The organism is Nostoc sp. (genome assembly GCF_036919815.1).
Taxonomy (GTDB): domain Bacteria; phylum Cyanobacteriota; class Cyanobacteriia; order Cyanobacteriales; family Nostocaceae; genus Nostoc.
Genome location: NZ_JBALCE010000127.1, coordinates 1 through 57,671 on the forward strand (window position 1 = coordinate 1; position 57,671 = coordinate 57,671).

45 protein-coding genes and 7 pseudogenes (1 of these 52 running past the window's edge) are annotated in these 57,671 nt (G+C 41.6%); 22 read left to right on the forward strand and 30 right to left on the reverse strand.

Features of this window, described 5'->3' with window-relative positions:
• Window positions 1-75 precede the first annotated feature (75 nt).
• From V7K15_RS28750 to V7K15_RS28795, 10 genes and pseudogenes are all read right to left on the reverse strand, one after another.
• Window positions 76-1,263, reverse strand: a pseudogene (locus tag V7K15_RS28750) (RNA-guided endonuclease InsQ/TnpB family protein).
• Window positions 1,264-1,479: 216 nt separating this feature from the next.
• Window positions 1,480-2,489 (reverse strand): annotated as a pseudogene (locus V7K15_RS28755) (zinc-binding dehydrogenase).
• Between the two features lie 105 nt (window positions 2,490-2,594).
• Window positions 2,595-2,702: pseudogene (locus V7K15_RS28760) on the reverse strand (alpha/beta fold hydrolase); the annotation flags it as partial.
• Window positions 2,703-2,757: 55 nt separating this feature from the next.
• Entirely contained in the window at window positions 2,758-3,057 is a 300-nt protein-coding gene (locus V7K15_RS28765) for a protealysin inhibitor emfourin (RefSeq protein ID WP_334911252.1), read from the reverse strand.
• Window positions 3,058-3,211: 154 nt separating this feature from the next.
• Window positions 3,212-4,291 carry a M4 family metallopeptidase gene (locus tag V7K15_RS28770; RefSeq protein WP_334911254.1) on the reverse strand — a complete coding sequence of 360 codons (1,080 nt, stop codon included), beginning with the start codon at window positions 4,289-4,291 and terminating at the stop codon, window positions 3,212-3,214.
• 494 nt (window positions 4,292-4,785) lie between these two features.
• A pseudogene (locus tag V7K15_RS28775) lies at window positions 4,786-5,000 on the reverse strand (class I SAM-dependent methyltransferase); the annotation flags it as partial.
• A 43-nt stretch (window positions 5,001-5,043) separates the two neighbouring features.
• On the reverse strand, window positions 5,044-5,235 hold the full coding sequence (locus tag V7K15_RS28780; protein WP_334911256.1) for a hypothetical protein: 192 nt from the start codon (window positions 5,233-5,235) through the stop codon (window positions 5,044-5,046).
• A complete protein-coding gene (locus tag V7K15_RS28785; RefSeq protein WP_334911339.1) occupies window positions 5,210-5,293 on the reverse strand; it encodes a hypothetical protein in 84 nt (27 codons plus the stop codon). The genes V7K15_RS28780 and V7K15_RS28785 overlap by 26 nt, the downstream gene beginning before the upstream one ends.
• A 1,327-nt stretch (window positions 5,294-6,620) precedes the next feature.
• A complete protein-coding gene (gene obgE, locus V7K15_RS28790; protein ID WP_334911258.1) occupies window positions 6,621-7,649 on the reverse strand; it encodes a GTPase ObgE in 1,029 nt (342 codons plus the stop codon).
• A gap of 74 nt (window positions 7,650-7,723) precedes the next feature.
• Window positions 7,724-8,401, reverse strand: a complete 678-nt coding sequence (locus V7K15_RS28795) for a Mo-dependent nitrogenase C-terminal domain-containing protein (RefSeq protein ID WP_334911260.1) — start codon at window positions 8,399-8,401, stop codon at window positions 7,724-7,726.
• A gap of 465 nt (window positions 8,402-8,866) precedes the next feature.
• Here V7K15_RS28795 and V7K15_RS28800 point away from each other — a divergent pair, with 465 nt between their 5' ends.
• The 5 genes from V7K15_RS28800 (at window position 8,867) to V7K15_RS28820 (ending at window position 13,101) form a co-directional block, all read left to right on the forward strand.
• Complete coding sequence (locus V7K15_RS28800; RefSeq protein WP_334911262.1) at window positions 8,867-9,967, forward strand: glutamate--cysteine ligase; 1,101 nt, start codon at window positions 8,867-8,869, stop codon at window positions 9,965-9,967.
• A 524-nt stretch (window positions 9,968-10,491) separates the two neighbouring features.
• Window positions 10,492-10,848 (forward strand): hypothetical protein, encoded by a 357-nt coding sequence (locus tag V7K15_RS28805; RefSeq protein WP_334911264.1) that lies wholly within the window; start codon window positions 10,492-10,494, stop codon window positions 10,846-10,848.
• A 391-nt stretch (window positions 10,849-11,239) separates the two neighbouring features.
• A complete protein-coding gene (locus V7K15_RS28810) occupies window positions 11,240-11,779 on the forward strand; it encodes a Dps family protein (protein ID WP_334911266.1) in 540 nt (179 codons plus the stop codon).
• A gap of 152 nt (window positions 11,780-11,931) precedes the next feature.
• Complete coding sequence (locus tag V7K15_RS28815; RefSeq protein ID WP_334911268.1) at window positions 11,932-12,699, forward strand: ChaB family protein; 768 nt, start codon at window positions 11,932-11,934, stop codon at window positions 12,697-12,699.
• A 219-nt stretch (window positions 12,700-12,918) separates the two neighbouring features.
• A complete protein-coding gene (locus V7K15_RS28820) occupies window positions 12,919-13,101 on the forward strand; it encodes a CsbD family protein (protein ID WP_334911270.1) in 183 nt (60 codons plus the stop codon).
• A 179-nt stretch (window positions 13,102-13,280) separates the two neighbouring features.
• Here V7K15_RS28820 and mutL read toward each other — a convergent pair whose 3' ends face one another.
• Together mutL and V7K15_RS28830 are read right to left on the reverse strand one after the other, a co-directional pair.
• Complete coding sequence (gene mutL, locus V7K15_RS28825; protein WP_334911272.1) at window positions 13,281-14,996, reverse strand: DNA mismatch repair endonuclease MutL; 1,716 nt, start codon at window positions 14,994-14,996, stop codon at window positions 13,281-13,283.
• Window positions 14,997-15,546: 550 nt separating this feature from the next.
• Entirely contained in the window at window positions 15,547-16,596 is a 1,050-nt protein-coding gene (locus V7K15_RS28830) for an adenosine deaminase (RefSeq protein ID WP_334911274.1), read from the reverse strand.
• 555 nt (window positions 16,597-17,151) lie between these two features.
• Between V7K15_RS28830 and V7K15_RS28835 the strand changes: the two genes are divergently transcribed.
• Window positions 17,152-17,361 (forward strand): hypothetical protein, encoded by a 210-nt coding sequence (locus tag V7K15_RS28835; protein ID WP_292799555.1) that lies wholly within the window; start codon window positions 17,152-17,154, stop codon window positions 17,359-17,361.
• Between the two features lie 671 nt (window positions 17,362-18,032).
• Here the strand turns inward: V7K15_RS28835 and V7K15_RS28840 are convergent.
• Entirely contained in the window at window positions 18,033-18,344 is a 312-nt protein-coding gene (locus V7K15_RS28840; RefSeq protein ID WP_334911276.1) for a threonine dehydratase, read from the reverse strand.
• 166 nt (window positions 18,345-18,510) lie between these two features.
• Window positions 18,511-19,389, reverse strand: a complete 879-nt coding sequence (locus V7K15_RS28845) for a phosphodiester glycosidase family protein (protein ID WP_334911278.1) — start codon at window positions 19,387-19,389, stop codon at window positions 18,511-18,513.
• Window positions 19,390-19,593: 204 nt separating this feature from the next.
• Here V7K15_RS28845 and V7K15_RS28850 point away from each other — a divergent pair, with 204 nt between their 5' ends.
• Window positions 19,594-19,914, forward strand: a complete 321-nt coding sequence (locus tag V7K15_RS28850) for a hypothetical protein (protein WP_334911280.1) — start codon at window positions 19,594-19,596, stop codon at window positions 19,912-19,914.
• Between the two features lie 282 nt (window positions 19,915-20,196).
• Here V7K15_RS28850 and V7K15_RS28855 read toward each other — a convergent pair whose 3' ends face one another.
• The 3 genes from V7K15_RS28855 to V7K15_RS28865 form a co-directional block, all read right to left on the reverse strand.
• The gene (locus tag V7K15_RS28855; protein ID WP_334911282.1) at window positions 20,197-21,963 is read right to left on the reverse strand and encodes an ATP-binding protein; all 1,767 of its coding nucleotides are present in this window, start codon (window positions 21,961-21,963) and stop codon (window positions 20,197-20,199) included.
• Window positions 21,964-22,374: 411 nt separating this feature from the next.
• Window positions 22,375-22,854 carry a hypothetical protein gene (locus V7K15_RS28860; RefSeq protein WP_334911284.1) on the reverse strand — a complete coding sequence of 160 codons (480 nt, stop codon included), beginning with the start codon at window positions 22,852-22,854 and terminating at the stop codon, window positions 22,375-22,377.
• A 96-nt stretch (window positions 22,855-22,950) separates the two neighbouring features.
• Window positions 22,951-23,487 (reverse strand): hypothetical protein, encoded by a 537-nt coding sequence (locus V7K15_RS28865; RefSeq protein ID WP_334911286.1) that lies wholly within the window; start codon window positions 23,485-23,487, stop codon window positions 22,951-22,953.
• A 666-nt stretch (window positions 23,488-24,153) separates the two neighbouring features.
• On the opposite strand from V7K15_RS28865, the gene V7K15_RS28870 reads away from it, so the two are divergent.
• The 6 genes from V7K15_RS28870 (at window position 24,154) to V7K15_RS28895 (ending at window position 29,631) form a co-directional block, all read left to right on the forward strand.
• Window positions 24,154-25,497, forward strand: a complete 1,344-nt coding sequence (locus tag V7K15_RS28870; RefSeq protein ID WP_334911288.1) for an adenylosuccinate synthase — start codon at window positions 24,154-24,156, stop codon at window positions 25,495-25,497.
• 83 nt (window positions 25,498-25,580) lie between these two features.
• A complete protein-coding gene (locus tag V7K15_RS28875) occupies window positions 25,581-26,180 on the forward strand; it encodes a 50S ribosomal protein L25/general stress protein Ctc (protein ID WP_334911290.1) in 600 nt (199 codons plus the stop codon).
• A gap of 82 nt (window positions 26,181-26,262) precedes the next feature.
• Entirely contained in the window at window positions 26,263-27,792 is a 1,530-nt protein-coding gene (locus V7K15_RS28880) for a bifunctional aminoglycoside phosphotransferase/ATP-binding protein (RefSeq protein ID WP_334911292.1), read from the forward strand.
• 64 nt (window positions 27,793-27,856) lie between these two features.
• Window positions 27,857-28,363 (forward strand): hypothetical protein, encoded by a 507-nt coding sequence (locus V7K15_RS28885; RefSeq protein WP_334911294.1) that lies wholly within the window; start codon window positions 27,857-27,859, stop codon window positions 28,361-28,363.
• A 116-nt stretch (window positions 28,364-28,479) separates the two neighbouring features.
• Window positions 28,480-29,271 carry a YdcF family protein gene (locus V7K15_RS28890; RefSeq protein ID WP_334911296.1) on the forward strand — a complete coding sequence of 264 codons (792 nt, stop codon included), beginning with the start codon at window positions 28,480-28,482 and terminating at the stop codon, window positions 29,269-29,271.
• A 138-nt stretch (window positions 29,272-29,409) separates the two neighbouring features.
• The gene (locus V7K15_RS28895; RefSeq protein WP_104900005.1) at window positions 29,410-29,631 is read left to right on the forward strand and encodes a hypothetical protein; all 222 of its coding nucleotides are present in this window, start codon (window positions 29,410-29,412) and stop codon (window positions 29,629-29,631) included.
• Window positions 29,632-29,636: 5 nt separating this feature from the next.
• Here V7K15_RS28895 and V7K15_RS28900 read toward each other — a convergent pair whose 3' ends face one another.
• The gene (locus V7K15_RS28900; RefSeq protein ID WP_442949725.1) at window positions 29,637-29,891 is read right to left on the reverse strand and encodes a ferredoxin-thioredoxin reductase variable chain; all 255 of its coding nucleotides are present in this window, start codon (window positions 29,889-29,891) and stop codon (window positions 29,637-29,639) included.
• Between the two features lie 538 nt (window positions 29,892-30,429).
• Between V7K15_RS28900 and V7K15_RS28905 the strand changes: the two genes are divergently transcribed.
• Window positions 30,430-30,675, forward strand: a complete 246-nt coding sequence (locus V7K15_RS28905) for a hypothetical protein (protein ID WP_334911298.1) — start codon at window positions 30,430-30,432, stop codon at window positions 30,673-30,675.
• A 286-nt stretch (window positions 30,676-30,961) separates the two neighbouring features.
• Here V7K15_RS28905 and V7K15_RS28910 read toward each other — a convergent pair whose 3' ends face one another.
• Entirely contained in the window at window positions 30,962-32,953 is a 1,992-nt protein-coding gene (locus tag V7K15_RS28910) for a protein phosphatase 2C domain-containing protein (RefSeq protein WP_334911300.1), read from the reverse strand.
• Window positions 32,954-33,187: 234 nt separating this feature from the next.
• On the opposite strand from V7K15_RS28910, the gene V7K15_RS28915 reads away from it, so the two are divergent.
• Window positions 33,188-33,622, forward strand: coding sequence for an NfeD family protein (locus V7K15_RS28915; protein ID WP_334911301.1), 435 nt, complete (start codon window positions 33,188-33,190; stop codon window positions 33,620-33,622).
• A 139-nt stretch (window positions 33,623-33,761) separates the two neighbouring features.
• Window positions 33,762-34,769 (forward strand): SPFH domain-containing protein, encoded by a 1,008-nt coding sequence (locus V7K15_RS28920; RefSeq protein WP_334911303.1) that lies wholly within the window; start codon window positions 33,762-33,764, stop codon window positions 34,767-34,769.
• A 207-nt stretch (window positions 34,770-34,976) separates the two neighbouring features.
• Here V7K15_RS28920 and V7K15_RS30105 read toward each other — a convergent pair whose 3' ends face one another.
• Together V7K15_RS30105 and V7K15_RS28925 are read right to left on the reverse strand one after the other, a co-directional pair.
• Entirely contained in the window at window positions 34,977-35,132 is a 156-nt protein-coding gene (locus tag V7K15_RS30105; RefSeq protein WP_442949726.1) for a pentapeptide repeat-containing protein, read from the reverse strand.
• The gene (locus V7K15_RS28925; RefSeq protein ID WP_334911305.1) at window positions 35,117-35,428 is read right to left on the reverse strand and encodes a pentapeptide repeat-containing protein; all 312 of its coding nucleotides are present in this window, start codon (window positions 35,426-35,428) and stop codon (window positions 35,117-35,119) included. The genes V7K15_RS30105 and V7K15_RS28925 overlap by 16 nt, the downstream gene beginning before the upstream one ends.
• A 275-nt stretch (window positions 35,429-35,703) precedes the next feature.
• Between V7K15_RS28925 and V7K15_RS28930 the strand changes: the two genes are divergently transcribed.
• The 3 genes and pseudogenes from V7K15_RS28930 (at window position 35,704) to V7K15_RS28940 (ending at window position 36,827) form a co-directional block, all read left to right on the forward strand.
• Window positions 35,704-35,949: a hypothetical protein gene (locus V7K15_RS28930; RefSeq protein WP_334911307.1), complete on the forward strand. Its 246-nt coding sequence runs from the start codon at window positions 35,704-35,706 to the stop codon at window positions 35,947-35,949.
• Complete coding sequence (locus V7K15_RS28935) at window positions 35,946-36,197, forward strand: hypothetical protein (protein ID WP_334911309.1); 252 nt, start codon at window positions 35,946-35,948, stop codon at window positions 36,195-36,197. Before V7K15_RS28930 ends, V7K15_RS28935 begins: the two co-directional genes overlap by 4 nt.
• A gap of 60 nt (window positions 36,198-36,257) precedes the next feature.
• Window positions 36,258-36,827, forward strand: a pseudogene (locus V7K15_RS28940) (Uma2 family endonuclease).
• A gap of 155 nt (window positions 36,828-36,982) precedes the next feature.
• On the opposite strand, the gene V7K15_RS28945 reads toward V7K15_RS28940, so the two are convergent.
• On the reverse strand, window positions 36,983-37,387 hold the full coding sequence (locus V7K15_RS28945; protein ID WP_334911311.1) for a Fur family transcriptional regulator: 405 nt from the start codon (window positions 37,385-37,387) through the stop codon (window positions 36,983-36,985).
• 144 nt (window positions 37,388-37,531) lie between these two features.
• Here V7K15_RS28945 and purS point away from each other — a divergent pair, with 144 nt between their 5' ends.
• The 3 genes from purS (at window position 37,532) to purQ (ending at window position 39,451) form a co-directional block, all read left to right on the forward strand.
• The gene (purS, locus tag V7K15_RS28950; protein WP_292799605.1) at window positions 37,532-37,810 is read left to right on the forward strand and encodes a phosphoribosylformylglycinamidine synthase subunit PurS; all 279 of its coding nucleotides are present in this window, start codon (window positions 37,532-37,534) and stop codon (window positions 37,808-37,810) included.
• Between the two features lie 272 nt (window positions 37,811-38,082).
• Window positions 38,083-38,529, forward strand: a complete 447-nt coding sequence (locus tag V7K15_RS28955; RefSeq protein WP_334911313.1) for a hypothetical protein — start codon at window positions 38,083-38,085, stop codon at window positions 38,527-38,529.
• 247 nt (window positions 38,530-38,776) lie between these two features.
• Entirely contained in the window at window positions 38,777-39,451 is a 675-nt protein-coding gene (gene purQ, locus V7K15_RS28960) for a phosphoribosylformylglycinamidine synthase subunit PurQ (RefSeq protein WP_292799611.1), read from the forward strand.
• A 132-nt stretch (window positions 39,452-39,583) separates the two neighbouring features.
• On the opposite strand, the gene V7K15_RS28965 is transcribed toward purQ, so the two are convergent.
• The 8 genes and pseudogenes from V7K15_RS28965 to V7K15_RS29000 all read right to left on the reverse strand — a co-directional run.
• A complete protein-coding gene (locus tag V7K15_RS28965; protein WP_334911315.1) occupies window positions 39,584-40,081 on the reverse strand; it encodes a DUF427 domain-containing protein in 498 nt (165 codons plus the stop codon).
• Between the two features lie 31 nt (window positions 40,082-40,112).
• The gene (locus tag V7K15_RS28970; protein ID WP_334911318.1) at window positions 40,113-41,681 is read right to left on the reverse strand and encodes an HlyD family efflux transporter periplasmic adaptor subunit; all 1,569 of its coding nucleotides are present in this window, start codon (window positions 41,679-41,681) and stop codon (window positions 40,113-40,115) included.
• Window positions 41,682-41,873: 192 nt separating this feature from the next.
• Window positions 41,874-44,876, reverse strand: a complete 3,003-nt coding sequence (locus V7K15_RS28975) for a peptidase domain-containing ABC transporter (protein WP_334911320.1) — start codon at window positions 44,874-44,876, stop codon at window positions 41,874-41,876.
• Window positions 44,877-45,647: 771 nt separating this feature from the next.
• A complete protein-coding gene (locus V7K15_RS28980; protein ID WP_334911321.1) occupies window positions 45,648-47,768 on the reverse strand; it encodes a beta-propeller fold lactonase family protein in 2,121 nt (706 codons plus the stop codon).
• Between the two features lie 587 nt (window positions 47,769-48,355).
• Window positions 48,356-51,451: pseudogene (locus tag V7K15_RS28985) on the reverse strand (esterase-like activity of phytase family protein); the annotation flags it as partial.
• Between the two features lie 927 nt (window positions 51,452-52,378).
• Window positions 52,379-55,520 (reverse strand): annotated as a pseudogene (locus V7K15_RS28990) (phytase).
• A gap of 758 nt (window positions 55,521-56,278) precedes the next feature.
• Window positions 56,279-57,061, reverse strand: a complete 783-nt coding sequence (locus V7K15_RS28995) for a COP23 domain-containing protein (RefSeq protein WP_334911323.1) — start codon at window positions 57,059-57,061, stop codon at window positions 56,279-56,281.
• A 231-nt stretch (window positions 57,062-57,292) separates the two neighbouring features.
• On the reverse strand, window positions 57,293-57,671 hold the 3' portion of the coding sequence (locus V7K15_RS29000) for a Uma2 family endonuclease (protein ID WP_334911325.1). Its footprint extends 368 nt past the window's final position; 379 of the gene's 747 nt are visible here — the last part of the coding sequence; its start codon lies beyond the right edge, outside the window; the stop codon is at window positions 57,293-57,295.

Sequence of the window (57,671 nt, forward strand, 5' to 3'; positions counted from 1 at the left end):
TCACCTACATGGTCATTCAGTTGTCAAGGTTCAATACCCTGCGGCTAATCCCCCTAATCCTTAAAGGATTGGTTTCTAGCCAACGATTCGCACCGTTTCTCCCAAAGCGTTGCTTGCGAAAGCCGCAAAGGTTCCTGTATGCCCTACAGTACCCAATCCGGAGTTAAGAACATTTATGCTGGCGTTATGATCTCTATCTAGCTTGCAGCCGCACTGACAAACGTCTGTACGAGTAGATAGTGACTTTTTCACAATGGAGCCACAGTTAGAACATTCCTGACTTGTATACGAGGGATTTACCGCAATAGTAATCCTCTTAAATACTTTCCCAAAATACTCTAACCAAACTCTAAATTGATACCATCCAGCATCATTGATTGATTTTGCCAAACAATGATTTTTCACCATATTCTTAATCCTCAAATCTGTGCGCTAAAAGCGCCCCGCTTCGCTAACGTAAACCACTACATCGTTTGATGTGATTACGCACCTTGCCAATTTCACAGCATGGTCTTTACGTTGCCTACTTATTTTGAGGTGAACTCTACCTAATATATTTCGTGCTTTGCGCCTATTGTTAGAACCCTTAACTTTGCGAGAAACAAATTTTTGTGACCGTTTCATTTTCCGTACAAGAGTTCGATAAAACCGAGGATTTTCAATCTTCAAACCAAATGAATCAGTATAAAAGCTGTCCAGCCCGACATCTAACCCAACTGTCTGATGAGTTGGCTGTATGAATTCTTGGCGATGTACATCAACGCAGAATTGGGCATACACACCATCCGCACGTTTTACCAATCTCACCCGTTTTATCTGGTTGATTTGATAAAAATGCAGGTTACGAGTACCTTTTAGCTTTAATCTACCAATACCGTTTTTGTCAGTAAACGTTATAGATTTACGATCATCGGCAAGCTTCCAACCTGACGATTTATATTCAACAGAACGACAATCTTTCTGGAATTGTGGGAAGCCTTTTTTACCCGATATCTTTTTCTTGCAGTTGTCATAAAATCGAGAGATAGCAGTCCATGCTCGTTCGGCTGCGGCTTGACGAGCCATTGAATTTAACTTATTCGCAAAAGGAAACTCTTTCGCTAATAATGCACAATGCCGTGATAGTTCAATCCAAGACGAAGCTTGCCCATCCATCCACAATCTGATCGCTTTATTCCGAATGAACTGAGTCGTTCCGATCGCTTGATCAATTGCTTGGAACTGCAATGCTTTGCCGTAGGTTTTGAACTCGAAAACTAGCATCAATATCTCTTATTTGACTTATCTTATAATAACATGGACATCATAAGATTATGAAAATATTTTGAGGAAATATAATATAAAGCCGTCCTCGAAGGACGGGGCTTTTACCCATTTTTTTGGTAAAATGATCAAATGCTTGTTGAGCAACTTTTAAAGTATTTTCTGAATCTTGTGTCATTCTCACCCCCGACTGGATATCAACTAATATCGTATTACTTAAAACCTCACCACCACTTTCCCACAATTCTGACCACTGAGGAGATATTCTACAGCATCAGGTATTGATTCTATGCCTTGAAACTGTGTTGAGTCAACAGCAACTTTAAGTTTGTCTGTGTAGAACAGGTTTAAAAGGCGATCGCGTGCCCGTGGTATATGTTCTTTATAATGAGGCATGAGAAAGCCTCTCACAGAAGCAAATTTCCAAAATAGCTGCTGATAGATACGTCGTTCTGTAATTTGGTCGACATTATTTGCGTATTCGGAGATAAAACTAACCACTACTAAGCGTCCCCGCACTGCCAAGTTTTCAACGCAGGTATCAAATACGGCTTTACCTACACACTCGAAAATGAGATTAATTCCATTAGGGTATTCTTGCTTGAGGATTTGATTGAGATTTTCTGTGCGATAGTTGATAATGCGATCGCACCCTAATTGTCTCAGTAACTTTGCCTTCGCCTCAGAACTACAAGTACCAATGACATGATTACCAGCTAACTTTGCCAATTGCACCGCAATATGACCAGTTCCCCCTGCTGCTGCTGTCACTAAAACCACTTCGTTACTTTTCCGATCTCTCCCACTTGTTCCAATGCCACCAAAGCTGATATAGCTGTAGGTATTAGTGTTAGCAACTCTGGCGTTGCTTCTGGCACCTTCAGCGCTAAGTTTGCATCGATAACCTGATATTCTCGATAACCGCCACCACGCGCTGTAGTTATGACAGCATCACCTATTTGAAAATCCTTGACATTTTCACCGATAGCGACAACTTTTCCTACAGCTTCCACACCTAAATCAAAAGGAGGAATTGAGTTAACATAGGGAACATCTCCACGACAAAGTAAAGTATCAAAGCCACCGTTAACGCTAGCAAATTTGTTTTGAATTAAAAGTTGACTGCCAGCAGGTTGTGAAATACGAATCTCCACAACTTCAACAGCAAATTTAAAATCTGGATTTAGTTGCTTTGCTATTAACTTTCTGTACGTTGTTGCGCTCATTTCCAAATCTTAGGTTTCCCTGACTACTCAAATAAATTATTTTTTTAAGTATAGCTTTGAGCGTTTTTGATATTACCAGGTGCGGAAGCAGGCTTATAAATTAATTCTAAAGTTTTGATGAAGTAAAACAAGAGGTTTTCCCTCGCCACCAATACGGTAAAGAATCTGCCCATCTTCAGTATCTAAAAATGCTCGTTTGATTGGTTTATTCATAGCACCATGATCAATTTATAATTTATGTCAGTCTTTATTTAACTTATTCAGCCAATTACCTTTTTTGTGCTATATTCTGTAGCCATTCAATCAGGGGTCTTAAGGTGACTGGCAATGCTGCCTCGCTGACAGTCACCGTATGCTGCCTACCGTTATCTTCTACTGTTAACTTATACTGAAAGCGATCGCTCTGTTGATTCGCCGAAGTAATTTGTTCAGGTAGCCTAAATAAATCAGCAGTTTCCACTAGTCGGAGAAGGGTGTTGGCTTCATTTGGCGGCAGAGAGGCTGTATCAACGGTTGTTTTCTTGCTAATCCCAGCAAAGCCGCCCGTGCGTTCAAATGATACCCGCATTTTTTTGCTCTCCGTTGTGTTATTTAGTTGGGATAAATACAAAGACTGGGAGATGATAATTCTCACCTCCCAGTTTAGCAATAACAAACAATACATCTAAAAAGTTATAAGTTAAGAAAAAACTCCTAACTCCTGTACACGATTAATCGCGTCTCTAAATAACTCCAACCTTTTGCCAAGCGTTCTGCACAGCTTTCTGTTCATTACTGTCATTACCGTAGAGTTCGCCAGCAATTTGAATGGTGACACTGGCAGCTTTTTTAAAATCTGCTTTCGCACGTAAGCGATCGCGTAAAGCTATATACCAGATTTTCCCAGCTTTCTCCCAAGCATAACCACCAATCTCAACAGCCGCTAGATAAAAGGCATAGTTAGGGATTCCTGAGTTGATATGCACCCCACCGTTATCATCAACACCAGTATATTTATCTTTTATATGCGCGGGTTGGGGATCTTTACCCAATACTGGATCATCGTATGCTGTTCCCGGTGCTTTCATCGAGCGGAGGGCAACACCTTTAACAGTGGGTACTAAAAGACCTTCACCAATCAGCCAGTCTGCCTCTTGTGCAGTCTGATTTTTGGACTTTTGTTTCACCAAAGAACCGAAGACATCAGAAAACGATTCATTTAGTGCCCCAGGTTCGCCATAATACTGTAAACCCGCTTCATGCTGGGTTACACCATGAGTTAGCTCATGCCCAATCACATCAATTGATTTTGTGAAACATTGAAATAGTTCTCCGTCACCATCACCATAAACCATTTGGTCGCCGTTCCAAAAGGCATTATCATATTTGACGCCATAATGCACGGTGGAATCTAAACGCAGTCCTTTGTCATCAATCGAATTGCGATCGAATATTTCATGAAACAAGTCATAAGTAGCACCAGCTGCATCGTAGGCTTCATTCACTGCAGCATCACTGCTGGCGGGATCTCCTTCAGCACGCATCAATGTGCCAGGGAGTTGCTGGCCATTTTTGGCATCGTAAATAGTGCGGCGCTTTTCACCCGGAGAAGGTGCAAAGGAAATATTACCTACAACATCTCTCCGTCCACGAAACTGTGCCGAAACATTTAATGTATGAAAAGCCCAAGTACGCTGCTGGGGGTTGCCATTTACAACGACATTTTCCAGCATGTGGGGCGGGACAATACAACAAATTGGGCATCTAGAGTAAAGTGGATGCTCATACTTAAACCCGGCTGATTTCTTTTTATTTCGAGCCATCCAAGATATTCTCCTTTTGAAACTAAGTGATGGCAAACAAAGGAACCGAAAAACTAATCCAAATCGCGTGTCCTGGTTTGTTTTCTGAAAAAAATTTTCTACTCTGTATTTTCGGATAGGTCTAATGCTTTTTGGATGCAGGACAAGTTTTTTAATCCTTTGAATATGGCTTAAATTTTAACACAAATTCACTTTCAATATGGAGCGCCTAACTTATGTCTAGAAGTTAGGAGTGTGCGGCTTGAATAAATCAGGACTTACGCACTAAAAACTTGAAACCTCGATCCCCCCTAACCCACGCCACTTGCTCCACTTGGGGAGACCCCTGTTCCCGCACTGGCTCCCCTTAAAAAGGGGGGAAACTCAAAGAGCCAACTTTTTAAGGGGGTTGGGGGATCTCTTGTGCATAAGTCCTATAAATCAACCTCTTAATGCTATAAATACCCATTAGAAACAGATAAATCCTAAATCCAGGCATCCAAAATCTAAAATTTTCATAGCCAGCCACCAAACACCGCTACACCGTAATATTTCCAAGGTACTGCAACTGTCTTAAATCCAGCTTTGCTCAACATTTGTAAATGAGCATCTAAGCTAGCTAGCTGGTCTTGACTGGAGTAACCTTGGGTGCTGCACCACGTTTAGCGCCAATCTCTGTTAAACTAATCCCCTGTTCAACTGCCCATTCCTCTCGTGCCGCCTTGTAAACTTACGCACATTGATTAGGCTGTTCCCGAAAAATAGCGAATCGATTACACTTGAATCTGTTGAATAATCTGCATCGTCTCTATACTAACTGTGCAGACTCTTTGTAGTAAATCTATTACCTGTTCTTTGTAATCTGCAAAACGATATGTATTGAATTTTTCAGCAATTGTCGGGTCTTTAGGTTTCTTTTCTTTGTATTTAACTCTGAACCTACTCAGTTCTCCGTTTATGCTCATACACATCTACAAAAAACTTCATCCGGTTCTCTAATTCCCTCTTAGAGAAGTCATACACCCACTCGTCACGTTGAGTTTTAATACCTGAAGAAAATAATTTAAATATTGCTTGCTCTCCTTGTCCAGCTTTTACATCTTTACTGATCAGAGGAATAAGGCAATCAAAGTCATTATCTGATAAATTAATCCAGTTACTTGCTTATATAGCGGTTCTCAGTTGACTGAGGTACAAGAACCCCACCCCCAACCCCCTCCCCGCAAGCGATGAGGGGGCTATGATGTACCTCAGTAGACTAGGAAACGCTATAGGTGTATTCAATATTCAAGTTAGCTATGTAATAATGCAAAATTGCCACTTCATTACAATGAATCTCGTGCTTATACTTATATTCCAGACTATTTTTAGGTAAATAATCAATTATAGCAACGGACAGGAAGCTTAGGACAGCAATAAAATCACAAAGTACGCTCTTGAAGGCGCGTTTCCCGCGAACTGTCCTAACGGCTTTGGCGACTGCTATAATTCAGTAATAAACGTCCCAGTTCCTGTAGCCGGATCTAAAATTTCGACATCTTTATCGATAATTCTTTCTACTTCTGTGTGATATTGACTAACCAGAAGTTTGGACATACTTTATCAAACTTTCATAAATTTAAAGTATGTCCAAACTAGCCTTAATTATTACTAACTAACACCCGTAATACTCACAGCTAAAACATGAAGATTGAATAAATTAAAACTAAATATTCCGTAAAAAGACGTGACTTTCCAAATAACATCACGTCTTAACAAAGATTATGACAGACCAAGCCTATTAAAGATGTAAAATATACTGCCGTAGATTTTAAATTATCAAATATAATCCAATTATTTAATTAATAACACCCTATATTGATTTCCTCCTCTCTTCCTCTGTGCCCTCTGCGGTTCGACTCCTAAATTGGTGCATTACACTGCGTTAACGCACCCTACCAATTGGGAGCGATGTGCAACTTATTCTTAAAACCCCTCTCCAAAGCTCTCCCCGTTGGCGTCAGCCTGCCGTTAGGCAAGCGGAGAGAGGCTTTAATTCTTGCTCCCCTTCCCTTATAGGCTATGCCTTAGCCACATTTTTCTTTACAATCTTGAAACCCTTGTTCTATAACCTTCTTAGACACTGAGGAGTTAGGCATACTTGACAAATTCGCTTTTAATCTTCTCGCTAAAACTGCGTTTTTATTGAGAATGAACAACGAACGAATAAGGGTTATAAAAATGTGAGTCCATACTTTCGCAAATGTTAAGAAAGATCCGGGTAATCGATAGCCGCTCTTCGGGAGGGGAGCGTTTGCTTTACTCAAATGCGGGGTGGGGTTCTTAATTTTTGATTTATGCAAGAAGTCTATTATCTCAATACCTCTACTTCTTGGGCAACCTTCATTTGGTCGAGAATTCCCCAAATTTCTTGTAACATCGGCTCTAAGCCGGTGCGGGTAACGGCTGAAATCACAAAAACCGGGGCGTAGGAGAGATGATTAAGTTGGGTAGCTAACGCCTCCAAATCCACATTTTCCCGATCAACTGCATCAATTTTGTTCAACGCCAAAATTTGCGGACGTTCTGCTAAACCCTGTCCATAAGCTTGTAATTCTTGCTTAATTATGTTGTAATCTCTAACTACATCATCACTAGTGGCATCAATCAAGTGAAGTAAGACTCGCGTGCGCTCGATATGGCGCAAGAAATCATGTCCCAGCCCTGCTCCGTGGGCTGCTCCCTCAATTAATCCGGGAATGTCGGCGAAAACAGTACCATCACCAGTAGGTTTTCGCACTACACCTAAATTTGGGATCAGGGTAGTGAAAGGGTAATCAGCGATTTTGGGACGTGCAGCTGATAAAGATGAAATTAGAGTGGATTTACCAGCATTTGGTAAGCCAATAATCCCTACTTCTGCCAAAAGTTTTAACTCCAGGCGCAGCTGCTTTATTTCTCCTGGTAATCCTGGGAGGGCGTATTCTGGGGCGCGGTTACGGTTACTCAAGAAATGCTGATTTCCCAGTCCCCCTTTACCACCTTGGGCAATCCGCAAAGTCTGCTTTGGCTCAATTAAATCCCCCAACAATTCGCTAGTTCCAGCATCATAAATGGTCGTACCGCAGGGAACTTCGATGATCAAATCCTTTCCTCCGGCTCCAGTGCAGTTACTTGGCCCGCCACGAGTGCCTTTTTCTGCCTGAAAGCGATGGTTGTATCTAAAGTCCAACAAGGTTTGCAGATTTTCATCGGCAACGAAAATTACCGAACCGCCTCGTCCCCCGTTACCACCAGAGGGTCCACCAGTCGGCACGTACTTCTCCCGCCGGAAGGCGACAATACCATCGCCGCCTTTACCAGCTTCAACTTCAATTTCTGCTTGGTCGATAAATTGCATACTTAATAATAGTGAGAAGTGAGGAGTTAGGAATTAGGAGTTAAAAATTATAACTTCTCAGTATATCACTTTAACTAAATATATGCTGAAACATCTTCACCGCAGTTATCTGCCAGATAGCAGAGGGCGCGGAAACGTAAACCTACCAGTTGCTCATATAACGGGTTAATTTTACACATCGGCGGGATGTGGACAATCTTGTGTCCAAATAGCGTGATATCCCGCTCAAAGGGACACTGGGAAGGAATCATTTTACACAAAAAGCGGGCTACTCTGGGGTCTTGGATATTTAGCCCATCCAGCCAGTCACGTAGGGGACATAGTGCAGCAATTTGACGCTTTGTAAGTCTAGGGCTGGGGATTGTTAAGTTAATTTGCTGTGGGTGTTCTAGGGTGTGGCGCAAGGCTTCCAGTAAATTCTCTGGCTGTTCCAAGGCTTGGCAGAACTGTTGCAGAATCTGATCTTCGCTGGCAGAATAAGTACCATCTGCGATCGCTACCATCACTGCTGTCCTCAAAAAATTTTCTGCTGCTGGCGTACCTTTAGCCAACACTGCGGCTAATTCTTCTGGCGTAATTACCTCTAGTGAGTCCCATTTAATCCCAAAAGCTAATTCATCTTTAGTGATGCTGGCAATTAATTTCTGTTCTTCGACATCAAAATTACCATCTGCCCAAGCAATAGTCAGCAGTCCACGCAACCAAGCGGCAATCTGTTCGCTGCTGTAGGGGGATTGAACGGTACTTGTCATAAAACTCACGTCTCAAGCTTTCCTCAGTCAATACTAAGCTACCGTACCTAGTGACTATGAAGATAGTGGGGGCAGCCCAGAAAAATCAAGAAAGTGCGTAGGATCGCCCCATAGAGACATAAACCAGAGAAGTTTTCAAATCGCAACAGTCGGTCTTGAGGTAAGATCCATTTAAGAATCATCTGGAAAATTTTTCTACTTAAATTTATGAATTATACTAAAGTTATCATCGTTGTCATCAAAAAATCGTCACTAATTCCTTTGTGAATAACAACCCTAAAAGTTTAGGAAGCAGACCTGTCTAACTAGATCACTAATTAGCAGACATTTAAAACAGCATTTGATGCTGATTACCCAAAATTAACTACTACTAAAAAATCTTACTTATATATGCTGCTGCTTGCGTATTTATTGGCATCGTTTAGATTAGCTTGACTGCAAATTATTAAAATTAAGGTATAGATAATGTTTTTCTTTGGCATTGAACATGAAGTCGCTTTCCTAAACAAAGAAGGAAAATTTGCTGATTTCTCCTGCACAAAATTTGCTGATTTCAATCAAATTATTGAAAGGCTACCTACATACCCCAGTGACTATCCTCAACTGCGCGTTGGGGACGCTGGTATTAAGATGAAGAGATGGTACATTGAGGGATTTGAAAGATTTGCTGATTCCGATAAAGTGATAGACTGTCATGTTAAATGTATTGAAATTAGAACAACTATACATTCTGATATTCAAGGCGCTATTACTGAATTATCAGAAAGTTTTCACTTGCTAAGTGAAGTTGCTGCTAACTTTGATTTATCACCAGTTTTGGTCAGTTTTAATCCCTACAATCCGGTTTTTGAGCCTCAACCCCCATTAAACGATTATGAAATCAGACAGTTACAGGCTGATCCTGACGAACAAACTGCTCATATTCATATGGTGACATACGGCCCAGATTTAAATATTTCACTGGCAGATATGTCTACTGAAGATATGATTGATATTGGCAGAAAATTAACTTATTACAGTCCCTATATCGTCCCTTTTAGTTATAGTTCCCCTTTTTATAACGGAGGTTTATGGGATGGGCTATCGGTACGAACGTTTATCAGAACCGGAAAAAGACCAGCAGTTTTAGTTTTTGTTCAGAAACAGGAACAACTGATTAATAGCATACCTTCTTTAACAAAAATTGCCCGCATTCCGGCTGAAGTTGGACGCATTGAATTTAAGGCTTGTGATAGTTGTGATGATTTTTCTACCTATGCAGCATTACTGGCGTTGTTGAAAGGTCTGGTGTTAGATGAAACCTTGCTGGGTAGAGCAACTGTACCCGATGCAGGATTACATCAACTTTCTGCAAAAGAAGGGTTTGACAACGAGGAGATTTTTGACAATGCTACAAAAGTCTTACAAGCAGCCGAAGTTACCTTGGGAGATGATCCAGATATTGATTATTTAACGCCGTTAAAAGTGCTGCTGGCAAAGCGAAAAACAAGATCCCATGAACTCATAGAAATGTTTCATCGCGTAAGTTCAATAGAAGAAGTAATAAGGCAGACTTATCAAGTTTAAAGGAAAGATGTATTTCCCCCCTTAAACAGGGCGGATCTTTATATAAGTTGATCCTTTACAAATATCCTTTAAGGTGCATAGTCCTGAAAGTCCTTTGATTGAATAAAATCGAGCTAACTGAACATAAAGAATCGAGCCGTTAACCTGCCAAAACTAGATTAAGTCGATATATCTAGAGACTGATTTTATTGTGACTAGAGATGCAGAAAATTTCATTCTAGAGATTGATGCAGGCGTTAGCATTTTCAAAGTAAAAGTAGAAACAGCGAACCTGTAAGCGAAAAATATCAAGAAGGAATGTAATGTTTTTGCTAAGGAATTAAGGTAGTATTTGCTTATTATCCCTTACCAATTCTATGCATAAATCCTCAGAGAATTTCTTCGTAAGGTTCGTTTTTAAAGAACTTTAAGATTGAAGCGGAGCTTGCTAGTTTTATTATTGCTCAAATTTGCTAAATAAGGTATAAGCTCTCGCTCTTTAAGTACAAGTTCTGTGTTGTTAAAGCTGTTATCGAGGATTACAAATGAAGATTATTGCTTCGGTTTTATCTATCTTCCGTCCAGTACGTTTTCTAGTTGTGGCTTTCACTTGTGCCTTAATATTGTTATCTAATACTTTTCCTGCTTTTGCAATCGATAGCTACCAAAGTGACACGACCGAAGGTACTACACAACTGCTTGACATTCAGCGCAAAACTGACGAAGCTGCTAAAGAACCACCAGCTGGATTGAGAAAGGTTCAAAAGGAGTCTAACGAAGGACTCAATGAGGTTCAAGGAGCTGCTGATATTGACAAGCAGAAGCGTCCTGAAAATTCACAGGGTTCAACCTCAGTGGAAGAAAATGTAAAGAATTTTTTGGGCAAAGTTACAGGTAACTAACAGAGTTAATACCTTAGGAACTTTTCGGTAGTAATGGGTGATTGTGTAAAAGCAGTGACCCATTAGTAATTAGTAACGTGAAGCTGAGAACTGCAATTAATCATAAAAGTATGTTCCCTCTGAGCATCTTTGGTTAAACTGGGTTTAGATAGTTTTAATTACAGATGTCCTAATTAAATATTATATTTAATTAACATTTTTATTCTAGTAGCTGAATATAATCAGTAAACTTCGCTAATAACTAAATTATTCGCTTAATACTACCTATTAAGACATAGGCATAATTATTAAGGTGGCAATAATTTCAACTTACAATATTCCCTTTGGTTGATGTGGATTATGCCGTAAATTTGAGAAACTAGTGAATAAGTTTGCTTAGGGATGGAAAACAATGCGTGCGATAAACATTGGTTTGACAGAAGAACAGCGTGAAGGTGTAATTAATCTGTTGAATCAAGATTTGGCAGATGCCTATTTACTATTAGTGAAAACCAAAAAGTACCACTGGGATGTCGTTGGTCCTCAGTTCCGCTCTTTGCACCAGCTTTGGGAAGAACACTACCAAAAGCTGACTCTAAATATTGATGCTTTGGCAGAGCGGGTTCGTGCTTTGGGCGGTTTCCCAATTGGCACAATGGAGGGATTCCTCAAGCTTGCTACCCTGAAAGAACATGCTGGTAATGTACCCACAGCAACAGGGATGGTAGCTAATTTAGTAAATGACCACGAACAGGTTATTCGTAATTTAAGAGACCATGTGGATCAGTCTGGTGAAAAGTTCCACGATCAGGGAACTGCTGACTTTTTAACTGGACTCCTGGAACAGCATGAAGAGATAGCTTGGATGCTGCGTTCATTTATTGAAGGAGAAGCACTAGACCCAGATGGTAGAAAGCCAGCAGCAGAAGCTAAGACTCCTGTAGGTGTGTAGCTAATAACGTCTGAGTTGAGGATGGCTAGACTGTGTAACCAGTTAAGGGAGGATTGATTCCTCCTTGAACTGGTGTGTAAGGATTAATTTGGCTGCATCTACCTATTCGCCATATTAATTGCAAAAACAAGATAATACCAAGACTATATTAAATGCCAGAAGTCTATAAAGCAGAACGTACTATATCTGCTGTATTTAAAGAACAAAAGCAAATTGATGATGTGATTCGAGGTTTACTAGACAGGGGTGTGCCTAAAGATCATATTTCGGTCATGGGCAGAAACTTCCAGTCGGAAACTAGAATTGCTGGCTTTATTAGTAAAAAGGATGTGATTCTGGGAGGTTTGAGAACAGGGGCAGTTTTTGGTTCCTTGTTTGGTTCCTTTCTCAGCTTGCTCACGGGTGTAGGCTTACTGGTTATTCCCTTTGTCGGCTCAATTGTGGCAGCAGGTCCGATTGGTGCAGTGCTGTTGGGGGCTGCTAGTGGAGCGATCGCAGGTAGTGCAGGTGTCGGTCTAGTATCGGTTCTAACTACTTTGGGGATGCCAGAAGATAAAGCGGCTATCTACCAAACCCGTTTACAAGCTGGCGAGTTCTTCTTGATGGCAGAAGTTCCGAGCGATCGCGCTGGCGAATTTGAATTACTGCTCGAAGGTGCTGGTGGCGAGGAAATTCACACAATTGAGAAAACTCTAGCTCGTTCTTGTTCAGGACAGTGCAACAGTCCAGAGGACTTGTCTCCTGAAGTTCGCGCTCATCTTTCTGATGAGGCTCAGAGTACCTTTATTGACAGTTATAACACTGTCTTCAATGAGAGAAGTGACGAATTTTCGGCTGAACAAGCTGCTTGGGAAACTATTCATCAGCAATATGATGAAGATGAAAACGGTTTCTGGTCAAAAGCCAAGGTTAAAGTTTAAACTAGATTGCTTATGTGATTTTCACTTATATCTCTAGTAAATATCAATGCGATCGCTATCATCAGTTGTAATTTTGCTAGTGGTTATTATCGCATCCGGCATCTATCTTAGGTTAATATAACTTACGAAATTATTCTATCGGTTGATAGAAGCAAAAAACAATATATTATTGTTAGTTTTTGTAATACATGAATCAAGTACAAGCTGGAAATAAAAACCATGAGTGCTGAAAAAAGAATAGAAGCTACTGCAAAAAATATTGAAGGAAAAATTCAAGAGGTTGTGGGTGAAATAACCGGTAATCCACAGGATAAAGCCGAAGGACAAGCAAAGCAAGCTGAAGCCCAAGTTAGTCACACTGTAGAAAACATTAAAGATGAAATTAAGAAAGCTGTAGACTAATTTCGTTTTTACAGTGCAAATAGCAATTTTAGTGATGATTCATTACTGATAGTTTAACATTAATTACTCCACTTACTCAAAGTTAGTGGAGTTTTTGTTGTATTGGCGTAAAATAATCAAATTATTTCACATATTCTTTAAAAGAATATCAATTATCTAAAGATGTCTCACCCAAAATATCAAATTCCATGACTTTTACCAATTACCCAATTACGCCGGAAAAACCGGGCTAAAGCTGATTCTTCTAAAGATAGATAAATTGGGCGTCCGTGTGGACAAGTACGCGGGTTGCGAGTGCGTTGCCAATTATCTAAAAGTGTCTGCATTTCTTGTTGATTCATGGGTGTACCGTTACGAATGGCACTGCGACAAGCAACGGCTACTTGGGCTGTTTGTAAGTCGCCCCCCAAACTAAGTTCTAAAATTGCTTCTGCACAATCATCTCGCTGTTGCAAAGGTGCGGGGATGTTACGAACTGCCCAAAGTTGTTCGCCAAAGGGTTCTATTTCTAAACCGATACGTTGTACTTGCGATACTTGCACTGGCGACAATTGATAAAGAATTATTGGCGGTTCGACAGGGACAAGTTGCCAATTATCACACAATTGCTCATATAAAACTCGCTCATGGGCAATGTGCTGTTCCACTAACCACATACCACCTGAATGTTCCGCCACAATATAGGTGTTGCTAACTTGAGCGACAGCCTTCAAGGAGTTAGGAGTACAGACGCGATTAATCGCGTCTGTACAAGGGTTGGGATTTTGAGGATTTAAATTGTAGCCGCCTTTGGCTTCTGCGGCTTTGAGTAATTTACTAATTCGTGTTGTGTGGACAGCTTCTTTAAGATTAGGAGAAGAAATGCTGAGTGCTTGGTTAATTGCTTGGGTAATTTGCTCTTGCCAATAAATGATTTCGTTCAGGTAAATTTCTGTTTTTGCAGGATTGCGATTCCAGTTAATTTGCTCCGGGGAAATGGCGAGATGTAAGAAACAAATTGGATAGCGATCGCGTGGTAATGTTCTATGAAATGCTGATAATATCGTTTGCTCTAGTTCCGGTGTCTTAACCATCCGTCCATTGATGGCTACACGTACCCAATCTGGACGATGACGATGAGTGCGATCGGGTAATCCTACCACTAAATTTAGTGAGGAGTTAGGAGAGACGCGATTAATCGCGTCTGTACAGGAGTTTGCAGGGTTAGGTATTTCGAGTTTTACTTCTTGCAAGTCACCTGGTCGCACTTGCGGTAAAATCTGCGGTAGTAGCTGGCCAGTTGTGGCAGCAGGAGAGATGGTAAACCATTGACGGTCATTTTGCCAAATCTGCCAGGTGATGTGCGGATGACATAGGGCAATTTGGTGAATTGTGGCTTGCACGGCTTTCATTTGCTGTGCTGTTGTGGGTAATCCTTGACGACGAGATGAATAATTACCGAAAAGATGAGAAACTGTAACTACTGTACCAGGTGCGATCGCAGTTACTTCAACTTCCACAACTTCCCCACCATCGCCATAACTAATCCGCCATCCTAATTTCCCACCCAGAGGACGACTCAAAATCTCCAAATCTGCCAGAGTCGTCAAACTGTGCAACGCCTCACCACGAAACCCTAAACTGTTAATTTTCCATAAATCATCACTAGAGCGAATTTTACTGGTGCTGTGGGCTGTGGCTGCTTGTTGCAAGTCATCTAAGTTCATTCCACAACCATTATCTGCCACACGAATTCGCCATTGCTGCGGCCATAGAGAAACCACAATTCGCGTTGCACCTGCGTCTAGGGAATTTTCTATTAATTCCCGCACCACAGAAGCTAAAGAGTCGATTACCTCACCAGCTGTAATGAGATATACGACTTCTGTTGGTAGAGCTTGAATAGTAGATGCCATAAATTATAGTTTATAGCTTCTGGGAACAAGTGATCTGGGGGAGATGAGGAGGCGAATTTATCAGAAATTTTGATTAATTGTCAAGAAAACTCCCTTAAAACACGATTTTTGATAAATTGCTTGTAATATTATCAGCGTGAAAAACTTATGAGTATTAACATTAAACTTCTTGCATAATAGGACTTAGGCAAACAATAGCCGAAACCCTTATTTTCACGTAGGGGCAATTCATGTAGCTTTAGCTGACCGCAGGGTATTGCCCCTACGTGTAGTTTTGCGTAAGTCTTAGAGAGTGTCAATCCCTAATTGCTGGTTTTTTTGTACTGTACATTAGACTTCTAGCAAAAATCCGAATCAACAAAAAATAGACATACGCGTGAAAAAGAATGTAGAGAGGTAGCAGTGTTACATCTCTACAAGGGTTCTGGATAACGCACATTTAATTTCTGGAGATGTTTTAAAGCTTTCTCTACGCCATCACCAAAAATCAGTGATCGCAACATTAATTAACATTAAATCAGCTTACTTTCTGCTTACCTCTAGCTGGTCGCTAATTACTATCGCTTATTGCCAAAAGTTTAGGTGGTTCAGGTTTCAGCAAACCGTTTAACAGGGATGCGGGACGTTGAGTGTAAGGCCAAGCAAAAGCATGACGGAAAGCTGCATCTTGACAAGCTTGTAGTTGTTCAAAGTTAATAATGTCGTAAGTCAAGAGATTTTCATACTCAAACGGTAGACGCACATTGTGCAACCCAGCATTATCAGTACAGATAGCGATATCTACCCCAGCATCAAAACAACGGTCAAAAACTAATTTGAGTTGACGTATATCCTGTAAAGTACCAGTTTTTAGGTAAGTTGTCGGACAAACCTCTAAACATTGTCCGCGTTTAGCCACATCATTAAGTAACTCTGGATATAGTAGGGGAATTTGAATGCCATGACCAATCCGCATCAAATAGGGCAACAATTCTGGGTAACAACCGGCGGTGGTTTCATATAGATGTCCGGTGGTCTTAACGCCCAGCGATCGCGCATAATCATATAAGCTAATCCATTCTTCTAAGCGATCAGCGTAATAGCTATCACCCCCTGCTACATCTACTGCACAGATATACTGTTTATTTTGGGCCGCCAAATCAACAATCGCCTTGTTCACCTGATATGGTAGGCGCGTGTGCATACAGAGAATTTGGCTAGTAACAATCGGATATTCTGGCTGGTGGCTAGCAAGTCCAACTACTTGCACAATTTCTGCCATCTTGTCAATTCTCTGTGATTGATTCAGATGCTCAGGTGTCCGTAAATAGGGAGTATAGCGCAGTTCCAGATAAGCCAAATTTTCAAAGATGTAAGCACCCCGCACCAAGCGATAGATAAAGTAAGGCAAAGTCTCCACAGTTTGTACACTTTCTACCAGAGTGTGTAATTCTAGATACTCATCTAGGGTGTTGCGTGGGCGGGTATAAAAATCTTCAAATTCTGAATAGTCAGCAAAGCGGCAAATCAACTCCGAAGAATGTCGCTCAAAATATCGCCATAAAACTCGCGGTACGACTGAGCCGCCCAGGTGTCTATGTAATTCAGCATATAAAGCCATAGTGGTATTTTTAGGTAAAAATATGAATAATTGTAACAAAAACATCGGAATAAAAAATCTCTACTCAAAAACATTCAGGGGAACTGAAGTTGGAGCAGAGGTTTCCCACCATCTGGATTTTACAACAGAGGCTCCAACCTAGATGTGGTGCGAAGGTCGGGATTTTAGCCTGATTTTCGGAAAATCCAGCATTTAAACCTCATTTAAGTTTATAAGCGTAGTTTTTGCCCTTACCCTAAATCCCTCTCCCAGATATGCCAGATATGGGAGAGGGACTTTGAAATTCTGGCTCCCCGAATCCCAAATCTGGGATTCGGGGTTGGGGGATGAGGGCAAATCCTTTTGATCACCGAAGAACTACAGGTTTCAAGATAGACGCGGTTTAGATACTGTTTTGAGCATAAATCAACTTGACATCATTAAGATTAAATTGATAATATTAAGAGCCTTAATTTTCGTGCTACACTGAATAAAACATTCATATTGTTGAGCAAGTAAAATATAGCAATATATTTTTCTTTTAACTAAGCAAACTCCTGGCAAGGTTGGTATTAATTGAAAATTCAAGCGTTGGATGTCAAGGCTGGCGATCGGATTATTGCTTACTGCAACAACAAAATGCAAACCTGCAAGGTAAAACGCATTTTAGAACCCGGTCAAGCTAATATCACACTATCAGTATTCACATCGGAGAATTATCGCGGTTGCTCAGTTTCGTCTGTAGTCCGCTTCCGAAGCAACGCCTTGGTTGATTTGGTAAGTTAAAAATCAACTAAATATTCATCTCAAAAATCTATCTAGCTTTTGTCCAGCCTCAAACTGGATGTAATTTTATAGAAGGTGTGATGCCTGCGGTGGTTACAGACTTGTGCCGAGCGCAGCCGTACTCCTGGCGGAGGACAAGCTACGCGGAGCGTCTCGTAGAGAGGTAGCTTGTCGTACCACTTGGTGGAAGCAAGCTACGCGCAGCGTCTCGTACAGAAGTGCGGGCTACGCCGGAGCAGATTTAAATCCGTTAATTGTGGCTGGATGATTTTTCATAAAAGCGCCCTGACACTATACCAGTGCAGGCGATATCACTTTTGGAACAAACTGATTATATGCTCATGCTCCACCAAAAAATGCAAGAGCTAGACTTAAAGCAAATAAAATTTTTATTAGTATAGCATTTCTATAGTTCATAGCGAATTCTCTTTGGAAAAACTCTGCGACGGTAGTCGCTCATAGGGTTTCCCCAAGACCTTTAGAGGTGAAGCTCTCTACGAGACGCTGCGCGTAGCTGGCTTACCTCACCCTCAATCCCTCTCCTTATAAAGGAGAGGGAAGCTAGAGGCAGGATGAAGGAAGTTTTGCTATTTTATTTAATCCACGTTCTTAAGGACAAGCAGTTTTGCGTCTATGCATTAGTAAGATAATCCTGCAATTGATGGGTTTTGTTACTTCTTTTTCACATCACGAGCCATATTCAGGTAGTAGTCGTCAAGTTTGGCATTAGGACGACGATTGTCAGTGGTGGGAATTTTAGCAATGTTATCCTGAACCTTTTCAATTGGCTGTTTAGCAGAAGCTTGCTTTATACCTTGCACCTCATCAGATTCCAAGAAATAACCAGAGCTAGTAAATCCGAACAGCTGGGCAAAAAAACCAAATATATTTCCGAAAAAATTAGAAACACTTTGGAATAAAACACCAAACAAGCCTTCAAAACGAAGGAACAAGTTCCGAATAATTTGAGGTAGACGAGGCATGACAGCACCTTCAATGATTGCCTATTATCATTGTGACTCAATTGCGATCGCATCAATCTGGCGATCGCAAAAATCTACCAGTGGGTAGGAGTAGCCCCGATAATATAGTTTGTGCAGTTTAGATAATGGCGGCAGAGGGCGATAGCTACGATGATACTGTTCAATACTAGTTTTCCTGAACCAGCAAAACCGACTTCACGGGACGCTTGATAGAATTTCCCTCCAAATCAACCTTCCCGTAAAAGGTTTTGCCATTATAATAAAGCGAAGACGAACTTCCCCCATCCAGGTTCATCGCTTTATCAGCGCCAAGAGTTTTCATCAAATCAGCTAATGCTGGCAAGGATACCCTAGAGTTAGCCGAAGCCGAGGGTTTTTGAGCCACCATAACTAAAATAACGCTGCCATCACGGGTAATACCTACGGCAGTTCTGGCATTGGGTTGGTTGCTGCCAAGTGCATCTCGTTTATTGGCAATATCCACAAAGCCCTCTTTTACTAACGTGAGTTCTGGTAACAGGCGTGGGCCTGCACCTATAGCATCGACTAACTGACAACCTGCTGGTGGTGACTCACTATGTAAAGCAATCGAATAGCTGATAGTTTGCCCACATAAGTAGCGGCGGAATTCTGTGCGATTGAATATTTGACTCAGATAAGGTTTTAAGTTGGGATTGTTTACCAGCCGTTCGTTTTCCTTGGGGTTAGCTACCAACTTCCCTTGTACAAGAATATATGATGTAGATTTTTGGTTAACTGGGTCAAAAAAGCCTGCGTTCAAAATAGCTACGGCTTTATGTTTCTGGGCAAATTCCTCTACAGTGGCTACCTTCTGCGATAGTGCAGGAGTTACCAAAAATCTGCTATTAGCTGGAATCAATAGGATATGAGCTATGCTTTGGGGCAAAGTGCGCTGGAAGTAGCGGATAGTTTTTGGTGGTGAAGATGCAACACTCAGTATTGACGGTCTTGAGGAATGCAAATTAAACCACAACACCATTGCCAAACTAATTAATATCAAAGCCAGTAGTTTGATTTTCCTCACTTTTAAACTTACGCGATCGCGGCAAACAGTTGCACATTGTACCGCAAAACTTGATCGAATTTTGGAACGTCTACACACGCCCAACCGAGCGAAATGGGATCATACCATGTATACGTGCTAAAATTTTGTAAAATACCTTATCCCTAATAGGGATTGAAACGCTTAAAACTTATTAAATCCCTATTGCGGATTGAAATTAAGACGATGTTAGAAACCACAAACCTGAAAAATATCTCCAAAAAATTCGCTATAGCCAGAAATTCTACTTCTTTCAAAGAAAATGAGGCAATGAGAGCTATTGCATATAGCATGGATTTACTACTCCCTGGTTTGTATATATGGCTACTTGGTTTTAGTTTTCGCATTGGTGGGAGCGTACCAGATGATATTCCCTATAAATATCCCGGTAAAATTCATAGTTACACTGGAATTGCTTTAATATTACCAGGATATAGAATTTTTACGACTTACCAGGGTAGCTATGACCCTAAACAGACATCAAATACAGGGGATAACAGCTTTTAATTGTACGGTTCTCGACTCAAATACTTTTGAAACCTTAATGACTCAGGCAGGGTATTCAATCTCAGGTAGCGCACCTGCACAGTCTAATAGAATAAAAGTATGGTGGATTCATAACGAATACCCAAGAGTCGAGTCTGTATATAGTCCAGACAAGACAATAGTGATAACGGCGTATCATCTTAACTGATATTTTTTATTCCTATTAACCAATTTCCAACATGGGTAGAAAGTTTTGGTTGATAGGATTTTTGGAGTTTGTGATACTTTCACCACCAAAATCAATTAGCCATCTCCTGTAACTGATTCCAGTTCTGGAGATAGCGAATGTGTGTCTCTGGATGTTGAGGCAGGCAAGTACACTGTAAATTGAGTACCTCTGCCTAACTGACTGTAAACATTGACAAAACCACTGTGATTTTTAATGATACCCAGCGTCGTGGAAAGTCCTAAACCTGTACCTTTGCCTACCTCTTTGGTGGTGAAAAATGGTTTAAAAATCTGTTCTTGGACTTCTGAGGACATCCCTATACCAGTATCCGTCACCACGATCGCAATATAAGAACCTACTTTCGCATCAATATTTATCTGGGCAGAATGTTCACCAATCACCACATTTTCTGCTACTATCCTTAAAATGCCGCCATTAGGCATGGAGTCGCGGGCGTTAACTAGTAAATTTATCAGCACCTGATACAGTTGAGTTATGTCTCCACGGACGTACCAGAGATTTTTAGGGATATCTGTCTGGCAGGTGATGGATTTGGGGAATGTTTGAGCGATAATTTGCTCAATTTCCTCTATTAAAGGCTGAATTTGAATAATTGTCCGTTTGCCTTCAATACCCCGTGCAAAGGACAAAACTTGCTTAAGCAAATTAGCGCCGCGTTTAACATTATTTTCTAAAGTTTGCAGTATTTGCTGACTCTGCTGATCGGGCAATTTCTTTTGCAACAGTTGAACTGACATTAAAATTGGGGATAATATATTGTTGAGGTCATGGGCAATACCAGAAGCGAGAGTGCCGATACTTTCCAAACGTTGCGATCGCAGAAGTTGAGCTTCCACTTGTTTTTGCTGGGTTATATCTCGCATCAATGCCAAATGCATGAACGTCCCATCAGATTCGTTACGCAGTGGTACGGCATGAGTTTCCATGTAACGGTGGGTGCCCTTAAATCCAACGATTTCAAACTTCAAAGTCCCCTTGTTACCTTGGCAGATACTTTTATGCAAGTCTGCAAAGGCTGCTCTATACTCTGGTACAATTACGGCATCAATTGGTTTACCAATTAAGACATCAGCACTTTCCACTTCCATCATTGCCAGCCCATAGGCATTAATTTCTAAAAGGGTGCCATCCTTGGCAATTAACTTGATGCATTTTGGTTCTGCATCTATCATCGCTCGTAAACGATTTTCGCTTTGGCTTAGAGCCAGTTCCGCCTGCTGAAGTTGCCTGATATAACGCCGCAACAAATCATACAGCAGAACCACTAGCACCAAATCGACAATAGCAGCGATAAAAAATGTAACTATCGCCTTTTGGGAACTTGCTTGTGACTCATGCATTCTGTCCTGTAATAAATTTTGCTCCACCTTTAAAGAGTCGTGAATTAGCTGTTGGCTCTCTTTGCGAATTTGCTTGTCTTTATCAGATAAGATTTGCTGCGGATATCTGCGGTAAATTTCTTGTTGCAGAATGTTGAACCTGTTGGTAATTTTCGGCTGCTGCTTTTGATGGTTATCAGCAGTTAATTTGCTGAGAATCTGAATATTGCTATTAGTTTGTTGATCGGCTGCAAGATAGGTTTGTAAATCATCTGCATCTGCTCTAATTAGGTAATTACGTTGTGCAGTTTCAGTATCTTTGAGTGGAGATTGGATACTTTCAAGCTGGGTAATAACTTCATAGGAGTATCTCACCCATTCCTGGTTATGAATCAGGTTAGCAGTGTTACTATATAAGACTACAGCATTAGTAAATACAAGTGCGAATGCTAGAATGAATATTGCTTTCAGCTTTGGGACTTGATACCATTTTTTGAGCATGCGATCGCCTTTTCTGCCGCACATCAGTTAAGATTAAAGATTAAAAACAAATACTGAGAATATTTTAAGGGTTTTGAGAACATAGGTAATAAAATACAATCTGTTAGAGTTGTAAATATTTAAATTTTTGGTGATAATGATTTATACATAATAGTCACAAATAAATCCGCTAATTTTTAATATAAATTCATTTTTACCAATAGTGTAGCCAATGCAGTTTGGAAATTAACGATACAGCCTGTGAGCCAGAGCGTTGATAATTATCATCATTAATGCTGCTAAAAATGTCTTTAATCAAGCCTGCACTTAAGGACTGACAAATAAAAAAATACTCAACAATTTCTTGTGGAGTGGGCCACGGGTGGGCAAAGATGCCCACCCCACAAGATTGGATGGATTAGTGAATACCAGCTACAAGGAAGGATTACCGCCCCTGGTTCTGAAAGTTGAAAACTTCAATTCATTTTGAATGCTATTAGTGTCACTATACAGGTTTGTCACTCTATAATCATTAGTTGAACAGCTAATATCTGGAGATTTTTTTCCTTGATAGCTGACTTCAGTTGATGTACCGAATGAAACAGATTTCACACATGGCTTATATGGTAATTTTGACAGTGGTTGAGCTGCTGAAATGTCATTAAAAAATTTCATAGCTGTGTTCACTTTAATTTCACCTACACCTTTCCTGTTGCAAACAGTGTAAGTTGCCTTTCCTGATGGCAATACGCGAATTCTATACTGGCAAGTATTCGTAGAACCGCTATTAATAATAACTCCTGGCTCTTGAATAATTGGAGTTTGTGCAGGTGTTTTCAGGGAGAAAACACATAAAGGTGTAGCTAACAACATTGAAGCCAAGCTAATTTTATAGAAGTTCAAAACTTTCATTGTCACCTCACATTGATTTTTTTAGTTATTTAGACAGGTACTAAGTGGTTTGAAATATTTGGTTACAAAAAAATGGGTGTAATATAGCTGCTCTATTTAGCGGTATCTAGCGGTTCCTCTGAGTACTATAGTCTGATATGACTGTAATTGTCCAAACAGAGGAGTACGGATAAATCCTGATGTTTTTTCAGTAGTTAAAATCGCTTCGGTTTGGACAGTAGTATCTCTAGTCCCGATAAATAGGTTGATAATTGGTAAAAGGAAGCTCAGTTTGACTATATTTCCTCCCAACTCAGGGTTTGGTGGTTTGCTAATAATTACCGTCACAAGTGTACCGATATCAGTAGCCAATGTCTTAATTTGACCACCACTGAAATGCTGTGAAATGTTTTGACTTCTGTAATCAAGCTGTGAAACTCCATTGAGAATTGAATACTTGATGTAAGTACCTTCGCCCTTAAGTTCAAACTCATTTGGTCGTTGCACAACAATTGCTTGTGCTGGCTTTGTGGATTTGGTTATCAAAAAAGATAGCAGTGATGTCGTGGTTAAGCCAGTCACAAAGGTGAGAGCAGTTTTGAGAATTTGACGGCGGGACGAATTTAGGGATATATCTTTAAGGTTAGGGTTCATGATTGCGAAATCCCCGAAAGTAAAATTATTTCTATACAATTATCCCAAAAAAATTATCCGATTGTAGTGACAAACTGATAATTTTTTGATGATTAGGATAAGCATCTCTTATTTAAGGCTGATAAGTGCTAATTTCAAGCATTTGTAAATATCTATTTATCTTTCTAGAAAGATAAATAGAAGTCAGAGACTGCGATCGCGTCTGTTAACTTTTGCACACTATACTCATCGTTTTCAACATCAATAAACGTGAGTTTAAGCCCCGCTAGTACTCATAAGTTGATGCTAAAATTTAGATTCAATATCATGACAATTCATCCTCCCATTTATCTACAAATTTATCAGCGCGAAGTAGGGCTTCGATCATCAGTTGTCTAGATTTATCAGCCGCACTCACAATATCAAGGTGACATTTAATATCCGAGGCGCTTCCCTTGTGATTTTTCGCAGATCGTTCAAGGTTATAAGTAAGTGGGCGAGAAAATTTCCAAGTATGTAACGAAATGTAAATTCAGCACATACCTGACAAGTTCGTGATTTCACCAGCTAGCTGTGCTACCCTACCAAATTCAAAATAGCGAGATTATTCGACAATTAGCTTGACATGATTCCAACAATATGTTGATAATTATAGTTTGTGGAAACTTTACTTCTTAATATAAGCTCTTGGCTAACGTCATTGTCATAGGTGCCCAATGGGGCGATGAAGGAAAAGGTAAAATAACTGACTTACTCAGCCGTTCGGCAGACGTTGTGGTACGTTACCAAGGGGGTGTGAATGCTGGACACACGATTGTAGTCAAAGGTCAGACCTTTAAGCTGCACTTGATCCCTTCGGGTATTTTGTATCCAAATACCGATTGCATAATCGGCTGTGGAACAGTCATTGATCCACAGATTTTGATCGCAGAACTCGACCAACTAAAAGAATTAAATATTTCCACTGACCACCTGCTGATATCTGAGACAGCCCACGTAACGATGCCTTATCATCGGTTGATTGACCAGGCATCCGAAGAACGACGGGGAACCCATAAGATCGGCACAACAGGTCGGGGCATTGGGCCGACTTATGCGGACAAATCTGAACGTATAGGGATTCGGGTTTTAGACTTAATGGACCCGGATGGGCTACGTGAGCAGTTGGAGTGGACGATTAATTATAAAAACGTCATTTTAGAAAAGCTTTACAACTTGCCGCCTCTAGATCCAAAAGAGGTAATTGAACAGTATTTGGGGTATGCAGAACGCTTGCGACCTTACGTTGTTGATACATCATTCAAAATATCCGATGCGATTGTGCGACGGCGCAATATTTTGTTTGAAGGCGCACAAGGTACGCTCCTTGACCTAGATCACGGAACTTATCCCTATGTCACCTCCTCTAACCCGGTGGCGGGTGGAGCTTGTGTTGGTACAGGGGTAGGTCCGACAATGATTGACCGGGTAATTGGGGTGTCGAAAGCCTATACAACGCGGGTGGGAGAGGGACCATTTCCCACGGAATTGCATGGAGAGTTGGGAGAACTATTGTGCGATCGCGGTGCCGAATTTGGCACAACCACCGGACGCAAACGGCGTTGCGGCTGGTTTGATGCCGTGATCGGTCGCTATGCCGTGCGAATTAACGGTATGGATTGTATGGCGCTGACCAAACTGGATGTTCTCGATGAATTAGAGTCAATCCAAGTTTGTGTGGCTTATGACATAGATGGCGATCGCAGCGAATACTTCCCCACCAGTTCCCGTAAATTTGCCAGATGTCGCCCCATCTACAAAAGCTTACCAGGGTGGCAAGTGTCAACAACTGAATGCCGCACCCTAGAAGACTTGCCACCGCAAGCACTGGACTATCTAAAATTCTTAGCCGAATTGATGGAAGTCCCGATCGCGATCGTCTCACTTGGAGCAAGCCGCGATCAAACCATAATTGTCGAAGACCCAATTCACGGCCCCAAACGCGCTTTATTGCACCCCGACGGTACACCTGCTACCCTGCTTAGTGCGTAAATTGGTTATTAGTCCTTTGCTAATGACAAATGACTAATGACAAATGACAAATGACTAATGACTAATGACAAAGGACAACTTCTATGGCTATTACAGTCGAATCTCTAAAACGTCCAGAAGGCAGCAAGCCCAGAGCTTTGCGTCGTTCAGGACTCATACCTGCCAATTTGTATGGTCATAAAGGTACAGAGTCAATTTCTTTGACCATTGAGGCCAAAACTGTTGAGCGCTTGCTCAAAAGGGCTTCAGTGAACAACACCTTGATTGATTTAAACGTGACTGATATACCTTGGCGTGGCAAAGCCCTGCTGCGGGAACTTCAAATCCATCCAGCAAAAGGTACCCCTTACCACCTCAGCTTTTTCGCGGTTGCAGGCCACGGTGACACCACTGTAGAAGTTCGGTTCCGTTTTGTGGGAACTGCTATTGGTGTTAAACAAGATGGTGGTGTGTTAGACACCGTAATCACTGAATTGCAAGTGAGTTGTGCGCCAGAAAACATCCCTGATGTAATTGAAATCGATGTCACTAACCTGCAAATGGGAGACAGCTTGAGTATTGGTGATATAGTCTTTCCTGAAGGTGTAACACCTCTAATTGAACCGGAGCGGCTTGTTGTCAGCGTTTTACCACCGCAAATTAGCGCTGAAGATGTTGAGGCAGAAGCTGAAGCAGTTTCTTAACCTAGGTCAACTGTGTAATAATTCTTGATCATGCCAGGGGAAAACTCCTGGTTTTTTTGTATTTAGAGAACAAAGAAAAGAGATGACAGAAGTGACTCTTCCAGCTTTAATTCAGCAAATGTTGCAGTCGGGATTTTATCCCCATCCGGTAACAGAACCTATTCAACTAATTCAAACCCACATTTCTTATGTGCTGTTAACTGGAGATTACGCTTATAAGCTGAAAAAACCTGTGAATTTTGGCTTTTTGGACTTTTCCAGCTTGGAGAAGCGGCAGCATTTTTGTCAGGAGGAGTTGCGGTTAAATCAACGCGGTGCCGGTGAACTGTATTTAGAAGTTTTGCCGATAACTTTGGTAGGGGAGCAATACCAGCTAGGAGGAACGGCTGAGGCTGTAGAATATGTGCTGAAGATGCGGCAGTTTCCTCAAGAGTCGCTATTAAGTTCACTTTTTGAACAGGGTAACTTAAATGACTCACATTTAGAAGAATTGGGACGGGTGGTGGCTAAATATCATGCCGAAGCACAGACGAATGATTATATTCGCAGTTTTGGTGAAGTGCCAAAAGTTCGGGCTGCAATTGACGAGAATTATCAGCAAACTGATAAATATATTGGTGGTCCGCAGAGTCAGGCGCAATTTGTCGAAACAAAGCAATATACAGATAACTTTTTTGCCGAACGTCCAGAATTATTCGCTAGCAGAATTCAGAACGATTATATTCGTGAATGTCACGGGGATTTACACCTGAGAAATATTGCGCTGTGGCACGACAAAATCTTGCTGTTTGATTGCATTGAGTTTAATGAGCCGTTTCGCTTTGTCGATGTGATGTATGATGTGGCGTTCACGGTGATGGATTTAGAAGCGCGGCAACGTCAAGATTTGGGTAATGCGTTTTTGAATGCCTACGTAGAGCAAACTGGAGATTGGGAAGGCTTACAGGTGTTGCCTTTGTATTTAAGTCGTCAGGCTTATGTCCGGGCAAAGGTAACTTCATTTTTGCTAGACGATCCGAATATACCTGCGACAGTCAAGGAAGAAGCGACAAAAACCGCCGGTGACTATTACAAACAGGCTTGGGATTACACTAAACCAAAGCTGGGACAAGTAATTTTGATGTCCGGGTTGTCGGGTTCTGGTAAAAGTACCACAGCAAGAGGTTTAGCCCGTCAACTGGGAGCAATTCACCTTCGTTCGGATGCGGTGCGAAAACATTTAGGGGGAATTCCTCTGTGGGAAAAGGGTGGCGATGATTTGTATACACCAGAGATGACCGAGAAAACTTACACACGGCTGTTATCATTGGGAATTATACTGGCTAATCAAGGTTTTTCGGTGATTTTGGATGCCAAGTATGATCGACAGCAGTTACGGCAAGATGCGATCGCTCAAGCTACGAAACACCAACTTCCCTTTCAGATTATCCAATGCACAGCACCCCTGGAAGTTCTAAAAGAGCGTTTGAATAATCGCACTGGTGATATTGCTGATGCCACCGCCGATTTATTAGCCTCACAAATCAAACAAGCTGAACCTTTCACTGAAGAGGAAGAACCTTACGTAAAGATTTTGGATACAACTCAACCACAACAGGCACAATTAAAATAATTCGTAATTCGTAATTTTCGATTCAATTACGAATTACGAATTAGTTAATGGCTTTTTTTACTCTATGGCAGACAAAAAGAACGACTTTTTCAGTATTTCTCCCAGTTTCTTTTCTCAGTTGTTATTTGGGGCATTTTTAATATTTATATTAATAATGACCGGCTCCGCACCAGCCCTGAGCATCTTCTTAGGTATCACCGGGGGTTTCATCTTAAGCTGGATCACAAGTGTAACCAATAATAGCACTGAGGCTCCAACTGTAGCTTCCTCTGATGGTGTCGATACAGCACTGAAATACTGGTTATTTTTCATGCTGGGCTTTGTATATTTGGGGTATCCAGCACCCATGAGTATCTTGCTAGGTGGAATAGGCGCTTTAGCTGGAGGCTGGATTACTGCTTGGTGGGGAAGTAAGGAACCAACTAGAACTCAGTTGGATGTTGAAGAGTCAGAAGAGGGCGAAGTTGAACCAACGAACGAGAGGATTAACAAACGGCAAACAAGAAGAAGCGCCCGCCGTTACCGTCGTACTCCGGGAAATAGTATCAATTTCAGGTTTTGGGAAAAGTAATAATTGGGGCATTGGGCATTGGGCATTAGTCAATAATCAATAGTTCTTTTTGCCCTGCTTCTTTCCTAGTCCCTACTCCTCAGCCCAGTCCCCATGCCCCATGCCCCATTTCCGCTATGTTTTTATATCTATCCAAGTTACTGCCACTATTTTTTTATCCACTAGGATTAGCCTGTGTGAGTTTAGTTGTAGCATTAGTAACATTGTGGAAACGACCGCGCACTGCGGCGATCGCAATTGCTTTTGCCCTAACTTTATTGCTATTTTGTAGTAATGGTTGGATTGCTAAATCATTAGTGCGATCGCTAGAATGGCAAAATCTCCCACTCGCGCAAATACCAGTCGCAGAAGCAATTGTGGTTTTGGGTGGCGCAACTAAATCAGCTTTTTTCCCAAGACCTACTGTAGATTTGAGTGAATCAGGCGATCGCGTCATTTATGCCGCACAACTATATCGTCAAAAAAAAGCGCCTATAATCATTCTCAGCGGAGGTCGCATTGATTGGCGTGGAGGTGGTTCACCAGAGTCGGCAGATATGGCAACAATACTTACATCTCTTGGTATTCCATCTGAGGCGATTGTCCAAGAACCTGAATCTCTGAATACTTATCAAAATGCAGTGAATGTCCGAAAAATTTTGTCATCTCGTGGCATTCGTCAGGTATTATTAGTTACTTCCGCAATGCACATGCCGCGATCGCTTCGCATTTTCCAGCGTCAAGGAATCAATGTAATTCCTGCACCGACTGACTTTCTTGTGAGTGAAGGTGAATTGCAAGAACTCGGCAGCACTCCCAAAGCCGCTATACTAAATTTATTACCTGATACCGACAACTTACACCAATTTACCAGCGCTTTAAAAGAGTACATTGGTTCTTTTGTCTATCACTTACGCGGTTGGCTTTAATCAAGTTAGGAGTTGTTAGAAAGTTAGGAGTTATGAGTTATGAGTTATTAATTATAAAGTGCGGTAATTCCCTGAATTCAAAACTCCATATTTTGTACAGAGGCGATTAATCGCGTCTCTCCCCACTCAATTAACATTATGTCTAAAAATTTACCTTATATTATGCCATCTCCTCAACCTCAAGTTGAGGAAGCTTTTGCTTCTTACCAAACAACCCACCAGTTTTACCACGAAGTTCGGTCACGGTCAGAGTTTCAGCGTTATTGTGAATGGTATTATACAACAGCAGAGCAGCACCGCCAAGAGCTTAAAAGAATGCGCGGCGAACTGAATATTTTTCAGTGGTTTCGCCGCCGATGAGTGATTTAGATGACTTCTAACTCATTTTCACGTAAATGGCTTTTAAACTTTTTACTAAACTGGACTACAATCGGCAAATTAGCGCTTACTGGTCTGTCTCGCCATTGGGTGGCAATACCTATAACATCGCCCTCTGTGCCTTTGATGTCAAAAGGCTGATTGCGATGTTCAGGATGATGATACACTACTACCGAATCTTTAACGCGGACGCGATCGCCAACTTTCATAACAACATTTACACCTAGCATTAGCTTTTCCATAAGTATCTGCTACAAAATATATGATTAAATCGCTTAGAATTTGATTTAATCAGCTATTTCTTGACGCTTCATCGGGGTGCAACGGCGCATTTAACCCTCTGCGTCCAGGCACGTCTTAGCTATCCGTGCATACTTTTGTAAGTTTTTTGCGCGTCAATAGGTATCGCCCCTACCCTTCGTCTTTACCCTAAAAACGGGGAAACGAAAGAAAATCAGGCGATATCAGATGTGCTTAGTACTTTGACAGATATCTAACCCTTTTATCTTGACTCTAGGATGTTCCCCAGGTCAACTCTTTCAGCCATTTTGGTGCATAGCAGATGCACTGTCATTATCGAATACACTCTCGCCATCCTCTACTAAAGTCTAGAGTGTTTAAAAACATTACTTTTTTAAACGAAAAGGGACGCAGTATTTTGCCAAGTGGTAGAAGATGTGATGTAAAGTTATGTGTGGTGCGTTGGCGAAGCCTACCGAAGGTATCGCTTCACAGTATCAGATCACCAGTTAAACCGTCACTCTGAATGCAGAAACTATCTTGAGCAACGTCACGACTGGAGAGGTTCCCGTCACGACTGGAGTGGTTGCCATTACGACTGAAGCGGTTCCCGTCACGACTAGAGTGGTTGCCATTACGACTGAAGTGGTTCCCGTTACGACTGGAGTGGTTGCCATTACGACTGGAGTGGTTCCCGTTACGACTGGAGTGGTTCCCGTTACGACTGGAGTGGTTCCCGTTACGACTGGAGTGGTTCCCGTTACGACTGAGATGACTAATATTTAAACATTGCTCATCAACATCCTAATTTTTGTGACTAACAATAGGTAAAAAACCTACGATAGTTGTTCCTGTAAGCTACCAGGACTAGCCCTTTCAAGGTGAACGTTTGTACTATTAAATAAATGATATTTTAACCCAATTTTGGTATGTTGGCCTATACAATCGCTTAATTTACAGTCCAAAAATTTGGAATTTAATGCATAAATTCTTTGTTCAATTCCAGCCGATGCCTGAAATGCCGTAAAAAGTTTGATAGTACATATGCTCACCTTGAAAGGGCTAGTACTAGCTACTTCCCAGGCGGACACGCTTGCTGCACTTTTTGGGGAAATTGCCGACACATCTGCTGGAATCCTTGAGGATTAATTTGCCACCAAGCAAATAATCCCAGACTTGCACCCCCCACAAGCAACGCCAACACTACCCCCAGCCTTACCAAAGGTTTACCCCGCTTAGGTTTTCTAATTAAAGTTGGTGGGATTACTGGGCTTGTAAATGGTTCCTCGGAAATATCCAAATCTAGATCCAAATCTAGATCCAAATCTAGCAGCGATCGCGAACTTTCTGTCAAAGAAATTGGTTCCTCTAGTTCCTCTAGTTCCTCTAGTTCTTTTTGTATTTCTGCTTCTATAATCTCTTCTGGCAACGCCGGAGTTACAGGTACTAAGTATTCTGGGGAAACACGGTAATAAGTCAGAACAACCGACGTATTATCATGCCCATTTTTTTCGTTTGCCAAATTAATCCAGTTCGCAACAGCATCTTCAACTGTCAATTCACCTGTTAACACGGGTATTGCATAATTCTGCCAAGATTGTTCCACCCAGTTATTATCACTTAAACCATCAGAACACAGTAGTAATATGCCATCTTCTTCCACAATCAATCGCTGAACCTTGAGACGCAAAGATTCTGCATCTTTTGTCCCCAAGGCTTGAGTTAAGGCACTAGCATCTGCTCTCAAGAGTGCTTTTCGATACAAGCTTTTAGCAAGGCGTACCTCACGCGTTGCCACATCATCATCGACTGTGAGTAGCTGACAATAATTGCGAGTAATCCAATACGCACGGCTATCGCCAACATTAGCCAAGTAAAGTTCATGGGTATTATTTGATTGCCATCCAGTACTCGTCTGCACTCGTTGGGGAACTTGCACCGCCATGACAATAGTTGTAGCCATGCGTTCTTTGCCTTGGCGTTTTTGTTCGTTATTGCGGGCACAAATCACATTATTTATTACCCGCAAGCTTGCTTCTAATTGTTCCTGCAACAACTCTGGTGATACAAGTGCAGTTTGTTCAGTTACCTCCGTTAGGAAAGCGCGAATTTGCAACTTTACAGACTGCACTGCCAACTTACTGGCAACTTCCCCGCCTTCGTGTCCACCAATGCCATCGCAAACAATCGACAAGTGAGGCAATAAAGCTTCATCTAAATCACTTAAAGCATTGGGGTAGCAAGCGTCTTCATTTTGCGCCATAACTGGGCCAATATCTGTCGAGCCTGCCACCTTTAGAACTAATGGCAATTCTGCCGCCGATGCTAGTAGTAAATTATTGAGTTGAATATTAATAGCTTCTAACTCAACCTCAGTTTCACACATCTGCTGGACTATGTTTTGTAACCCTTTGGCTACTGATGCCTTTGCAGACGCTACCCAAAATTGCCAACACTGTCCCAGATTTTGTAAACTCAGTTTCTCATCTGCTGGTGTTTGGTAGAGTTCCAACAGGCGCACACACCAACCTTCGACTCTCAAATTATCTACTACCAGTAAACTGCGGCTAAGTCCCAATTCTGATAAAGGCGTCCAAAGTTGGAGAATTTGCCACAGCCAATAAACTTGTCGTACCGCCGTTGCTTGCTCCCATGCCTCAACAATAGTTGGATAGATATTTCCTGTTTCATCTATCGGCACATTTTCTAATAAGAGGATATCAGTTGTATCTCCCTCAAGGTAACAAGCAAACGCATAAGCCTGGGGCAAATGCAACCGCTCTTGATATAACCGTAGATAAGGAATTACTTCTTTTGGCAATTCTTCAGGTACATCTGGCGGCAGTCCCGGTTGAGTATCCAGCCAAATTTGGTGACTAATTACTTCGTATCTATCTGCAACCTTTGTACCTGCTGGGATTTGAGCAGATAATGAGCCAGTAGCCCAAAGATAGCGGTGAACTAAAGGAGTTTGGCAACTGGCACAAAAACTATCTCCCATAGGATTAATGGGGCTATTACAGCTTGGATTTATACAATAAACTATCAGTTGAGTAGAAATCATAAAAATATAAATTATAAGAAACCAATCAACTCATGAACTTCGATTAACTTTAGCTGGCAATGACTTGAAAGCTAGAATAGACTGGATTTATGTACCGCTAGCTACACCTTGTTACTGAAATTAATCAAAATTATTGGTAAAAAACCAAGTTTTGCTTTCTGTAAATAACTTACGTCTGGCTGTATCTAATCGTAGAAATGCATTTACGTCAATGTAGAGGCTAAGAATGGCACTATGCCAAGTTTTACCTTAATCTGGCTTCTGGCAGGAGCAGTTCTGTGTCTAATGGAACTGTTCTTACCATCGGCGTTTGTCGCCTTCATGATGGGAATTAGCGCTTTTGTTGTGGCACTGCTGTCTGGAGTGGGTTTGGGAAGTGTATGGTTGCAAATTGTGGTTTGGCTATTATTTTCCACAGCACTAATTTTGCTTTCCCGTCGGTTTTTGCAACCGCGACAACGCAAATCTAAAATTCGGGATGCAGTCATAGCTGAAACCTTAACAGAAATCCTGCCTGGGAAAACAGGGCGGGTGCGGTATGAGGGAAATTCTTGGCAAGCAAGATGTGACGATGACAAATTTACCGTACCACCCCATCAAAGAGTTTATGTGGTTAGACGAGAAGGTACTACCTTGATTGTGATCCCAGAAAATTTGTTGAATTCTTAGTTATTGGGCATTGAGCATTGGGAATAAATTAATCTCTACTTCTTCATCTCCCCCACTCCAAACTCCTGTACAGACGCGATTAATCGCGTCTCTCCTAACTCCACTCCCCTTTCTTTTGTTAAAAATCAGGAGATTCATAATGGAACAGTTCTTTTTACTAGTATTTTTAGCCCTTGGTGGTTCTGCAGTAGCAGGATCTGTGAAAGTTGTCAATCAGGGTAATCAAGCTTTGGTGGAAAGATTAGGTAGTTATAACAAAAAACTGGAACCAGGACTAAACTTTGTGATTCCTTTCCTAGATAGAGTTGTCTACCGCGAAACTATCCGAGAAAAAGTCTTAAATATTCCTCCCCAACAGTGCATCACCCGTGACAACGTTGGCATTGAAGTAGATGCAGTGTTTTACTGGCGCATCGTGGATATGGAAAAAGCCTGGTATAAGGTAGAAAATCTGGAGTCGGCAATGGTAAACATGGTGCTGACTCAAATTCGCGCCGAAATGGGACAACTAGAGTTGGATCAAACCTTTACCGCTCGTTCCCATATCAGTGAACTTTTATTACAGGATTTGGACGTTGCTACCGATCCTTGGGGTGTGAAAGTGACACGGGTAGAACTGCGAGATATTATTCCGTCTCAGGCAGTGCGAGAATCGATGGAATTGCAAATGTCGGCAGAACGACGCAAACGGGCAGCAATTTTAACTTCTGAGGGCGAACGCGAAGCTGCTGTTAATAGTGCTAGAGGTAAAGCGGAGGCGCAAATATTGGATGCAGAAGCTCGTCAAAAATCGACAATTCTGCAAGCGGAAGCTGAACAAAAGGCGATCGTTCTGAAAGCTCAAGCTGAACGTCAGCAGCAGGTTTTAAAAGCGCAGGCGATCGCAGAGTCTACTGAAATTATCGCCCAAAAGCTCCACACTATCCCCAATGCCAATAAAGCAGTAGAAGTTCTGTTTGCCTTGGGCTATCTGGATATGGGTGCAACAATTGGTAAAAGCGATAGCAGCAAGGTCTTATTTATAGATCCGCGCACTATCCCTGCTGCTTTTGAGGGTATGCGCTCCATTATCTCAAATGGTCAGGTTGACTCTAACGAGTTGTTTTCTAAGCAAATACCAGGGTTAGAAAATAACCGCCCTGGTTAGGAATAGGGAGTGGCATTGCTGTCAACTTAAGTTTAAAACCCTTTCCAAACCTCGTTTTCAGCCTCTGGCTGGAAATGCTGCTCATTGCGGCTCTGCCGCCAGCAAAGGACGCGGCAGCCCCCATTAGGCATTCCCAGTCTGAGATTGAGAACGAGACAATGACAATTATCTACTGACAATATTTTTTCAGCTATTTCTTCTCATAATTCACCCATAGAGGTTAACTTCGCTAAAATCGGCATTATCGAAGTTGACACCAGTCAGGTTGCAGTCTTTAAAGGTGGATTGCCACAAATCGGCTTGATCCCAGATAGTATTGCTAAAGTTGCAGCGAACAAAGACGCATTCTACACCATTGTTAATCCCAGTAAAGTCGGAACCACACCATTGTTAATCCCAGTAAAGTCGGAACCACTGAAATCGGCTTTATGCCAATGACAGTCGCCCCAGACAGTATATCGAAAATTAGCTTCTCTCAAAATAGCACCAGTAAAGTCAACACTGAGGGCAGAACCCTCCAGATTAATACCACTGAGGTCAACACCTCTAAGCAAATCTTCACGCCAGTCATAAATAGCAACATAAGTAAAATCTCGCTCCCCAGCAGCATATCTACTCAACAATTCTTCAACAGTAATACTTTGTCTTTTGACCTTCATTTTTCAACACCATTACTCGCTTTGGTTCAGACGGTAGCACTATAGCTAGTGGTAATATTAACCAAACCATAAGGTTATGAGAAAACAATACAGATGAATGCTTGAAGATTCTCTACGGACATACTAGCTGCAAACTTCCAGTAGCCTTCAGTCCCAATCGTAACACTCTAGCTAGTAGTTCTCGCTTGCGTCAAATACAGCAGAGAAGATGATCAAACAATAAAGCTTTGCGACATTAAAATAAGTGAGTCTATCAAAAGTCTGAGAGATAAAAAATGACAGTCAGCAAAGAACACATCAAGCAAGAATTAGACAACCTCAACGAACAACAACTAAAGGAAGTTGCCGATCTTATTACATCCATAAAATTTCGTACTCAAGCAATCGAGAAAACTCCAAAAAAACGCCTCAGTGAATTGTATGGTGTTTTACATACAACTATTGCCTATCCAAGTAAAGAGGCAATTCGTCAAATAGTTGGCGAAAGTTTAGCTCAAAAAAATTCCACTGAGAAATCATGACTAATTTGTGGGTGCATGCTAACATTCTGCTCCGTTTTCTCACTGGAGAACCACCTGATTTAGCACAACGAGCTTTCAGACTAATACAAAAGGCTGAATCTGGAGAAGTTACGCTCCCACTTTCGCCAATTGTCGTTGCAGAACTAGTTTGGGTTTTGTCTTCATTTTATAAATATTCCCGCGTGCAAATTGCTGAAGTTTTGTTGCCTTTAGTCTTCGCAGAAAGAATTTTGTTAGATGATTGGTGACGCACTAATTTTCCCATTTTTATAGTGATAAAATAATCAAGCTTTGATAAGTTGTAAATTATGACGTTATCTATTCAGCCAACTACAGTATTAAATGTAGAAGAGTTCTTAAAACTACCAGAAACCAAACCAGCAAGCGAGTATTTTAACGGTCAAATCTCCCAAAAACCTATGCCATAAGGAAAACATAGCACTTTACAAATTGAACTACCTTCTGCCATAAATCAAGTTACAAAACCACAGAAATTAGCTTATGCTTTTCCTGAATTACGCTGTACATTTCAAGGTCGTTCAATAGTACCAGATATTGCTGTGTTTGAATGGCAAAGAATTCCCCTTGATACAAAAGGCAGAATTGCGAATAAATTTGAAATTCCCCCAGATTGGATAATTGAAATTCTCTCACCAGTAAAATCACCCAACCGAGTTATCCGCAAAATTATATTTTCTATCCAAAATGGAGCAAAGCTAGGTTGGTTGCTTGATTCTGATGATGAGTCAATCATGATTTTTGAACCCAACAAATTACCAGAATTAAAAGAAAAGCAAGATATTTTACCCGTTTTGAGTGTTTTAGAAAATTGGCAATTAACAGTTGCAGACGTATTTAGCTGGTTGACTTTTGTTTGAATAAAGCATAATGTTTGTATCTAAATAAATCAACGACATTCCTCTGTACGTGCATTTATGCACATAATTAGCCTACTGACGCAGGCTTTATTTTGCTAGCCCCAGACTTTAGTCTCTGGGAGAATAAAGTGCAAAATCAGATGGAATTGGTATAACTATTGAGCAATCCCAGCAGCTTGATTTATCTGGCATTGACTGCACAACCCAAAAAACTCTAGGGTGTGGTAAAAAACTTTAAACTTATGGCTAGATTCTAACTGGTCTTCTAAGTCATGAACGGGGCATTCATTAATCGGAATTGAGACACCGCATTGCAAGCAAGTAAGGTGGTGTTTGTCTTGCTGCGCTAGGCTATAGAGGGCTTCACCGTTAGCCAAATTCCGCACTTGTACTATGCCTTCGAGTTTTAAGGCATCTAGGGAGCGGTAAACTGTCGCTAAACCCATGCTCTGATTGGTGTTACGTAGTTCTACGTAAATATCCTGGGCGGAAATACCTTTTTTGATGGTTTTCAGGAGGTTGAAAATACGCTCTTGACTGCGGGTGCGTATGGCTCTCATAGACAATTATTTAAATATGCCACTGTAGTTGAAGCTGTTAAATAGGCTAATTGATCAATTAACTTTAACCGCTTTGTAATCTTATTTTCACTCAGTTCGAGCATAAAGTTATAGTATAGCGATCGCAGCATTCACCAAAAGCCCGTGCAAACCAAGTATTTAGTCAAAATTTTCGTGACGCTTCGTCCTTCAGTCTTAGACCCTGCTGGTGTGGCTGTACAATCTGGTCTTCAGCAACTGGGATACGATAACGTTGACCAAGTGCGGATTGGTAAGTACATTGAACTCACCATCACCTCGACTGAGGAGAAAAAAGCGCGTCAAGACCTTGAGCAGATTTGTAACCAAATGCTCGCAAATCCCGTAATTGAAAATTACCGCTTTGAGATGATTGAGGTCGAAACCCAAACTGGGGTCTTTTAGTATTCCTGATAATTTACGATAAAACCCATTTTGTCAATGAGTTAAAATACTCAAGACAAAAATGATAATCGTGTGAAGGAGAGGGAGAGTATGCAAGTGCCACTCGCATACTCTCCCTCTTTTTGATTATCATTATTTTAAAAGTCTTTGACAGCTTAAATATTCTATGAAAAAGTATTGTAACGACAGAATAACTTTGTAATAAATAAACTTTATTCTCAGGTAAATTCAATTAGTAAGGTGAAATATGTGCAAAATAGGAGCGAAGAAAAATGCGGTTCTTTAAAAAAGGTTATTTGGTGAGTATGTTGACTGGAGTTATAAGCTTAGTGGCGAACCAAGCTTTCGCAGTAACGGGGCCAGGAGCTACTATGAAGAATTCCTTTCCCCAAGACAATTCATGTTTAAGCACTTCGAGTTATGGGGGAATTGTCAATAACTGTACTTACAGTGTTCAAGTCGTAGGAACCCTGCAACTGGCAACAGGTTATCACGCAACATCAATCTCTATTTATGGGAATAATAGCTGGTGTCAAACAGATTCGATTAATGGTGTTGGAAACGCTTCCTTCGTTGGTTCTCAAGTTTATACTACTTCTGGCCCAAAAGTCTGGCAAACCTTGAATCTCGGCAACCTTTATGTCTATGACGGCACAGGGACAATCTTTCGATGTTCGCTCGAAGCTGGTGGATATATAGGCAATTTCACAGCGCAGTAAGGTTTATGGAGGTATACATTGAGAGTTTTTGCCTACATAATATACAGATGATTGTAGACTATTGGGTAGTGGCAGTAGTGGCAGAGATGATGTATATTAAAAAGTTGTTGTCCAGTTTAAAGAGCTAGTTGTCATTAACTCAAATCCTTTCTTAAATAGGGTTTGATAAGTGGGCATTACTTCTTTAAACTGGACATTAATTATTTAATGCATACCTTACCTTATCTCCCACTCACCTTGACTAATCATGAAATTCGGCGTTGTTGTTTTTCCCGGTTCTAATTGCGATCGCGATGTTGCTTATGTAACCAGAGATTTGCTCTTACAACCAACTCGTATGGTTTGGCATCAAGAAACGGACATTGCTGATTTGGATGTTGTGATTATACCTGGTGGGTTTAGTTACGGGGATTATCTGCGCTGTGGTGCGATCGCCCGTTTTTCACCCGTGATGCAGCAGGTTGTCGAACACGCCCAAAAAGGTAAGTTTGTCCTCGGTATTTGCAACGGTTTTCAGGTATTAACTGAAGCTGGACTTTTGCCAGGGGTGTTGACTAGAAATCGGGATTTGCATTTTATCTGCGATCGCGTTCCCTTGAAAGTTGAGCGGACTAATCTCTCATGGACGCAAGCTTATACCAATAGTGAAGTGATCACTTTGCCCATTGCCCACGGCGAGGGACGATTCTACGCTGATCAAGCCACTCTCGCAGAAATTGAAGATAACGGGCAAGTTCTGTTTCGGTATCAAGGGGAAAATCCCAACGGTTCACTGAACAACATTGCCGGGATTTGCGATCGCCGGGGCAATGTGTTGGGGATGATGCCACACCCAGAAAGGGCGTCTGACGCGATGCTGGGAAATAGCGATGGGTTGAGGTTGTTTCAGGGATTATTAGAGAAAGTAGCGGCGTTAGCGTAGAGCAAATATCCGGCGACTAGGTTGGACTAGAGAGTGAATCCTATCTCTAGCTTCCCTCTCCAATATATCGGAGAGGGATTGAGGGTGAGGTAAGCCAGGGACATAAATTGTATGTTATTTAATTCTTATTCCTTACCATCCCCAAGTACCGGGAGCGCCTTTGAAAGGCCCAACAATATCACTGGTAATCCAACCGCCGTAGAAGTTACCTGGTTGTGGTTGCACCTCTTCGCCATTCACGTAACAATTATCCATTAGATGAGCGTAAAAAGATACATAGTTTTTGAGAGATTCAAAAGCTGGTGTCGGGTTAGGGTAGAACCAAGCAGCATTATGGACTTCTTTTTCACTTACTCGGATTGTGTAGTAACCAGCACTTCCCTTCCACTCGCAAAAACTAGACTGCGGTATCAATTGCAAATATTCCATTTTGATATCCGCAGGGGGAATGTAGTAAGAAGGAGGATGACTAGTTTCTAAAACACGTTTGGCATTGTGCGTATCTGCAATTATTACTCCGTTAAAGATTATTTGGATATGTTTACTTGTGTCCTCCAAACGAGGGGGACGGGGGTAATCCCAAACTGATTCTTGTCCAGGAGCGGGTTCGATGCGTTGAGAATTAACCATTTAACAATTCAAAATTGTTTGACTACAGGTACTAACGTACCTCTTTAAGAGTATCAGCTTGCTTGGTAAACATCTCAGTGAATAAACTGATCACACTTCGTTCTTCGCGCACCTTTATATTGGCACTAATCGACATACCTGATTGTAAGTTAACTTTTTTACCCTTAATCATTAAGGATTGTTTATCCAATGAAACTCTTGCCGGAAATCTATAAAACTGATGTGTTTGATCTGGCGGTAATGCGTCTGATGCTATGTCAATAACTTTTCCCTTGATATCGCCAAACTCACTGTAAGGAAAGGAGTCAATTCTGACATCTACCTTCATCCCTTTTCGCACAAAACCAATATCTTTGTTAAGGATGAAAACTTCAGCTATATAGTTTTCATTTGGGACAATTTGCAGCAATTTTGTAGTTGGAGTCGCTACAAATCCAGGGTTTTTTGCTTGTAAATCGAAAATTGTTCCAGCTACAGGCGCACGGAGTTCTTCATATTTAACATTTAACTGTGATTGAGAAATTTTACTATAGACATCTGCCAAACGCTGCTCATTATCCAGCACAACTTTCATGAATTGGCTATCGATTGCGGCAATACGCTGTTTGTTATCGGCTATCTTATCCAAAATGGTTTTATCAGAAACAGCCACCGTATTGCTTAACTGTTGTTGTCCTTTTTCTATATCAAACTGGAGGCGTTTTGTTTCCTCACCTAGTTGCGCTACTTCTGCAGTGCGGTTTTGTACTTCTTGTTGTTGGTTGAGATACTGAAGTTGAGAAATGCCACCTTCTTCTGCTAATGTCTTTAGCTTATTTAAAATTCCCTGTTGAATAGCTAAACTTGCTTTACTATCTTCCAGTTTAAATTGATTTTGACTAAATTGTTTTTTGGTTTTTTCTACTTCCAATCGCGCCGCCGAAGACCGAGAATCTAATTCTTTTTTGGCAACTTGTAGAAGTTGTTGCTCATCAATTCCTAGGGCAGTATCTTGACCAGAATTTTTGAATTGAGTCCGCAATAACTCATTTTCTCCTACTAGCGCTGACCGACTTTTGAGCAGGAAAGCAGTTTCTGGTGGCAAATTGCCGCCCAAATATAATAATTCCGAGCCTGTGGTACTACTTGCACCCATCAATCGGCGATAAATCTGGTTTTCTTTAATTAATGCAATCCGAATTTTATTCAAAGAATTTAATTCAGCAACAGAAGCGATGGAATCAAAAGTCAGCAACAAATCTCCTGGCTTTACTACTTGTCCATCTTTAACATTAACCGTTTTCACCACTCCACTAACAGGAGCCTGAATTTCTTTGACTGTTCCTTGCGGTTTTAGTTGCCCTGTTGCTGGCACTACTTGCTCAATTTTTGCAAAATAAGCCCAACCAATTCCAAAACAGGCTAGCAGAATTAGAGTAACCATGATTGTCCGCGACCAAATTGGAGATTGGCGCAAGACAATAGATTGCTCAAATTCCTGATTGTTTGAGTTAACTAAAGACTTTTGAGCAGCTTTCTGTTCTTTTGTAAGTACCTGTGAATCTTGCTTTACTCCGTTTTTCTGATTGCCGTTGAGGTGATTCCCATTAAGTTGAGTCATAATGATTTTGGGTTTTGGATTTGTCGTGAGCGTTCAGTTGAACGATTTGGGATTTTTTGTCAGGTGGGCAATGTTTGCCAAAAACCTAGATTTTGATACTTGTGACATTGCCGACTCTACGCTGATTGCTCTATCTATGGAATGTTGATCAAATAGAGAGTTTTCTGATGCCATGCCCCCAGCAATGACTAATTACAAGTTCACATCTTGTTGCTGATACAGGTAAGAATAATGACCTTTAAGAGCCATTAGTTCTTGATGGCTACCTTGTTCTATAACCCTGCTATTATCCATGACGACGATCTTATCTGCATTACTCACGGTGTTCAGTCGGTGGGTAATAAAAAATACTGTCTCACCCTTGAATGCTTTGGCTAAATTCAGACATATTTGCCGTTCTGTGGGATAATCTAATGCGCTGGTTGCTTCATCTAAAACCAATAATTTTGGTCGTTGTAAAACAGAGCGGGCGATCGCAATTCTCTGTCGTTGTCCACCTGAAAGTGCAGAACCTCGTTCTCCCACCCGCGTATTGTAACCGTTGGGCAAGCTCATTACAAACTCGTGGGCGCAAGCAACCTGAGCCGCTTCAATAATTTCTTCGGTTGTCGAATCGGGATTCGTTAGAGCAATATTTTCCTGAACGCTGCCGTCAAATAATAATGTCTCTTGGGGAACTACACCTATCTGCCGTCGCAGTGAATAAAGTTCCACTTTGGCAATATCATAACCATCAATTAAAATTCTGCCGGACTCGGTTTCGTAAAGTCTGAGTAATAACTTCATCATCGTACTTTTACCAGATCCACTTTGTCCGACAATGCCGATAAATTTACCTGGATCAAATTCCAGGTTGACATTAGAAAGTTGCAAAGGGCCACTTGTACCAAACCGGAAGGAAACATTTTCGTATTTCACTGCTCCCTTAATCGTCGGTAAGGGTATATTGTAGCGGTCTGTTTCTCCTTCTTGTGGTGTATCGACAATATCGCCTAAACGCTCAATAGACAAGGCAGTTTCTTGGAAGCTTTGCCAAAGTTGAGCCAAGCGCAATATGGGACTGGTGACGTAACCGGATATAATCCTAAAGGCAATTAATTCTCCTAAAGTTAATTCTCCTTTAAGTACTAAATAAGCTCCTACCCATAAAACTAGTAAGCTGCTGAGTTTGTTGAGGAAGCTGCTAGTAGAGTTGGCAAGAGTAGAAGTCACAACTGTTTTAAAACCAGCGGCGACAAATCGAGCGTAACGTTCTTGCCAGGAAAAGCGCGTTCGCAATTCAATATTTTGCGCTTTTACTGTTTGAATTCCTGACATTACCTCCACTAAATAAGATTGAGTTTCAGCGTTGCGTTCGGCTTTGCCACGTAATTGTCTGCTAATGGTGGGAGAAGCAATTAAGATCACAATGATAAACACCGGAATTGTGCTTAAGCCTACTAAGGTGAGTTGCCAACTGTAAATTAGCATCACACCGATATAAACCACTGAAAATAGAGCATCTAACCCTACTGTTAAAGCGGTACCCGTGAGGAATTGGCGGATATTTTCTAGTTCGTTGATGCGAGTGGAAAGTTCCCCCACCGGTCGGCGTTCAAAATAGCGCAGAGGTAAACGTAGTAAGTGGTCGATGATTTCCGAACCTAAACTCATATCGATCCGGTTAGTGGTATCAACAAATAAGTAGGTTCGTAAGGTAGTCAACACTGCTTCAAATATCCCGACTACTAATAACAAAACCCCCAAAATATGTAGAGTGCCAATACTATTTTGAGTGATAACTTTGTCAATAATTACCTGGACGACCAGAGGATTTGCCAACGCCGCCAACTGCACGAAAAAGGAAGCGACAAAGACTTCTATCAGGACTCGACGGTAGCGTGATAAATAAGGCAGAAACCACCGTAAACCAAAGCGCTCTTGAGGTGTTTCTTTGGTAGGACTGAGCAGTAATACTCTAACTTGGGGCGGAAAGTTGGTTGGATCAACATCTAATTGTTCAATCAATTGAGCGGGTTTACAACGCACAATCCCTTGGGATGGGACACCCACAACCATAGTATTCGCATCCGCCGCATATAAAACGGCAAAACTATCACCATAGCGAATCAATGCCGGTGTCGGAATGCGCGTTACAGAGGCAACTGGTAGCTCTATCAACTGCGCTTTCAGTCCGATTAACTCTGCCAGGTAAGCAGTAACTTGAAACGATATAGTACCCTGACGTTTGACTTGCTCAGTTAAGATGCGGCGAACTACCTCTCGACGAAACGGCATTTCTAGGTGCTTCGCAATCATTTGGAAGCAGGCGAAGGCTGTATTTAGTTCTCCCTTACCACCAAAAAACGGGTATTTGGTTGCTAGGGGACTCTTTGAGGTCTGGGGGGCTGTCTGTGGAACTATTTCGTCTGATGCGTAGGGAATATCTATTTCCTCTGCACTATCTGATTTGGTGTCACTCACCACAAGTTCTATCTGATCAGGGACTTCCAAGATCAAATCTGATGGATGTATACCAAGCAACCGGGCGGGGTTTTGACCGATGACTTGGATATTGTCTCTGTCATCGTGCGCTTCTAGGCGATCGCTAGGTGATAAATTCGTTACTGTCCCACCGCCACTCACAAACCAGACTCTTTCGCTATCTAATTGCTTGAATGAAGTTTTTCCTGGAGGGAGGTAATGTATTTTTGCCTGTGGTAAGGCTTTGTAGGTAAGTTCTCGGAGATTTAAAGTAGCGATCGCTTGCTTTTGCCAATAGGAACTGAGAATATCGAAAACTTCCACCAAATAACTGCGATTCTTGCGAGCATTGGCAAAAGCTGGATATAAAGCCAGAAAGCTAAAATATGCCGATGCATTCAAGGTTAAACATACTACTTCGGTGGAGGCGATCGCTGTTTCACAGGGGACATCGCGCAACAAACCAATTTCGCCGATAATTTCCCCCGGTTGCAGTAATTTTAAAGTGATTGGCATTTGCGTCTGAGGGTCATATCCCAACAAGCGCACTTGTCCCTCATAAATGATCGTGATCCGGTCTGGGAGACTTTCTTTACCGATGATTTTTTGACCTATGCGATAGCGCCAGGCTTGCAGTTGTTCTGATAGATTGGCGATCGCCCCATCTGGTAACTGATCAAACCCTTCTAGAGTGGTGAGAAATTCGGGAAAAGTGTTCTTAACGTAAGTCATATAAAACAAGTCGAAGGAATAAAGTCGAAAATATTAGGAAGTCTCTCTTTTACTAACAGTGCCAGTGTTTGGTTTTATGCTAGCAACGGCAATACTTCTGTGGCATTCAGTGTGGCTAAATATGTAAAAGTACAGAGAGTAGCTTCGTCTAATTGCATACCTGCATTCTGTTCACAGACTTACAACTACTATGCCTTTTTCAAAACTAAAGATAGTGCAAGTTATCACTTAGTTTATACTATCTTAAAATCAATATTTATCATTGCAAGTATGCAATATGGATACTTATCATCAAACCAAGATACAGAAACGCAGTTGTTAAACTTAGCGTTGCATATTTTAATTATTTATGATAATCAACATGAAACTATCACAAATGCTTTCCTAAGTAAATACCCTAATTAAGAATTCTGTAATAAAAAAAACTTTAAATTTCTGAATGATTTTTGACAAATTCTTGAATATAGGGATTGACAGGATCACTGATCGCCAAAGACAGCGAGCTTGCCTTGGTAAACAGTGCCATGCCCAATTTATGAAAGAATTATCCATCACTTAATAAAAATTAACTGGAAAAGTAAAGGTGAAGATTTTTTGATCACCTTAAAGGAGTTAACTACTAAATTTATGAAGGAAACACAATAACTGGCTTCAGTAAATTTACTAGTTTAGTTAATATCAAGTCAATTTCATCGCTATGTATAAAATAACCTTACCCCACAACCAGGATAAGGTTCTCCAATTTTGCTAAGTAATTACCCGAATTTAATATTACGTAGCATTGACACTCAATTTTGTCTGCACAATCACATCGTTGTAATCTTTGTCACCACCATTTTTTAAATCCTCAAAACCAAAGGTGTTATTCCCCAACAGCCGAATGTGATTTACTTTATCTGAGTTAGCACCCAAGAATGCGAAGTAAACATTCTTATTAGCAGTACTATTGAGAATTGCATCCGGTCTTCCATCCACAATAATAAATGGCGCAAACAAAGAATTAGCCCCGAAAGTACCAGTGGAACTTGCTGTACCTTGGTTGTTCACCGTCAAGTCAATGCCTGTAACACGTCCACGCACAGCCGCTTGAGCGTAACCAGCCTGCCCAACGAGAATATCTGCTTTACCATCGCCGTTGGTGTCAATACCACCATTCTCATCAGCCACCTGATAGAAGCCGACAAAGTTATTGTAAGATGCTTCTCTGTTGACTACAAAGTTAGCTTTTACCGATTCTGTCACACTCCGTAAATCAATCAGTTCGCCTTGATTTTTGCCTTGCAAACCTGTACCTAAAGGTACCTCTTGCTGTGTTGCCTGAACATCCACAACCAAGTTCTGGAAGTTGAGAGAAAACCCATCATTTTCAACGTTGTTATTTGTAGATGAGGAAAAAAGGACATTTGAGAAGTTTTTTCCAGACAGCACAGACTGAGTAGTACTGTTGGATACCAGATAGAATCGGAGCTTAGTATCAGAGTCGAATTCTAAGATGTTTGCTAGGTCGGCAGTCTTAAAACCATTGGGCAAATTGGCAAGGGTAGAGAAAATAACCTTGGAGCGCAAAAGAGCCGCTTGGGTATAGCCTTCTGCACCAGGGGCTATGCCGTTAATCTTACCTTGTTCATCGTCAACGGCAAATACGCCCAGTTCATTCACGTCTTTAGAGGTACTGTTTTTAATCTTGATTGAGAGTTTTCCTTTATCACCTTTAACGTTCAGCTTAGTCTTGAGACTAAAGATATCGCCTGTAATTTTTGTCAAGACTGAGACATTGTTAGGGCTATTAAACACCGACACAGCCGAGTCATCATATCCAGCTGCATAGACGAATTTGCTGTCTGGGCTGACAGTGACGGAGTAAGCACCAGCAAGCCCATCAACACCGTCTGTACCATCTTTTTGAACTTTTAGGAAACTTAGCTTGCCTGTTTTTGCATCCCGTGCAAACACTGCCACCGCCGAGTCATTTATTCCATTTGCATAGAGAAATTTACCGTCGGGACTAACAGTGACGGACTCAGCACCAGCAAGCCCATCAACACCGTTAGTGCCATCTTTTTGAACCTCCACAAAACTCAGCTTGCCCGTTTCCGCATTTCGCGTAAATACCGCCACCGCCGAGTCATCATATCCAGCTGCATAGAGGAATTTGCCGTCGGGACTAACAGTGAGGGAGTTGGCACCACCAAGTCCATCGATACCGTTAGTGCCATCTTTTTGAACTTCCACAAAACTCAGCTTGCCTGTTTCCACATTCCGCGCAAACACTCCTACGGCCGAGTCAGTAGTTCCAGCTGCATAGAGGAATTTACCGTCGGGGCTGACTGTGACAGACTCGGCACCACCAAGCCCATCAATACCGTTAGTGCCATCTTTTTGAAATTCTACAAAACTCAGCTTACCTGTTTCCACATTCCGCGCAAACACTCCTACGGCCGAGTCAGTAGTTCCAGCTGCATAGAGGAATTTACCGTCGGGGCTGACTGTGACAGACTCGACACCACCAAGCCCATCGACACCATTAGTGCCATCTTTTTGAACTTCCATAAAACTCAGCTTGCCTGTATCCGCATTTCGCGCAAACACCGCTACTGCTGAGTCAAAATATCCAGATGCATAGAGGAATTTACCGTCAGGGCTGACTGTAACGGAGCTGGCATTAGCAAGCCCATCAACACCGTTTATGCCATCTTGTTGAAATTCCACGAAACTCAGCTTGCCTGTATCCGCATTCCGTGCAAACACTGCCACTGCCGAGTCAAAATATCCAGATGCATAGAGGAATTTACCGTCGGGACTGACTGTAACGGAGTCGGCACCAGCAAGCCCATTAACACCGTCTATGCCATTTTTTTTGAATTCTACAAAATCCAGAATTTTGTCTGTCATAATCTTACCTAGCTATTAATACTTAGTATTTGTTCGCCTAAGATTATGAGATAACATCAACAATTGTCATCAGTAAATTCACTAGGTTAACCTGATATCAAGGAAATTTATCCAAAAGACTTGCCTGCTCTACTTCCTGGCATTTTTTGAATTCCTCAAACTCACGTTTGTCCTGGGAACATGAAGGCAAATGCTGGATTGTGGATTTCTGGATGACGGGTATTTACTTGATTTGGATCTAAAGCGGTTCTCAATTGCATAAAATACAAACCATTCGTAGGGGCACAGCAATGCTATGCCTCTACCGTATATTGCATCCAAACGAAAACCGCTATAAAGATTGTAGTGCTGCGATCGCATCTGTTATATCTTGACAGACTACGCAGTATCAGTAGTTCAAGGCTTTGTGCCCTCCCTATCGGGTATAAGCCAATACGGTTCGGATAAGATTTGATCCCCCCAACCCCCTTAAAAAGGGGGACTAAAATGCCTCATCCTGTCTCTAGCTTCCCTCTCCAATATATCGGAGAGGGATTGAGGGTGAGGTAAGCCAGGGACATAAATTGTATCTTATTTAATTCTTATTCCTAAGCCACGACGCTAGCAGAAAAAACGAAGTCATTTGCACTCAGGCTAGTTGATGTAATTCCTAGCAATGCAGCTAACTCTCTATTTCCAGTTTTCACGATAGTATCACTACCTTGTTGTAATAGTGTTAGGTTACTAAACTGAGTGACGCCAATCCCGCCCAGCCCGATTTTATCAATCCCAACTGTAAAATCAGTCACAATGTTCTTGCTAGCTGGCAAACTGACGTTAGCAATCCAGAATTGGTCAGCACCAGCACCACCACTCAAGCGATTACCGCCCTGTTCACCAGCAAATAGCACATCATCAGCATCGCCACCAAACAGGGAATCATTGACACTGGAGAAGAGTTTGTCATTACCGGAACCACCATAAAGTCGGTTATTGCTACCTTGACTCTTTAGAATGTCGTTACCTGAGCCACCGAAGGACAGTTGACGAGTACCTTCAACTACTGTCAAAGTATCATTACCTGCTGCCCCAAACAAATTATTACTACCATTGGCTTCCACTAAGGTAATAACATCATTACCATTGCCACCATTAGCATTGGTATTTCCAACCGGGCCGTTTTGACCAATAAATATCTGATCGTTATCGTCTCCCCCGGATACTGAAGAGTTACTGCCTACGAGTACAGTGTCATCAACTTTCCCAGTTAGGATTGTGTTACCTTTACTACCCTCTACAAAATCTGCTTCGTCACCTGTGAATAAGGTTTTATCTGGCTGAACAGTAATATCATCGCTGCTAGTGGAACCAAAATTAAATTTTTCAGCTTGGGGCTGACCTAAGCCAGAAGCAAGGTTGAGGGATTTATCCAGCTTCAACAAAATGATTTCGTTGTTGTCTATGACTGGATGCTGAGGATCATTGCCAGGACGGCCTGTTGAGAAGGGATAGTTGTTGTCATTAGCAACCAAAATGGTGTTTTTGTCAACAATTAACACATTTTCAATTGTTTGAAATGGGAAGTCAAAGGTTTTTTTACCGTCCCCATTCAGGTCGTTGGGGTCTTGGATGTTTAACAAGTCTCCAACTTCTTCTTTAGCTACATAGCCTTTAGAATCTATTTTAGAAAGGTCTACTTTGTAGATTTTCTTGAATTTAGCTGAGGCTCCTTGATTGTTATCCCGTTCAATGACTAGATATTCATGATCATTAATAACTGTTAAGTCACCGATCGAATTTGCGGGATTCTCCAGTTTGTAATAACGTAGTTGATTGCTGTATTTGTGGGTGGCTAGATCAAATTCGTTAATCCGTAAAGCACCAGGAGTATCGCCCTGAACAGTCCCCTCTAGCAGTAGGTAAAGCTTAGTTTTGCTGGCGTTGATTGCTCCACCCTCAAAACCTTTGGAACTACCCAAGTTAGCAAAGGCATTTCCTGAAAGAACATCGGAGTTTTGTGGCGATCGCACCAAGTTATACTGGGGATTATCTCTGAGTTTATCCCGTACTTGATCCCCTATATCTGGAAAGTCTGTAAATAACGCATCTACCCCTAGTTCATAGAACTGCTGAATTTCTAGTGCTAGCTTGCCTTTATAATCTGCTGCTAGATATTGATCTTCCGCACGGAAGGTGTAAGGGTGAACCTGCAAACCTGCCTTGTGAGCATCCTGAATTAAGGTAGAGGGAGGTAATGTTGTCTTATCAGCATCATTGACTGCCCCATCCCCATTCACATCATCTGCTTTGCCATCACCATTCGCATCAGTACCTTTGACACTAACAATCATCCGCTTCCAAGGGCCAATGCCATCAGCATAGGTGGCAATTTCTGCCAAACCTTGTGGAGTTCGCAAGTCGCCATAGGTGCGATTATCACCACTCACCTTTAGGTCATAAGGCTGACTTTCGATGATCTTGCCATTAATATCAATGTCACTTGCATCTAGAAGTTGGATCAATGGAATATCCACCCCTGCCGCAGGCATAATGCTATTACGCAGTTGTTTGAGGTTAGATACTTCAAAGGATTCGATGAAAATGCGGCTCGGATCAGTGAAGTTATTTGCCTTGAGCGTATCGATTAGTAACTGACTGATGTTTCGGTTTATTTTGTCTGTGGTGCCTACATAAGTAGCTTCTTGGGTAAAATAGGTCGGATGCTTAGTTTCCGGGTAGATGCCAATCTTTTTACCTGTTGTGGCTTCTACGTGCTTAACCAGATCGATGATTTCCGTGAGAGTAGGAATCTGAAATTGATCATCGAAGGAGTGGTCTCGGAAAGGTAAACGCTCTTCTGCGCGTAAAGTCTTGATTTCAGCTAAGGTAAAGTCTTCAGCAAACCAACCTGTAATTGTGCTTCCATCTAAACTTACTGTTTTTTTGCGATCGGCAAACTCTGGATGTTTGTAAACATCTGTGGTTGTGTTGTTGAAATTGACTGTACCATCAGCGTTCAAAACTGCTAAAGCCGGCTCATGACGAGCAATTAACACACCATCTTTCGTCACTACTAAGTCAGGCTCAATAAAGTCAGCACCGCGCTCAATTGCCTGTTTATAAGACTCTAAGGTATGCTCTGGACGATAGCCACTTGCACCTCTATGACCAATAACTTTAGGTACTTGTCCATCTAGAGTCTTGAAGTGGTCAGGTGTAGGAATGGGAGCCTCTAACAACTTACCAGTGGCATCAAAATGCAGCAGATAGGGACCGAACTCTTCTCCAACCCAGATTGAACCGTCTTTATCAAAGACAAAAGATTCAACATCAAAGTCTGCACCAGTTAGTAATCTGTCATTAGTTCCTTTATTAACTATTTCAAAAGGAACTTTATTGTTAGGGTCAGATAGTTGAATGTAATCTAAAACTTTTACAGTGCCATCCCCATTTCCTGTTCCCTTGAAACTTGGAGCTAGACGATTTATCCGCAGTAAAAAGTCTTGACTATTATCTTTGCTACCGTAACCATTGTCTGACAGAAAGTAAAAAGAGTTATTGGGAGCAAACTGTACACCACTGAAGCCTTGAATTGGCTGTCCTGGGAAAGGGCCAGTTCTGCCATTGGCTGAAACGTCCTTACCAGAAGCTGAACCATCACTAAAGGTATCAGCAGGTAAAGAGGCAAAGCCTACTAACTTAATTGCCATAATTAGAATGTTTATTGGGTATTTGGATTTAACAAGATCGCCAGCTGTTCAAGTTCTCCCATTGCATTCCTTCTGGGAAAAATTAATCATTTTCTCAGGCTATAAACCGGAATTATGGGTAAATTTCAGAATTACAAAAATATCGTTTGGACAAGTCCGTTAAGTCCGATTCACCGATTAACACCGAGAATACATTTACAAAAAACATATTTTCTGATATTTACCGAAAGCTTGAGAAATGATCATGGGATGGCAACTACTAATCTCTATTAGCGAGTAATAAGTGTGTAGCACTTAGATTACAAATTTAAATCTGTCGATAGTAGTTATGAGAGAACTTAGCTAGCAATAAAGATATTTTCATGAAAAGATTAAGAAAAGAATAAGTTAAACAGAAGAAATAATTAAAATCCAATTACGCACAAAATCATATTTTATAAAAAAACAATAAATTAAATATTTTTACTTTTGTTACCGAACTATTTTTGATAATCCTGAAGAGATAAAACTAGTACTTACGCGCTGTACAAATTCATCATGATGTGCGTTAACAAAAATAGGTTGTTTCAGGCTTTTCTTAATTATCCTTTGGTCGTAAATAGACAATGCTGTAAGGGTTTAGCAATGCTAAACCCCCACGAAAGATGTGGTTTTTCACCTGATACCTATTTGGTATTTATTGTCAATGCGTAAGTCCTGAAAACTTGATTTTTCAGTTTGAATTGACTAGCGATGCTGCTGCCTCTGGTCAAGAAAGAGGAAGCGGAGCCTCCCAAGATGGATTCCCAGCCTGGAGGCTCTTAACCAGTCAACGTGGATTAAATAAAATGAAAAACTTCATCCTGTCTCTAGCTTCCCTCTCCAATATATCGGAGAGGGATTGAGGGTGAGGTAAGCCTGTATCTTATTTAATTCTTATTCCTAAGCCACGACGCTAACAGAGAAAACGAAGTCATTTGCACTCAGGCTAGTTGAGGTAATTCCTAGCAATGAAACCAACTCTGTATTTCCGGTTTTTACGGTAGTGGTACTACCCTCTTGTAACAGTGTTAGCCCACTAAATTGAGTGACGCCAACACCGCCCAGCCCGATTTTATCAATCCCAACTGTAAAATCAGTAATAATGTTCTTGCTAGCTGGCAGACTGCCGTTAGCAATCCAAAATTGGTCAGCACCAGTACCACCACTCAGGCGATCGCGCAGCCCTCCGTAGCGATCGCGACCCTGTTGACCGGCAAATAGCAGATCATTACCATCGCCACCGAATAGCGAATCATTAGCATTAGAGAAGAGTTTGTCATCTCCAGAACCACCGTAGAGACGGTTATTGCTACCGCCACTAGTGAGGATATCATTGCCTGAACCACCGAATAATGATTGACGAGAACCTTCAATTACTGTAAGACTATCATTACCTGCCGCCCCAAACAAATTATTGCTCCCACTAGCTTCCACCACGGTAATAACATCATTACCATTGCCACCATCAGCACTAGTATTTTGAGCCGGGCCGTTTTGACCAATAAATATCTGATCGTTACCGTCATTCCCGGATACTGAAAAGTCACTGCCTGCAAGCACTGTGTCATCACCGTTTCCAGCCAGGATTGTGTTACCTCTTAGTAGCCTCTATAAAGTCTGCTCCGTCACCGCCAGAAAAGAATTTTCCTGGTTGAAGATTCACAGTATTGCTGTTGCTAGAACCAAAAACCGTTAGGTTAATCCGGGGAACAGGATTGCGAGGATCGTAACCACTGGGGTCGATATGTAGAGAATTGGGCAAGGCATTGGCTATATTCTCCCAAGGCACTAGCTTAAAGTTAGAGTTGACATTTCGCCATCTATTGTTTTGGCAGGTTGATTGGAACCATCTTGGGTGACAAATAAACCAAATGGGAAGTTAGGCCCCAGTGGCACGTTAATTACATCTGCACCGTCTGACTCTTGTACACTGTCAATTGACCCATTGTTGCCAATGGCAAAGTTACCCACGTATTTGTTGTTACCTTCACGAGTGTAGGCAACAAAGGTGCTATCGCCTTGGCTGGATGCTAGCAGGTAGCCTGTGCCGTTTTTGCCGTAATAAATAGTCAATCCTTCTGCGTCATCGGTGAGGTGAGAACCACCTTCAAAACGGACGCGATCAATCAATTTGCCTGTTGTACCACCGTCCGGTTCTGCCTGGAATTTCCAGATGCCTACATCTTCTTGGGCTATGTAGAGAAAGCCGGTTTCTTGGTCAACTACCATACCCTCTGTTTGGGGAGAAGGGCCTTCTTTTGTGGGTGAGGGGATGGTAAATTCCCGTACCAGTTCAGTCCCAATTTTGCCATTACCTTTGTCTACCAGTTTGAACTGAGCTATATCTCCAGTTTCCCGGCGACTGGTAAAGACATAGTAATCATTGGTTACGGGGCTACGGTAGAGGGTAACTCCGTAAGAACTGCGAGTTGATGCAGAATAGGGAGGTTGAAAAGGTGATGCTTGGAAGATAGTACCAATATTGTTATCGGTGATATTTTCCAGGTATTGACCGGGGGTGGAGGGGTTGGGGTTAATTTTGAAGATTGCTAGTTTATCATTGCCGCGATCGCTAGCTACGGCAATATCTATTGATTGATTACCTAATTTAAAACCGTATTGCAGATCAATATTGTTGTAGCGAATCCCACCAGGATTAACTGTCTGCAACAAATTACCAGACAGGTCATAAACCCGCAGTCCAGCATTTTTAACTGAGGTCAATACTAGGCTATCGGCAGCATTTGTGGCATTAACATAAATGGCAGGATCATCAGCATCTGCACGTTGAGATGTGGGAAGTGCCGGATCATCAAATAAATCGGGACGGGTTTCTACTGTGGGTGCAGCAGTAGGAACCAAATCTGCACCCAAAGTCAGGATTTGGGTATATTGGGTACTACCAAAGTTGTTGTCACTCACCAGCACAATGGATTGACGACCATCTGCTAGTTTCGGTCCGAAGGTAATACCCTCAATGTTATCGACTCCAGTGGGGTGATTGGCATCAGTCGGCAGATTTAGGTCATTTAAATTCAACAGCAGACGTTTTTGAGCAGGTTTGATTGCTGCTAGTTGTGCAGCACTCAAACTGCTGAGTGAGTTTATGGTGCTAATGTCTGTTGCACCTTGTAGAGAAACTTCGTAGATTTTGATGGTGTTGCCTACACCCGCAGAAAAAGAGCGTTCCAACGCTAGGAAGGTTCCCCGGTTATCGATCGCCAGTAAATCTGCTAAACCATTGTTACTTGAGCCTGTCTTAGGGTTGGGCGCTTGAGCAATTGCATCAGTAATATAGAGATATTCCTTTTCTGGCTTTCCTGTAACCAGATTGTATTGCAGAATCCGGGAACGGCTACCACTGGTGAGTGAAGCGATTAATCCATCTTGGGATAGCGCGTTTTCAGTAGCGGTGAATAGGGTTTTTTGGTCAGGTGTAATCGTGAGGCTTTCAAATGCTAAGTTGTTATAAACGCCTGATGTCTGCGTATCACCTGCATCGATCGCACCATTGCCGTTGGTATCCTGTACCACTGGTAGAAACTTTGTGGGAAGGAGTAATGATCGCACTTCTTGCCCTGTTTTCAAGGAAAATTCTTTAATAAAGGGATTGGTAACGCGACCTGCACCCGGATTAACTTCGCCCTCTGAAGAGATGAAGACTGTGCCATTCTTAGTTAAAGCAATGCCTTCTGGGTCAAGGCTATTGAGTGTAAAGAAGTTACCCTTGGTATCTTTCAAGGGTGTGACATTGGTAAAAGTCACTCCCGTATCCGCAGTGAAGGTATAAAAGCGGGCAGGGGCAACTTGAGAGCGATCATCTGAGATCGCATAGTAGCGGTTATTGGCAGCATCATATGTGACACCAGAAAGTCCACCCAATGGAGTCTGTACGCGATTCACTGTTCCCGCAGATAAGGGAGCGCAGGCGCACCGGCCGCACCGATAGGACACCCAATGGAGTCTGTACGCGATTCACTGTTCCCGCAGCGCCAGAGGGAATAAAGCCAGTAACGAAGGTAGTTTGTGCCTGTAATCCCACATTAGGAATAGTTTTTCCTGCTTGATCGCTGCGATTTAAAGAAGCATTGAATTGGCAAAAGCGCATTGTATTAGTAGTTACCATAAGTTAGTTATGCGGTAGATTCAGAGTGGGTAAAGATCAGAGGATTTAGCTATAACTCCCAATTTTTTCGGTATCGATCATTAGTCGTAAACGATTTAGTACTGCTGAGAAACGAACAGTATCAGAAGTCTGAGGGCTATTCAAAATCGGAAGTGGGAAAAATTTGGAGTGTAAATGCCATTTTTGTTGCCAGTAAAAGACCCTTAACTGCAAAGCGTATCTTTGCAATTAGAGCGTAGGCATAGCCCGCACTTTGACTTGGCTCAGTGACCACCGCAGGCATCGCTACACCAAGATCTCCGGTAAACACAATATCAAATATGCCTTCTAAACTGATGTTCCTAGAGGTTGTCAGAAGACAGTTACATAACTTTTTAGTATTAGTTCTTAATTGGGCATTCTCAAACTATCCCACCTAGATTAAGAAACAGCTATCAAAAAGGTTAAAACAACAAATCTAATTCCTAATTCTGAAAGTTAGCATAACCCGATGGTGGGTACTGCACAAGCATCAAATCAAGATGTTCAGCATCCGTAAATATTGCCCACCCTGCAAAAATAGCTTTATTGAGATTGGTGTAAAATCTTACTCCAATAAAAATTAGGGTAAGCTGTTTGCCCACCCTATAATTCTTCTTAACTGAACTGTTTTATATCGAGTAATGAAGTATCAATTAGCGGAACTTACCAGGATTTAGACGAGCATTGTTAGGCTGAGACTGACGACCAATTGCTACTCCACTCCGCAAATTGTTTCCAGTACCGCCATCTTTGCGATCGAGGAAAGGTTTCAGATTAATTCCATCTCTAGATGAAGTAACCCGATTATTGCCACTGCCCAGAAGTGTGCGTCCTAAATTATATAATTCGTTGCCTCCACTACTGCGATCGCCATAAGTGTTAACGGCTATAGTCTGTTGTCCACTGTCAGCAGTAGTCAAGTTTTGGAAAACGCTATTGCGGATAACATAAGGATCTTTCCCACGCGGTACTGTCAGCACAATTCTACAGGTTGGGTTAGCTTCAGTTGTGACGCAGACAATATTTTCGTTATTTTCAACAGCTGTCTGGAGTTCTTGTAAGCCATCTGGACGATAAAGTTCTAAACGACTGGCAATTGCTGCACAACGCCTTTGTGCGTCCCAACCACCACCCAAAGCCGCAGGTGCCGCCCAAGGAAAGAATTGTCCTGATTGACTTTGTGGCTGATACATGACAGTATACTGACCATTGTAATTCTGACAGCTAAACCGAGTTGTACCGTCAGCCGAGGTTGAAGGTGGTATGCCTGTTGATGTGTCTATTGGGACTGGTCTTGATGTACCACCTGATGGTAGTGTTGGTACTACTACACCTTCGCCACTAGAATCATATTGCGCCATTGCTGCGGAATTGCCCAGACACAAAGATAAGCCAAGACCGCCCAAAGATATAAATCGCAGCAGTTGTGATGACATAAATCATCCTCCAGTAGAAATAGGTCGGGAATTGATAGTTTAAATGACGAATAATTTTGTTTTTTGATTCATCAAAAACGCTATTTTTTTCCTCTCTTGCTTTTTTCTGCTCGATTAGCTTTTTCACCCATGCTGGAATTTTTGCATGACGCGCCACTCCTGCATAGGCAACCCAGCAATTCTTTGCTTAAACTTAGTCACAGAAATACTTGAAAATTTTGTCTATATATGCTATGGCAAATTATTTGGATCAATACCTTGAGATTGTAAATAGGCAATTAGCCGTTCTTTTTGCTGACGTTCTTGTTCGGCGCGTTGACGTTCCTGTTCAATTTGTTCCACTGCCCAAAGTAACAAATTACCTGCCTCATCCCACCAGCGCAACCAGTAACCAGTACGGGCTTCTTTTATTCCTTGCCAAGTTCCCAGAAATAAACCCATTGAATCAATCCAATGACGGCCATTTTCATCAGGTTGCTTTAACTCGTAGCGGCTGTTTTCGAGTTGGTAAAATTCTAACAAACCGCCATTTGGGTCAAAAATCAGGTAAATTGGGACTTGAAGAATCTGCTCATAAAAAAACCATTTTCCTGGTGGATAGGTTCGCTTA

Coding starts and splice junctions, on each gene's coding strand:
- V7K15_RS28765 (WP_334911252.1), bottom strand. CDS start 3,057: ATGCGGGTATCATTTGAACGCACGGGCGGCTTTGCTGGGATTAGCAAG.
- V7K15_RS28770 (WP_334911254.1), bottom strand. CDS start 4,291: ATGGCTCGAAATAAAAAGAAATCAGCCGGGTTTAAGTATGAGCATCCA.
- V7K15_RS28780 (WP_334911256.1), bottom strand. CDS start 5,235: ATGAGCATAAACGGAGAACTGAGTAGGTTCAGAGTTAAATACAAAGAA.
- obgE (WP_334911258.1), bottom strand. CDS start 7,649: ATGCAATTTATCGACCAAGCAGAAATTGAAGTTGAAGCTGGTAAAGGC.
- V7K15_RS28795 (WP_334911260.1), bottom strand. CDS start 8,401: ATGACAAGTACCGTTCAATCCCCCTACAGCAGCGAACAGATTGCCGCT.
- V7K15_RS28800 (WP_334911262.1), top strand. CDS start 8,867: ATGTTTTTCTTTGGCATTGAACATGAAGTCGCTTTCCTAAACAAAGAA.
- V7K15_RS28805 (WP_334911264.1), top strand. CDS start 10,492: ATGAAGATTATTGCTTCGGTTTTATCTATCTTCCGTCCAGTACGTTTT.
- V7K15_RS28810 (WP_334911266.1), top strand. CDS start 11,240: ATGCGTGCGATAAACATTGGTTTGACAGAAGAACAGCGTGAAGGTGTA.
- V7K15_RS28815 (WP_334911268.1), top strand. CDS start 11,932: ATGCCAGAAGTCTATAAAGCAGAACGTACTATATCTGCTGTATTTAAA.
- V7K15_RS28820 (WP_334911270.1), top strand. CDS start 12,919: ATGAGTGCTGAAAAAAGAATAGAAGCTACTGCAAAAAATATTGAAGGA.
- mutL (WP_334911272.1), bottom strand. CDS start 14,996: ATGGCATCTACTATTCAAGCTCTACCAACAGAAGTCGTATATCTCATT.
- V7K15_RS28830 (WP_334911274.1), bottom strand. CDS start 16,596: ATGGCTTTATATGCTGAATTACATAGACACCTGGGCGGCTCAGTCGTA.
- V7K15_RS28840 (WP_334911276.1), bottom strand. CDS start 18,344: ATGCCTCGTCTACCTCAAATTATTCGGAACTTGTTCCTTCGTTTTGAA.
- V7K15_RS28850 (WP_334911280.1), top strand. CDS start 19,594: ATGTTAGAAACCACAAACCTGAAAAATATCTCCAAAAAATTCGCTATA.
- V7K15_RS28855 (WP_334911282.1), bottom strand. CDS start 21,963: ATGCTCAAAAAATGGTATCAAGTCCCAAAGCTGAAAGCAATATTCATT.
- V7K15_RS28860 (WP_334911284.1), bottom strand. CDS start 22,854: ATGAAAGTTTTGAACTTCTATAAAATTAGCTTGGCTTCAATGTTGTTA.
- V7K15_RS28865 (WP_334911286.1), bottom strand. CDS start 23,487: ATGAACCCTAACCTTAAAGATATATCCCTAAATTCGTCCCGCCGTCAA.
- V7K15_RS28875 (WP_334911290.1), top strand. CDS start 25,581: ATGGCTATTACAGTCGAATCTCTAAAACGTCCAGAAGGCAGCAAGCCC.
- V7K15_RS28880 (WP_334911292.1), top strand. CDS start 26,263: ATGACAGAAGTGACTCTTCCAGCTTTAATTCAGCAAATGTTGCAGTCG.
- V7K15_RS28885 (WP_334911294.1), top strand. CDS start 27,857: ATGGCAGACAAAAAGAACGACTTTTTCAGTATTTCTCCCAGTTTCTTT.
- V7K15_RS28890 (WP_334911296.1), top strand. CDS start 28,480: ATGTTTTTATATCTATCCAAGTTACTGCCACTATTTTTTTATCCACTA.
- V7K15_RS28895 (WP_104900005.1), top strand. CDS start 29,410: ATGTCTAAAAATTTACCTTATATTATGCCATCTCCTCAACCTCAAGTT.
- V7K15_RS28900 (WP_442949725.1), bottom strand. CDS start 29,891: ATGGAAAAGCTAATGCTAGGTGTAAATGTTGTTATGAAAGTTGGCGAT.
- V7K15_RS28910 (WP_334911300.1), bottom strand. CDS start 32,953: ATGATTTCTACTCAACTGATAGTTTATTGTATAAATCCAAGCTGTAAT.
- V7K15_RS28915 (WP_334911301.1), top strand. CDS start 33,188: ATGCCAAGTTTTACCTTAATCTGGCTTCTGGCAGGAGCAGTTCTGTGT.
- V7K15_RS28920 (WP_334911303.1), top strand. CDS start 33,762: ATGGAACAGTTCTTTTTACTAGTATTTTTAGCCCTTGGTGGTTCTGCA.
- V7K15_RS28925 (WP_334911305.1), bottom strand. CDS start 35,428: ATGAAGGTCAAAAGACAAAGTATTACTGTTGAAGAATTGTTGAGTAGA.
- V7K15_RS28930 (WP_334911307.1), top strand. CDS start 35,704: ATGACAGTCAGCAAAGAACACATCAAGCAAGAATTAGACAACCTCAAC.
- V7K15_RS28935 (WP_334911309.1), top strand. CDS start 35,946: ATGACTAATTTGTGGGTGCATGCTAACATTCTGCTCCGTTTTCTCACT.
- V7K15_RS28945 (WP_334911311.1), bottom strand. CDS start 37,387: ATGAGAGCCATACGCACCCGCAGTCAAGAGCGTATTTTCAACCTCCTG.
- V7K15_RS28955 (WP_334911313.1), top strand. CDS start 38,083: ATGCGGTTCTTTAAAAAAGGTTATTTGGTGAGTATGTTGACTGGAGTT.
- purQ (WP_292799611.1), top strand. CDS start 38,777: ATGAAATTCGGCGTTGTTGTTTTTCCCGGTTCTAATTGCGATCGCGAT.
- V7K15_RS28965 (WP_334911315.1), bottom strand. CDS start 40,081: ATGGTTAATTCTCAACGCATCGAACCCGCTCCTGGACAAGAATCAGTT.
- V7K15_RS28970 (WP_334911318.1), bottom strand. CDS start 41,681: ATGACTCAACTTAATGGGAATCACCTCAACGGCAATCAGAAAAACGGA.
- V7K15_RS28975 (WP_334911320.1), bottom strand. CDS start 44,876: ATGACTTACGTTAAGAACACTTTTCCCGAATTTCTCACCACTCTAGAA.
- V7K15_RS28980 (WP_334911321.1), bottom strand. CDS start 47,768: ATGACAGACAAAATTCTGGATTTTGTAGAATTCAAAAAAAATGGCATA.
- V7K15_RS28995 (WP_334911323.1), bottom strand. CDS start 57,061: ATGTCATCACAACTGCTGCGATTTATATCTTTGGGCGGTCTTGGCTTA.